We start from the raw sequence: 48,034 nt of genomic DNA on the forward strand, positions 1-48,034 counted from the left end.
TAACTTCCAGTTCTGTCCAAAATTAGCTATCAACAGGATTTGACAAAGAGCCTTATGTTCTTGATCAACAGTGCTAATTCAGTCGAGTTAGTGCTGTTTTTTTATCGGCAAAGATTATCGATCCAAGCAAATAATTCTGGTAGATCATAATCACCACTATGTGATTTTTTCCCTGACGAAACATAATCAACGTCACTAACCTGGCTGCTTTATTTTAGTTCAATAATCAATAATGAATCTTCTTGTGCCGGACTAATTGGTAAATTTCCATTAGATTGTGGAAACAACTCATAAGAAAAACGTTGCGCAAGATCAATTGCTGTAACCTTTATTTCTTTAGTTTTTAAATCAAGTGCTGCCACATTGATTTCAGTATTACTTGGTAAAAAAATTACATACCGTTTCTTAAAAGAATCACATGCTATCCGAATATCAGACGTATGTTTCAATTTAATAGCACATGGCTCAAGTCCATTTGGAAATACATAGCGCATTATGTCACTCAAATAATGAATATCATTAGCACCAGTAAAGTGTAGCGCATCTCGCCAGTCCGCAGACTGATCAAATCCTGAGTCACCGCCAAAACCGAACGTCTCACCGAACCGCTGCCACATCCAAATTCCATGCGCACCATACGTAATTCCTGCATCAGCTCCTGATAATACAGCACTCCAAGCAGCCCGGCGCACATCACGCGCTGAGAAGCGCTCTTGATACATCTGCTCTCCACTGATAGTAATTTGCTCATAGCAAGGTTCAGAATCAATGATTGGACCAGTATAACCTTTTGCACGTAATTTTAAAGGAATTTTATAAGCAGTATCTTGGCTTTTCGGATCATGCCCTGATTGATAAGTAAAAAAATCAATCTGATTTGAGAATTGGCTTGGAATTGAAGCTAACGTACCTTGAATATGGAAGGAATATAATGCATTCGGATCATGTTGACGCGCTGTATCTAAAACTTTTTGATAATATTTAATCGCTACATCAGGAAAATCAGTATCTCCAGAAACATAATAGATGGGATGGTATTGTTTAAATCGCTCGGTAACATAGGAAACGTACGATTCTAGTAATTCATATGGAAATAAATTATTCTTAGAAAATTGTTTTGGCCATGTTCCAGGAACATAATTTGACCACAACAATACTAGCGCCGGTATCATATGATGATCAATAACAGCCTGCAACATTTTTTCTGCACGGTCAAAATATACATCGTTAATATGTTTGAAATCATATTCATACTTAGTTTGGTCACCAGTTAACGGAAATGGCTGAAAATCTAATGGCGATGTACTGGCATCCCATTGGCGGAGAATATTAATTTGAATAACGTTAAAACCTTGTTTTTTTCGATAATCTAAATAATAATTCCATTCTTCTAATGTCGTATTAGTAAATGCACTCCAACATGTATCAGCTTGATAGAAGAAATGTTTACCATTCATTAACAGCTGATGTCCTTGTATCGCTAACATTATTTTCTTCTCCCTAATTATTACACAAATTTGATTTCTTTAAATTCACTTTCTTACAACCACAGTTAGACCATAATGATTTTAGCTATTATCCTAGATTTTTCCATTATCTAATTTCATCTGCTCAAAAGCACTGAGTTTCGGTAACGCTATAGGGAATCTTTCTGTTAGCCATTTCGCGCACAAACTTGTCCATTGAGCGACGTAATCTGAAACGTCAGATAATGCCCCAGCAGAAGCTTGTGTACTCAGGCTTAATCCGTGTCCACCCTCGCCAAAGATATGAACCTCGTAATCAATCTTGTGTTGTGCCAAATCATCAGCCAATCTCAGTGCCTGTCGTGCAGTTCCCAGAGGATCAGTAGCTGTCGCCCAAATAAACATTGGTGGTGTGTTCGTTGAAATATGTTCAGTTGGACTAACTTCATCTAAAAGTTCTTTATTTGGTGTTTCTTCACCTAACAAAGCAACATTAGAAGCCTTCATGAAGGCAATATCCATTGGATTAGTTTTATTTTCTAATTCCTGCTGGACCAAATTATAATCTGTCAGGGGATAACCTACAATACAAGCAGCCGGTCTTAATTGCTCTGGTTCCACATTTAGCGGGCCAGCAATCAAATCATCTTGCCAACGTGTGGCATAAAGTGCTGCATTATGCCCACCTGCAGAAAATCCGCAAACAATAATTTTATCCGGATCTACATACCATTCATCAACGTGTGCTTTCACCAGTAACATTGTTTGACCTAATTCCAATAATTGTCTAGGAAATAAACTGGCTCTATTAACTGGCAATGGTTGGGATAAATCCGGCATTGCTAAGCCAGATTGACTGTAGGTAGTATAACGTAAAACAAACGTTTGGTAACCTAAAGAAGCAAAATACATCGCAACCGGTTCTGCTTCACGATCAGAACAACTAAAGTATCCGCCACCTGGATTAATAATAATTGCGGGACGCCTTTTCCCGCGTAACATTTCTGCTGAATTAGCCAATAGATATGCCGTAACAGTAGCGCTTGATTCTTTATCTTGGTTAAGTTTAAATGACTTAATTTTCAAAAAACACACCTCAATCTGTACAATCAATGACATGAACGATTCAATAAAATTTAGACTTTTTGGGCTTCCAACTTACCAGCACTAACTTGATGTTTGTGCTGTTTTTCGACTCGTGAACCTAACCGAGTAACTAATAATAAAATGGCTACTACGACACTGAGAACAATACCAGCAATAAATGAATTAGTTCCTGCACTAATATGCGCAATCGCTAAAAGCATAGGAGAAATTGCACCCGCCACAGCGCTGGTTAAGGTATTCATTGCAATGACAACAGGAAACTGCCTATGATCAGCTAATACAGATAGCTCAAATGGTATTGTTGCATTAACCATGACAATTCCCATACCAGAGAACATGTTGCCTAAGATATGCAACGGCATATTATTAAAGAAAACTATGCAGATATACGATAAAGCAAATGCAACAAACCCCCAAGCCATTGTATTAGCTTTCGTCATTTTACGAATATACTTTAAACCAAACGCGGTTAAGATCCCACCAATATTACCGATAGCAGTAACAAGACCAGTATATGCAGTACCATAGCCTTTTCCAGCTAATAAAATTGATTGATTAGACATAAATACCATAATTGCTAATGAAGTGACAAAAGTAATCACCAAAACAATATAAACAAGTCCGCTTAGATTTTTAATAGTTGAAATAAAGCTCTGGTCGGTATTCTTATTTTTCTCACTGCTAATCTTGGCATCCTGTGGCACCATAATAAAGAAAGCAATTAAAATCACTACTGCAACACTATAAATCCAGAATAAATTATGCCAATTAGTACCGCCTAAAACACCACCGATACCAGTAAAAGCCATCATACCAATATTGTTGAAGCCCATTGCCCAACCCATGACTGACGCTCTTTCTTCGCCTTCAAAGTGTTCTTGTAACAAGACTGGACCAACATTACTAATTAATCCAATACCAAAACCTAAAGCAATCATACTAGCTAAAATAATATTCAAATTACTATGAATAAAGGCTGGTAACAAACCGCTTACAATTACTACTAAAACGGCCACAATCCCAATATTCTTACGTGTTAATTTGTAAGTTAACCAGGTAAATAGTAAAGTAGCTAAAATTTGCCCAAATTGTGGAATCGTACTCAATAATTGTACTTTTGAAATTGGCTCACTAGGAAATGATTTAGCAATTGCTGCAATTGCTGCACTCACAACTGAAGATGACATTAATAACAAGTTCATACTTAAGATCCCAACAGCTAACGATAGTTTTTTCTTGTTCATATTTATCTACCTCTCCAAAATGACGTTTTTGATTACGCTTTCAATTCATACTTTCAGTATAGATTTTGAATAGTAATGCCACCATATCCAAAATCCACTTGTTCTATGTTCATTTCCTAGATAGAAACTAACTCGAGCTTTATCAAAAATATGACTAATGATGCTTTTAAAAATACCATTTGAACTAACAGGATACTTGTATCGTAACTGGTTCAGCATTTTTTTCAACAATCATCAAAGCCTTACCATTAAATAAATTAATTGTCGATAAGCTAAAATCAGAAATATCTGCCGGATCACCATTACCCAGCCCTAAAATTCTGCCACCTGTAACTGAAAGCGTCACTTTCTGGTTACAAGTTGGCACAAAGTGTGCATTTTTATCCAAAGCTTTTAATGCGTATAATTGTTCATTTTCACCATCAAATAATAAGGTTGTTGTAACAGTTTTTAATTCATCACTGGTTATTTTAATTGTATGTGCGGTCACATCATTATCACCATAGGCAACTATTTTTAATTCCCCAACCTGATAAGGTACCGTCCAATCAACCCGACAATCAACAACTAGCTTACGACCAAAACTTTTACCATTAATAAAACATTCTGCTTCAGCTAAGTTACTAAATGCACGCACAGCAACGTTACCATTGCTATCAATATCCAACCCCGTTTGATTCCAGTGTGGCATCACATGGACAAATGGTTTTTTAGTCCAATGAGCCTTATAATAGTAGAAATAATCCTTCTTAAACCCACAAGTATCAACAATACCGAATTGAGAGCTAATAGCTGGAAAACCAAATGGTGACGGTTCGCCAAAGTAGTCAAAACCAGACCAGAGGAAAACACCTCCCATATAAGAGTGTTCTTTTAAATAAGCCATCACTTCTTCTGGTCGTGCGGTACCACCAACACCCGGATCGTTCGGTTGCCGCTTTCCTGGCAATACCATTGAGTACATAGATCCAAAATTATTACACTGTTGTTTTTTGCCATTGTCTTTATAAACACCGCGGGTAGAAAAGTACGATGCATTTTCTGTACTCAGCAATGATAAATTAGGATAATTCTCTTTGATTAATTTAGCTCCTGGACCCATCACACCAGCTTCTGGATAGTTAACACCTAACACGTCTAAATTACTCAGATAGTCTTCGTCAACAATACCTTCTGGGTTTAATAATTCGGCAGAAATGACTAATCGCTCTTTATCTAAAGCCTTAATTGTAGTGACTAGCTTTTGCGCCACACGACTACCCAATGACGTATTACCAGTTACCTCTTCATTAGCAATTGACCAAAAGGCAATACTTGCATGATTTCTGGATTTTTTGATCATTTTTTCCAATTCAGCTACCCGCCAAGGTGTACTCTCCAACAATCTATTTTCGTCAATAACCAACATTCCAAGTCGATCACATGCAGTTAATAATTCGTTTGAAGCAAAATGATGGGTACTCCGAATCGCATTGATACCCATTTCTTTCAATATTTGCAACTTATAATCAATAATGTCTTGCGTCAAAGCAATACCAACACCGGCGAAATCTTGATGTTCGCAAACACCATGTAATTCATACTGCTGATGGTTTAGGTAAAAGCCTTTAGTATCATAAGCAAATGTTCGAATACCAAACTCTTGGATGAGTATGTCGGTACCAACTAATACCTTCAATTTATAAAGTTTAGGTGTTTCTGGCGTCCACAGCTCAGGTTGTTCAATTTCAAATGTAGCCGTATAATTTTGGGTTTGATTATTTGCAATCACTGACTTGCTTAAGTCCTTTTGTTGCCCAAAAATGACAACCTGTGGCGTAACTGTCGCCGCAACTGCATAATTTTTCACAGTAAAATCAACTTGAATTGTTGCCTTATCCAGCGTTGCGGCCTTAGTGAAAACATGTAAACTATCAGTAACAACTTGCAAATTAGGTATAACTTCAAGCCAAACATCTTTATAAATTCCCGCACCTTCGTACCACCAGCCCTCATGACCAACAGTGGTATCCACTTTGATCAGTAGCGTATTACTACCTTCACTGCCATAATGAGCCATTTCAGTAATATCAAAATCCTTAGCTGTATAGCCACTGATATTCTGTCCTAAATAAGCGCCATTTAGCCAGAAATCAGCCAGCCCCATAATGCCAGCAAAATGTAAAATAACCCGATTATTCTTAAATAAATCTTTCTTAAGATCGAAAGCACGCCGATAATAACTAATGTTATCTGGCTTAGAGCCGCTCATTAAATTTTGTGGTTCATCTTTAAATGGCTGTGCTACTTTCCAATCATGTGGTAATGTAACCTTCTGCCATGATTCATTTAACGAGCTGTCCAAATCGGTATTGGCCAAATTACGTAATCCAATTTGTTCATCACCTTGTGCAATTAATTTCAGAAAATAATCACCGCCTGCACTGGTGATAACTCGCTCGCCATTTTCTTCAGGTAATGGACTTGTAAGCCCACCTAATGCATGAGCCTTCTTGGCAATCTTCAAAGGTTCTTTGATTTCACCATAATGAAATAACCAATCTTTATTTAATAAATATTGTTTTCGCATGCGCTTTCACCTCTCTGCCATTATTCTATCCGCTTACTAATTTTGTTATAATCAACTATGTCGACAATTTATGGTGAAAAACTATAATTATCCAACTTATGGAGATGATAAAATGGACTGCCAACCGTTTAATAATCTGAACAGTCATTATTCAGCTGATTATCCAAGAATAGCGACTAACCTACCTTTATCCTTGTTTTATAAACGTAAAAAAATTAAAAAAGTTCTCTATACAATGGTGACTGATAACAAACTTGATAGCTTTGAGGCAGCAGATTATCAGGTTCTGCATCAAGATAAGGATTTCGAATTATTATATATTCTCAGTGGGCAACTAACCAATGTTTTAGGTGACAAAGAATTCCTTTTTAGCGCTGGTGATGCTTGTTTGTTAAATCCGCAGATGGCCCACTTTGAGCGCCTTGATCCCGCTTGTTCAGTTGTTTTCTTAAATTTATCAGTAACATTCTTAAATGAATTATTAAAAAATATAGACGAAAAAGGGCCACTATTTTCCTTTTTAAAACAAAGCTTACAATCAGAGAATGAGTGGCAACGTCGTTATATTCAATTCACTAAGAACCTACCAACTGAAAATAAAGTCGTAAAAATTCTATTTGACTCCCTACAACAAGAACTAGCCACAAATAAAATTGGTAAAAAGTACTTGCAAAAAGGCCTTGTTCTGCGTTTATTAGCGGCTTTTGAAAATTCTAAGCGTTTCACTATGCAAGAATTTGACTTAGATTCCACAAAAGAAGCTTTTTTAGTTAATCGAGTTATTTATCAAATTGAGCATCATTATGGTAATGTCACCCGCCAAAACATTGAACAAGCGCTACATTATAATGCGGAATATTTGAATCGCTTATTAAAAAAACAAACAGGTAAAACTATTTCAAATTATGCTCAAAAAATTCGCACCAAAAACGCTGAAAACTTATTGATATCTACTGATTTGCCTATTCATTCAATTGCTGAAAAGCTTGGGTTTAGTAATGAAACTTATTTTTTCCAGTTTTTCAAAAAACAGGTTGGGTGCTCGCCTAAAAAATATCGTGATACGTCAAAAAAAGCAGATACTATTGATTGAGTTCCTCACTGAAGTTTGGTCAAACTCCAGTGAGGTTTTAATCATGGCATCTGCTTTTCTGTGCGGTTTTCATCACGATACTCTTTCGGTGATAGTTTTAAGCTCTTGCGAAATATTTTATAGAAATATGAAGGATTCTCATAACCAACTTTAACGGCAATTTGTTCAATAGGTGCATTCGTAAAGGTTAAGTATTCAGCCGCAACGTTTATTCGTTGGAGATGAACTAACTTAATAAAGGTGAGCCCCGTTTGTTTTTTTAGATACGACGACAGATAGTTTGGATTAAAACCAAAGTATTGGGACATTTCATCTAACGTGATCGTTGCGTAGTGTTCTTCAATATATAACAATAACGACAACAAATTAGATGAGGTACTAACTGACTTTTTAACGATTTTTTCATTATTAGAAGCCACTCGAATCAAGCGTGAAAACAAAGTTAGGATCTCAAATCGAATGATCTGATTAGTTTGACTATCTGGATAGTAATACTCTTGGATAATATCGTAAATCGTATCATTGATTTTACGATCATGTTTGGTTTCAAACAAACTATAGTTATTATCACCTAAATCTTCATCAGACAATAATGAGAAAAGCATAGTAGAAATACTTTGAATATTTCCAACTTGACGCATGAAATTAAAATCATTTAAAGAGAAGGCTGTCCCTTTTAAGGCCAAATTAATTACTATACAACTATTATCAATCTTTTCAACTCGGTGTGGCGTTCGATTACCAATCACAATAATATCATTTTGCTTAACTTTTATCCGCTCATGCTTTGTGATAATCATGCATTCACCAAGCAACGGAACAACCATTTCAACATAATCATGTAAATGAAATGGAATATATGAATCGACTGGTTGTACTGAAATTGCAATTGAATGTGGATTAACTTCTAAAGAGTCGTCCAAGGTATAGAAAAACTCATAAATAGGTTCCTTCCCGAAATAACTTGCAATTCGTGGATGCATTTCTGGTGCCAATTTATCCCAATCGCGTGGAAAATTATTTTTACGTAGTAATTCTAAAATTTCAGTATTCAACTTCTCACCCTCATTTGAAAGTTGGAAAATCATAGTTTTCAATAGGACTATATCGCTAAAACTAATTACAGTAATGCCGCTAAATAGCTAGAATGAGGTTAGATATAATTACACATTGTCTAAACAAATAAAAATCTAAATTCCACTAATCATAGTTGCTGTACCCAACCACTATTTTCAATATGCATTGTAACCTATTTAGCTTTCAGTATACATTATTTCACTAAACATATGAGAAATAGACATATATTATATTCGATTTCACAATAGTCTTACCTATTTTGTTGAATTAGAATGAAAGCGTGAACAGAATGCTGTAGACATTTTAGGAGGAAAAAATATGATAGATTTAGCAAAAAAACCCTATAATTTAAATGCTGAACAAATTACGTACATCAAAAATAAACTACAAAACATGAGCGTTGATGAAAAAGTCGGTCAATTATTTTTTGTGATTGGTCAAGACGAAGATAGTGTTGATATCCCAGAATTTATCCATAAGTATCAACCAGGCGGCATGATGTATCGACCAGATACAGCCCCAAAAATCAAACGTGAAATTAATACTGCGCAGCAATCTAGTAAAGTACCAATGTTCTTCGCTGCCAACTTAGAATCTGGTGGTAACGGATTAATTCAAGAAGGCACCTGGTTTGGCATGCCTCTACAAATGGCGGCCACTGATGATCCCAACAGTGCCTATCAATTAGGAAACGTTGCTGGTAGTGAGGCCTTTCAAGTGGGCGGTAATATGTCATTTGCTCCAATCGTAGACATTGATAATAATTTCCGTAATCCAATTATGAACACAAGAACTTTTGGCAGCAACAAAGCACGGGTTATTAAAATGAGTGATGCGGAAGTTAAAGGATTACAAGACAGCCAGATTATTCCTATTATCAAACATTTCCCTGGTGATGGCGTTGATGAACGTGACCAGCATTTATTAAGTTCAATCAATTCACTTTCCGCTGAGGATTGGATGACTTCTTACGGTGAAATCTATCATCATTTAATCAAAGCAGGCGCACCTGGAGTTATGGTGGGTCATATTATGCAACCCGCGTGGGAGCGAAAATTGAACCCCGGAATCGAAGATAAAGATTTATTACCAGCATCAAGTTCAAAACTATTAATTGATGGTTTATTACGGAAAGTACTCAAGTTCAACGGTCTTGTTATAACTGACGCAACACCAATGCTCGGTTATAACGTTACCATGCCACGTCAAAATTTATTACCAGCAACTATCAATGCAGGTATTGATATGATTTTATTCAATAAAAATATCGATGAAGATTATCGTTTTATTCATGAAGCCATTGCAAATGGCACCTTAAAAATGGCGCGTGTTGATGAAGCAGTTACACGAATCTTAGGTACTAAAGTAGCACAAGGCGTCATGGATACCACAGGACAATTAAGACTGACACCACCAACTGAGCTTAACTTGAATAGCCAGCAGCATTTGGCATTAGCTGATGCTGTTGCTAAAAAATCGGTCACGTTAGTTAAAGACCGCGATCAATTACTACCAATTACTCCACAAAAATACCCACGAATTCGATTAGTTGTTTTAGGTGATTCTGATGATGGTGGGTTTAAAGAAGGTGGTCACGTCACCGAAAAGTTTAAACTTGGACTTGAAAAATTAGGTTTTACCGTTCAATTATTCAATCGAAAAAATTTGAATTTCCATGAAGTTTTTGAAGAAGGCGTCGCCGATTTGGAACAAAAATTTGATTTAGCATTCTATGTAGCTAATGTGGAAACAGCTAGTAACCAGACAACAACTCGTTTGGATTGGATTCATTTAATGGCTGCTGATGCGCCGTGGTTCATGAAGAGTATCCCTACCGTCTTTGTCTCCACAGCTAATCCTTATCATTTATTTGACATACCTAATGTTTCTACGTTCATTAACGCTTATACCGGTAATAGTTCCAGCATCGCTGCAATTTTACGTAAAGTGACTGGTCAAGAGGCTTTTACTGGTATTAATCCAGTTGACCCATTTTGTGGTGATCCATTAACACGTTTATAGGAGGATATAATGAATATTACTCAGATTTTAGTTAACCATATGCATGAGCCAATTGGCTTTCAATTAAATGACTTGCGCATTGAATTTAAACTAGCTGCAACTAAATTTGTTAAGATCACTAAACAATTAACCATTTGGACAACTGATCAAACTACCCCTGTTTACCAAACCGATCAACTGCCTTACGACAATAACTATTTTGATGTTAACTTAACTTTGAACCCGCGCACTCGTTATTTTGTTCAAGTCACTATTAATACGCCAAGTGAGACTACCTCAGCAAAAACCTTTTTTGAAACCGGTAAATTAAACGAATCTTTCACAGCTGATTGGATTGGCAATGCGGACAAAAATATTCAAAATACGTTATTTAAGAAAGAAATATCACTAGACAAAGCGATTAAATCAGCACGCTTTTATGTAACTGGTTTAGGCCTTTATGAAGCTTATTTGGATAATCAAAAAATTGGTGATGAATATTTAGCACCCGGTATTACCGCATATGACCATTTGGTACAGATTCAAACTTATGATGTCACAGCTAACCTCACCATCGGTAACCATGAATTAATGATTTCAACCGCTGATGGTTGGTATAAGGGTCGCTACGGATTTGACGGTGGCCAAGATAAAATCTATGGTGACCAACAAATGACTATTGGCGAATTGCATATTACTTATACTGATGGAACAACCGTTATCATCAATACAGATTCTTCATGGCAAACAACTGCTGGTAACATCACCAAGTCCGCAATTTATTATGGCGAGGATTTAGATGACACTTTACAACCAAGTGCTTGGCAATACGTCACTGTTCTGAAACAAAGTAAAACAATTTTACAAGATCGACTCAGTTTGCCATTAACAATCAACGAACAGCTTCCTGTTCAAAAAATTCTAACTACGCCCGCCAACGAACAAGTTTTAGACTTTGGTCAAAATCAAGCTGGCTGGTTAGAATTCTATAATCGTGAACCTAAAGGTACAAAAATCACTTTTCAAATGGGTGAAATTTTACAAAAAGGTAATTTCTATCGTGGCAATTTACGTGATGCTCGTGCTACCTTTGACTATATTTCTGACGGTAAAGAAAAATGGGTTCGTCCGCATTTTACGTATTACGGTTATCGCTATGTTAAAGTGAGCGGTAACACTAATCCGCTAAAGCTGGCTGATTACCACGCATGCGTCATCCATTCTAAAATGTCAAAAACTGGTGATATCACTACTGATAATACTAAAGTTAATCGTTTATTTACCAATATTCTTTGGAGCCAAAAAAGCAACTTCTTCGATGTCCCTACTGATTGTCCCCAACGTGACGAGCGCTTAGGCTGGACTGGCGATGCTGATATTTTTTCTAACACCGCTGCTTTCAACATGGATGTTTTCGAATTTTTCAAGAAATATATGCAAGATGTTGCCATTGAGCAAAACCGCTTTGATGGCATGGTACCAATGTATGCCCCTGCCATGGGCACAACTGATGGTGGCGCTGCAGTTTGGGGTGACGCAGCGACAGTAATCCCTTGGAATATGTATACCACTTATGGTGATACAGCAATTCTTAAACAGAATTACGCTACCATGAATGCCTGGGTCGATTGGATCACTAAAAATTCAAAAACAGCTAATCTTTGGACTGGTACATTCCAATTTGGTGATTGGATTGCGTTAGACGGTGAAAATCCAGCCTTACCAACAGGCAAAACGGATGAGGATTTTATTGCCTCAGTTTATTATTACTATTCAAGTCAAATTGTTGCTGATACCGCTAAGATTTTGGGTCACGTGTCTGATCAAACAAGATACCAACACCAAGCCAATGCTATTTTATCTGCCATTCAACATGAATATATCACCGCTACTGGTCGATTAGCAGTTGATACGCAAACGGCCTATGCCCTAGCATTATATTTTGAGCTGGTTCCTGAAGTTCAAATCAAACGTGTGCTACATGATTTAGTTACACGCTTAAACAAAGACAATGATCATCTAAAAACAGGTTTTGTAGGCACACCATTTATCTGCCAAGTTTTATCAAAATACGGCGAGCATAAGTTGGCCACCAAGATCTTCTTACAAGAAGATTTCCCAAGTTGGTTATATGCGGTAAATATGGGTGCTACTACCGTATGGGAACGTTGGAATTCAGTTGAAACTGATGGTTCAATGAACCCAGATGGTATGAATTCACTTAATCATTATAGTATTGGTGCAATCATGGAATGGGGCTATAAGTATGTGGTCGGTATTAAACAACATGCAGCTGGTTTTAAAACATTCACATTTGCTCCTAACTTTGATTATCGTTTAAAACATATCGCTGCACATTTTGATACAGCTTATGGTGATTTCAAAGTTAATTATCAAATTGAAGCTGATTGCAAACACACTATTCAAATTAAATTGACAATTCCATTCGGTACAACTGTTCAAGTTGAATTACCACGAGCAGATAACGTAACTGTAACTATTAATAATCAGTCTAAGCTCGGTGGTGATTTTCAATTAACAGCAGGCTCTTACAATATTAGTTACATTCCAACTATGAATTACATTGAGCACTACACTGCTGATACACCAGCTGCAGAAATTATGGCTGATTCAGTATTAGTTAATAAAATTTCAGCCATCGATAATGTATTGGACTTCTTCAAAAATGATCCCAATGCAGTTAAAGGCGGGCTCGGAAACATGTCATTAACCAAATTGAATAGTTTATTACCTTTTATTAACATCCCTGCCAATAATTTAGCGACAATTAATCAATTACTAATCAATACACCACTTTTAAGTGAGCGGGAGGGTTGATCAATGTTTAAAGGTGCTTTATTTGATTTAGATGGTGTCATTGCTGATACTGCAATTTTACATTTTAAGGCTTGGCAACAACTAATGCGCACTCACTTTAAAATCGAATTACCGCTAGAATTAGAAACCAAAACTAAAGGTGTTAGTCGTAACGATTCGTTACAGACCATCCTTAATTTCTGTGAAATTAAGGTATCATCAACACAATTCATACAACTCGCAGCAGAAAAAAATACCATTTATCAAAGCTTCTTAACTGAATTAACATCGACAAATATTTTACCTGGCATCACTCGACTGATCAATGACTTGAGAGTCAACCATATTCCTTTGGCATTAGCCTCAGCTAGTCAAAACGGCCCTTTAATTTTAGATAAACTAGGTTTACGGCATAATTTTGCTGCCATTGAAGATCCAAGTCAAGTAAAACACGGAAAGCCTGCACCAGATATTTTTATCGCAGCAGCAAATAGTTTAGGTTTGGACCCTATCGATTGTGTTGGCTTTGAAGATTCAATTGCTGGTATAACAGCAATTAACACGAGTGGAGCTACTGCTATCGCAATTGGTAACGCGACTGAACTAAAAGCAGCTACCATTGTTGTTAATAATACAGATAAACTAAGTTTCAACACTATTACTACAGCGTTTATTGAAGCACATAAGGAGTGAATTTACATGATGACGACTTACACTAATCCTATTTTACGTGGTATGCGTCCTGATCCTAGTATTGTACGGGTTGCTGATACGTATTATTTAGTCAATAGTACCTTTGAATATTATCCTGGCATCAGCTTGTCTAAAAGTACTGATTTATTGAACTGGCAACCTATTTCTAGTGTTGTCACCACGACAGCACAGGCTGATTTAACACAAGCAAAATCAAATGAAGGTATCTTTGCCGTTTGTATACGCTACTTTGCGGGCGCTTTTTATGTCATCACTACTAACTTTGCTGAATTCAAAAGCTTTATTATCCGTGGCGTTTTGAATGATGCTGGCGAAATCTGCTGGGATAAGAATCGTGTTGAACTTGATATTATGGGTATTGATCCCGATTTATACTTTGAAGCTGGTAAAACTTTCGTTCAATTCACCGGCTACATCGATAAGTCTGGTACCAAAGCCATTCAACAAGTTGAAATTAATTTGACTGATGGCACTATTTTACATGGTCCAAAAGTAATCAGCTATGGAACTGGCGGCCGTGATGTTGAGGGACCCCATATCATTAAAAAAAATCAAATTTATTATCTGTTAACCGCTGAAGGTGGAACTGGCGTCGGTCACATGATCACCATTTTTAAAAGTGACTCACTTTGGGGGCCTTTTAAAGATAGCAATAATATCAATCCAATTTTCACCAATCGCGATCGTGCAGATGAGCCGCTGCAAAATATTGGGCATGCCGATTTATTTCAAGATCAACAGGATAACTGGTGGCTAACCTGTTTAGGTACTCGCCCTGCAACTGTAGGCTTTACCCAAATTACAAATCTTGGCCGCGAAACGTTACTCTACCCTGTAACTTGGAATAATACTTGGCCACAAATTTATAATGGCATTCCCAGTCAAACAGTCGATTTAACTAATTTTCCTAAACATGCAGCCGTGCTACCGCATCACCAAAAACTAAAATCATTTGTTGATACCTTTGACCACAAACAACTATCACCAGAATGGATCAGTTTACGTAATAGTCTTGGCACTGATCTAGTTATTAATAATGGCGTATTGACACTGCACGGCCGTGAAACAACACTTAGCCAAGCAACAACACCAGCGTTTATCGGCTTACGCCAAACAGAACAGCATGAACTTTTTAAAATCACACTTGATTCCGCCAATACTGTTATTAATTCTGGGAAGATCGGTATCGCTAGTTTAATTAACACTGATCACTATGCCGCAATCTTGGTTGAAAAAAAACAAAATAATTATAAAATCACACGTTATCAAAAAGTAGCCGATTTAGAGGTTACAACAGTGTTAGGCACCACCACAGAGTTACCAACCGTCTTTGAAGTATCAAACCAGCTAGATACAAAGACTTTTCGTGTTATCACTAAAAGTGAAGAATTTAGTTTCACAACGAGTAGCCTTCATTTTTCAAATGAAGCTATTGCTGCACTTAATACCGGTGATATACAAGGTCTTTATGCTATTGGTGACGCACAATTGGCCATTAAACAGGCTGAACGAAAGACACTCACAGATTAATTGATAGAAAAAAGAACGACAGTAGCGTGTAAAACGCCGTTACTGTCGTTCTTTTCCTAATCCGCTGAATATAAAATACCAGCAGCTTGCAATTTTTCCTTAATCAGAGCAAACTGTGTGGCATCAGCACAACTGATCGTATGCAAATGAATACCTGCCGTCAATTCGGATAATAGATGTGCCTGCTTATTTTGGTAATTGTGTATAAACCGTGTGATCTCCTGATTATTAGTTAGGTTCAATTGGCCGGTTAATTCACCATAAAGCTCATGGGCTACCGTGACGTCAAGTACTTGGCCACCGTTGGCAACAATCAACCTTAGCTCATTTTCTGTCTCGGCTGGCGTATGTTTACACACAATTTTACCGGTAAATATAGCCTGCTCATTGCGATATAAATAACCATTGAAGGCTGCGGTGATACCTTCACCGCTAGCACGGAGTAAGGCAATATCGCCGACAATCGTTTGCCGGCTGACTTTAAATTGGCCGGCAAAATAGTTGGCACTGATTGGTTTCTGTGCTGCTAGTAATTGTTCCTTAATTCTTGTCCGTCGTTCAACACCACTAAGCATGTTGTTCACGCCCCAATCTATGTTGTAAATAGCCTAATAACCGATCCTTAGGCTGAAAGCCACTAACTCGGGCAACTGGTTCGCCGTTTTGAAACAGTAACAAGGTCGGCAAGCCTTGGACTTGTAATTTCTTAGTCAGTTGGGGGTAATCGTCCACATTTAAACGACCAACGCTTAACTGGGGTAAGGCCTGCTCACACGCCAATAAGATTGGGGTCATTTTTTGACAAGGTACACACCAGGCTGCCCAAAAATCGACTAATACTGTTCCTGATTTAACGAATGGCAAAAAGTTGTTTTCATTCAATTCACTTGCGATAATTGTCACCTTCTTAAATTCCGCACACTTTTTTCACCAGTGGATGCGTTAACTACGTTATAATGAGTTTAAACATTCTAATTTAAGGAGTCAACTCAATGGCTATTTTTTGGTGGGTATTAAATGTGCTGGTTTTGGCCAGTGCCGCCGTTTCGATTTTTTGGCAATCACAGATTACCATTCGCGCGAAATATAATTACTGGTCCTTGGGTTATGGCGTTGTTTTTGGCGTTTTACTGACGACCAACGTTATTAATGATTGGTCCTATATCGTCTTTACTGCTGCCTTTATCTTGATCAACATTATTTCTGGTGTCGGCGGCTTAACACCAGAGCGAATCATTACTAATGGTATTTTCTACGCTACGGCTGTGCGGTTCACTGATCTGCAAACGATCACGTTAACGCAACAGCCACTTCCTGGTAACCGGATCCGAATCATCGCTATTTTTAAAACTAAACGCAATCGCCGTATCAGCTTGGTTTTCACGCAAACTATGGAAACTTTACTAACGCAATTACGTAAAGTCATCCCCAATGATGTAGCGGTTGAAGTTCGCTAAACAAATAAAAGCGTCCATTGCTGGACGCTTTTTGCTTACGCTAATTTAACCGTATAATTAGGCCCAATAATCCCGGGAAAAGCACCTTGTTCAATGAATTTGGTGTTAGCGGGATGAGCAATCAGCCATTTTCCCCGCTGAAATAGCGTCGGCACTTGTGACTTGTTGGTTAACGGTGTATTGATACCACGTTGTAAAGCAACCATACATTGAAAACCGTGCGGCGTTGTTTGGCACGGCGCAAAATGCATCGTCGTACCATAGAGCATGATCATCACACCAGCTGGAACAAAAAATGCGGTCACATCAGTAGTTTGATAATGAGCATCAGCTTGAAGTTGGTGTATATCACCAAGAAACAACACCATATCCGTTGTTGCCACATTAACTTCTGGTGACTGGTGCCATTCTAGACAGTTCAATTGACTGCTATGACCGTTACAATAACCGACTTGAATTGGTAGATCACCAAAAACCTGCGCTGGCAACATTGTTTTGGCAACGACTTTTTCTAAAGTTTGATCTGTCGCCACGTACGTATTACCAGTTTCCGGAATAGGCTTAGCCTTCAAGGCCGATAATAAAGCTGCCGCATCGATGTTAGTTATGATCTGTCCGAACTGTTGAAACGCCGCTGCAGTTACTGGTAATAATGTAAAATCAGAATTGGTTTGCTTCAACGTTGCATACATCGTATCACCTATCCTTTAATTAGCTATATCATTAGAATAGACGGGTTAGCTTAAATGGAGGTTAAAATCAGTCTTTCTTATCAAGCACACTTCATACTCAAACCAGCAACTTAATGTCTGCCTAAGCTCTCACTGCAAATACACCGCCAACAACGCTATTCCCGCCTGACAGCTAGACTGCATCACTTCTTCTGGTTCGCCAGCAAAATGATAAGTCGCAGCAAACTTAATTTTCGGTCCAACTAAACCAATACATACCGTCCCCACCGCTGCGCCATCTAATTCAGCTGGGCCAGCTACACCAGTAAAAGCTAATGCATAATCAGTTCCAGCTATTTTACGTGCCCGCGCAGCCATTTCTGTGGCCACCTCCGGACTGACCACACCAAACTTTTCAATTAATGGCGCCGGTACGCCTAAGATTTTAGTTTTAGCGCTGGTCGCATACGTGATGAAGCCGCCGGGGTAAACGTCACTAGCCTGCGGTGTTGCAGCTAATTGGCTTTGAAATGTGCCACTGGTCAAACTTTCTGCACTAGTCAGTGTCAGGTGGCGTTCGGTCAAGCGTTGTGCCAAAGTCGAAAAATCCATCGTGATCTACCTCCATTGCTTTACCTTTAACGTAACAAATATAAGTACAAAGCCAAAACAATACGCATGAAAGTTGCGTCGCCGCTGCATTAGCTTATATAGTGAAGTTGTACCTAAAACTGAAATAAGGAAGTGACCGTTTATGGATGATGATCGGATCAAAGAAACTTTTCAGCAGGACGAACAGCGCAGTGGTGCCGCTGATAGCAATATGAGCTACGACGAGCAAAATGATAATCCAATGGAACCTGGCACAAAAGCGCCGCAGGAAACACCAGATTCAGTACCGAACCCAAATGAAAATAACGATCAGGAAGAAAGTCAGCTTGATCACTTACTTTATGATGAAAACAAGGACGCTGCGCACGAAGATGAAGATAAAGGCTTTGTTACTGAAGAGCTTGAGCACGAATAAGCAAAAAAATCTGTCGCTATTAATTTAGCGACAGATTTTTTACATTTAACCAGACGAGTTAAAACTATTTCAGATATTTTTCCCAATCTTTAACTTCCATAAATTGAGCCCGTTCAAATTGATCTTTCATATCGAACGGTACCGTCCCATCGATAACTAATTTAGAGGACATCCCACGAACCCGAATTGATTTAGGATCATATTGTGGCCGTTCAGATGGATCCAAGGGATGATTACGCATTCCTGGCAGAACCATCAAATCTTGATCAGCTTGGAACCGCGTATTCATCGTCCAAATAACATCATTCATATCAAAAATATCCACATCATCATCAACTAAAATGACCGTCTTTAATTCTTTGAAGGCGGAAAAAGCCAACAAAGCGGCTTGCCGTTGAATCCCTTCATCGGCTTCATTTTCCTTGTGAATCTGCAAAATTGACATCAGTTTACCCCCACCAGCTGGCGGATTATAAACGTTCAAAACCTTACCTGGAATCGCACGGTCAACTAATTGTAGAATACTAGCTTCAGTTGGAATACCAGCCATACTGACGTGTTCTTCACTAGGACCAATAACCGATTGCATGATCGGCTTGTCTTTGCGATGAGTTACTGCGGTGACTTTAATGACTTGCAGTGCTGGATTAGCATCACCGTCGTAGCCAGGGAACTCTGGCATGGCCTTGCCAGTATGCGTGTTGATATCTTCCTGAATCCGTTCATTCGGCATAATATAGCCTTCCAACGTATATTCAGAACGGGCAATCGCTTTTTCATCTACAGTCACACCAGCCACTAAATCGACTGCTTGCTGGCGAATTGCACCAGCAACACCTAGTTCGTTATAACCAAATGGCGTGGTCGGTGGTTCAAAGGTCGCACCGATGGTAATGGCTGGATCCAAACCAATACTAATTGTGATTGGCATTGGTTGATTCGCTTTTTCATATTCTTCGGCAAAAGCCCCAATATGGCGCCCGCCTGGCATAATATAGATACCGATTTTGTCTTTATCTTCCAAGACCATCCGGTGAATGGTTACGTCACTCTTTGATTTATCCATGTTAGAACCAAGTACAACACCAACTGTGATGTATGGACCAGCATCTTGCGGTGTGTTGGTTGGTGCAGCCACTAACTTACGAATATCAAAATCAGCATCGGTTGCCCGATGAATAACCTCATGCGCAGGTGCTTCAGCTTCTGTGACCATTTGTGGCCAAACTGGATTAGATACAGACTCGTTCAAAAATTGGCCTAACGTTTTATAATCGTGGTGGAACATAGCGCCAACACGTTTGCGACTAGCCATCAAGCCAATCAATACGCGTGTTTGGGCGAACCCTTTAACATTATTGAACATCATTGCTGGCCCTTCTTGAGTTGGCCGTTGTACCGTACCGCCTGCACCAATATAACGGTACACACCAGACAGTTCTGCTTCAGGATCAACTTCAACGTCGGTTTCATGGTATTGGCCAGGCAATTGCTTGAGCTCGGCCAAAACACTTCTTAAATCATATTTATCTGCCATCTTATTTTTACCTCCTGAATTAAGCTTACTAGTTCAGTATAAGCGGTGGTGCTTAGCGCTACAAATCGTATTTGGCGTTTTATTATGCTGAAGTGGAATAATAAAAAAACTATCAGCACTTAGCTGGTAGTCATAAAACTATTTACCGGAGTTAGTTTCTAAGTCAGTATCTGGTGCCAAATCCGTGACCCAAGTAGTCAACTTAGGACAGTACGTTTCAATCAGGCCAACAATCCGACCGGAAAGTAGCGCGGAGATAACAGTCCCTTCGCGCACACCAATTAATTGATGACTGAAAACTAAGCTTATCACGACCGCAACAATAACCATGGTTAGATCAGCACGTACTTTCATACGCGGAAATTGCATGTGCTTATAAAATGCAAATGCCGCTGTGATCCCTTCACCGGCCATCATCAATGTACGTGAGTTGATTTCAAAGAAAACGCCGATTGCTAATAAAACGACACTCACCAGCGTCAAAACCACCTGCACCCAATAATGTGTTGGCTTAATAAAACTAAAAACACCGACAAACCAATCGATCATTGCACCGAAGAAAACTGATGGTACAAGTTGAATTACATTTGCCCAAGTAAAATTTTTACGCAATACGAACCACTCTATTGTAATCAGAACGACCATAAAAACAATTGTCCATTGTCCAATGGTAAACGGCGTTAATTCACTGAGTACGTTGGGAATACTTGAAATTGGCGACGTTCCCAGCATAGCAATTTGGGCCAAGGCAACACTCGCCGACATAACGGTAATCCCGAATAACAAACACAAAAAATGTTTCAGTGTCCCAATAATGCCCCAAGTCTTGATCATGACTTTTTCACCGCCAATGCTTGCCGGACAAGCTCTAACTGTTGGCCAAAAACTTGGCTATCAATCGCTGGGTTTTGCGCAAATAATTCTGACCACCACTTATTTGTGATCTCCTTTAAGCGCTGGGCCAACTGCTGTCCCAGTGGTGTCAACGTAATCACCTTGGCCCGGCGATCATTGGCATGCGGGGCACGCTGCACCCAGCCTTTATCGATCAATACACGAATATCGCGCGCTAATAAGCTGGGATCGATCGTCATCCCTTGGGCAATTTGCTGTTGCGTCAACTCAGCATGATTGTAAATAAACATCAATAAATCACTTTGAGTTGCGCGAACATCAAGCTCGGTAATTTCATGCTTAAAGTCTTTTTTTGACTGCCGGTAAATAGCACCAATAAACTTGCTGAATTCAAATAATTCCAAATAGTGACCTCCAATTTTTTAATGGACTTATCCATTAAAATGCTTTTAATAACTTTTGTCAAGGTTTACAGAAATGCGTCCAAATAAAAAAGCCCCTATCCACGTAGGATAAGTGCCTTATGCGCACATTTTCTGCTAGTTGTTGCTAGGTAACTCCAATTGGAAATATTTGCACGGGGTTAACGCCTTTAAATTATGCGCTTCGTTAGCTGGCACAATAATCAACTCACCGGCAGTGGCAATCTCTTCTCGTTCAGTCGTCGCATAACTAACTTGTAATTGCCCTTCGAGTACCATAAAAACCTTTTGTAATTGGCTAACTTCATTACTGATTGTTTCATTAGCCGCAAAAGCATACAAAGTTAGCGGCGCACTGGTGCCAATTTTATCACTTAAAAATCGGCTAGAGATCTGTTCATCATGATAATTGATCAAATTTTTTAAGTCTAAACGCATTATTTCACCTCGGGCTTCACAACGATCAGTAACATTTGAAAAGCTTCTTGGGCATATAGTGCATGTGGTGAGTTAGCTAGGATCACAATACTTTCATCAGCCGTGACAACAAATTTATCCTGATCAATAGTCACTTCAGCAACACCAGATAAGATGTTCAACATCGCATCCCCAGTCGATGCGTGGCCACCAATTGTTTGCCCCTGATCTAAGGAAAGGATCGTCATGCCTAAATCATCACGTTGCACTAACGTTTTGCTCAACATTTGCTCTTCCTCAACAGGTACAAGTTGTTTTAAATCAATTACTTGCCGCTGCGCAATCTTTTCGATATAGCTCATTCTATCAGACTCCTTTGACCGCTTGATTTTTAGAAGCATCAATCTAATCTAGAATTCTTGTATTCGCTTTAATTAAGAACTCTTCTCAATTGTAATGGACTTATCCGTTACCGTCAAACTGACAACTAATCAAGCTTATACACTAAATACTTGCCTAAAAATCAAGACATGAAGCCTAAAATGCTTGGGTTTATGGAATCGCTAATTTATAGGCCAAGGGATGTTTAAAGCGGAAAACACCTTATTATCATAATCACGAATTGCACTTAATTTGATAATTCAAGAGACAAAAAAGCACTTGCCCAATAAGGACAAGTGCTTTGCCAAAACATTGATATAACGAAGATATTAACGTTTTGAGAACTGTGAAGCTTTGCGGGCTTTTTTCAAACCTGGCTTTGAAGCTTATGGTTTCTATAGGTTTTAAAATCAATCAAAATAGGGCTTTGCACCTACAAAAAAATTAAAAGTTTCAAAGTATTTTAACCAGTTTGAAGCCTCCGTACCAAAATTGGTACTGATTTTGGGGAACGTAAGACTACGATTACAGTTCTCTAAGCAAAAAAAAGCATTAGAAATATTAACCATAAAATTGCGCCAAATTGCTCACGAATTGCGTAAAAATTGCACACGAATGATTAAAAGCAGACAAATAAAATTGTTTGCTTTTTTCTTTACACTTTATCAAAGATTAATAATTATTAGGAGGTTAAAGGCATTGAACATAAAAGCCCGAAAATTGTCGGTTTGGTTCGCCCTACTCACAATGATCATTTCAGTTTTTGCAGCACCTACTTCCGCATTTGCCGCAGACATGACAAATATTAAGGCTGGTGATTGGGTTTCAACCTGGCATTTACCAAACTTTAATGGCCTTCATTGGACTGAAGAAGGCATTTATATGAAGAAAGTAGATAATAAAATTGCTTTCTGTGTTGAGCATGGTGTTCCTTTGGATATGAGTGGCTCTGGTTACAATCCCAGTGAATACTCAGATGCCAAAAAAGAAAGACTCGCAAAAATTGCCTACTACGGTTACCAACAAAATCCCACAAATTACAACTACGGGGTTACCCAAACGCTAATTTGGGAAGAACTTGGTAGTGAGTTGTTAACCAATAGTCTACCCGACTATCAAGCACAAAAGAAAGTCATTCTAGCTAAAGTCAATACACACGATCAGAAACCATCATTTGATGGTCAAAATATTACGCTAAATGTTGGTGATTCAATCACACTAAACGATACCAACAATCGTTTAGCACAATTTGCCACTCAGGTTGCTAACTCAGCTAATCTACAAATTGATAAAAATGGTAATTCACTGAAACTAACGGCGACAAAAGATTCTAAAGCTAGTGGTGAATTAATTTATGCCATTGCCAAACAGGCCGACGTTGGTCAATCGTTTGTTTACACTAAGGGAAGCCAACAAAAGATCGTTAATTTTAAATTATCAAACGCTGGTGAATTTAAATTAAATATCAAAGTCAATTTAAATGGTAATCTCCGCGCTAAAAAAGTTGATGCTGATACAGGCAAAGCATTACCAAATGCCAAACTTAAATTTGAATACAATGGTCAAACTAAAGAAGTTACTACCGGCAATGATGGCTATGCAGCTTTAAACGATATTAAGGCTGGAACTAAAGTTAAAGTTTCTGAAGTATTGGCACCAAATGGTTACTACAACCAAGGCGATTTAAAGGAAGCAATTATCGCTCCTAATCAAACGATTGAAGTTGTTTTAGGTAACAAGGAACAACTTGGCAATGTTCAATTATCAAAAATTGGTCGTGAATTTGGCACAACAATGTTCAACAAATACTACAGTCTAAATGGTGCAGTTTACGGCATTTATAGCACTGATGGTAAAAAAGTTGGCACGATTACTACAGACAGTACCGGTAAAGGGACTCTACAGAACCTTAAACTTGGCAACTACTATGCTGTAGAGGAAAAAGCCCCAGCTGGCTATATTCTTAGTACTACTAAGTTACCGTTCGAATTAAAGTATGCCGGTCAAAACGTTCAAGTCACTAGCAGCGATGTTCATGCTACTGATGATGAACAATTAGGAACTGCCACATTGATCAAAGAAGATAAATTAACCGGTAAAACATCACAGGGTGCAGCCTCATTAGATGGTGCGGTCTATGAATTATACCGAACTTCAAATAATGAATTAGTTAAAACTGTCACTATTAAAGATAATCAGGCCAGTGTTGCCAACCTAAAATTGGATGACTACTACTGGGTCGAGAAAACTGCCCCTACTGGTTATCTACGCGATACAGCTAAACACCCATTTAAGCTAGCCTACGCCGGTCAAAATGTGAAAACCGCTACTGAATCTGAAACCGTTAAAGAACAAGTAATCACTGGCGGCTTTGACCTCGTAAAAATTGGTAATTATGACTGGCATACTGCCCTCTCAAACAAACTAACTGGTAAAGAAAATAAAACTAAACCGTTAGCTGATGTTGAATTTACGGTTACCAGTGATACTACTAAAAAAGTAGTTAAAACCGGTAAAACTGACAGCGAAGGTTATTTGAAATTTACTGACTTGCCTTATGACACTTACACTGTTACAGAAAACAAAACACCAGAAGGTTACAAAACCATTGATCCATTCAAAGTAACGATTCATACACAAAATGAAACTCATCATTATGGCGTCGAGAATAAAGTAATTGAAGAGAAATTGCGTGTCGTCAAAGCTGATACAGAAAGTGGTAAGACAATACCATTAGCTGGTGCAGCCTTTAAGATTAAATCATTACAAACTGGTAAATACGTAACCATGCCAAATCATAACCATGATGGTATGACCGATACATTCTTGACTAATGAAGCTGGCTACTTGATTACCAGTGAAACATTGCCTTATGGAAAATATGAATTGGTAGAGACAAAAGCCCCTACTGGCTATGTTTTAGCAAAAGATCCAGCTAGCTTCACAATTGACGGTACACACAAAGATGGCATCGTTGATATTAAGTTTTTAGATAAGTCACAAAAAGGTATCGTTGCACTGAAAAAAACTGGTGCTACTCCAGTTAGTGTTGATAAACAAACGACTAAGTTTGGCGATCAATACAATTTCAAATATGATTACACTTCACTAGCTGGAGCCAAATTTGAATTCACTGCCCGTGAAGACATCAAAACTGCTGACGGGACTGTCCACGCTAAAAAAGGACAAGTAGTCGCAACGGCAACTACTGATGAAAATGGTCAGATTAAAACACCACAACTATATTTAGGCAAGTATGCTGCTAAAGAGGTTGGTGCACCAAACGGCTATGTACTCAATAGTAACCCAATTGATTTTGAGCTGAAATATGCGGGCCAATCGGTTGAAGTCACTTCCACCTCCCTAGCAATGACTAATGACTTCCAAAAATTGAACGTGACAGTTGCTAAACAAGCTGAAGCAATCAAAAATTGGAATGGCAACAAACCTACTTTAGATAAAGTTACTGCCAATGGTCAAGTCTTCGGTATCTTTACTCGTGAGGCTTACAGTAACGGTACTATTAAAGTTCCGGCGAAGGCACTTGTTGCAACAGCCGTTACTAAAGATGGCAAAGCTAGTTTTAATGGTGTACAACTTCCCGAAGGAAAATACTTTGTTAAGGAATTAGACGCTGGTGATCAATTTGACCTAGATACAGCCGAACATGACTTTGAATTTACTGCCAATGATAATCAAGCAACTAAGTCATTCGAAATTACGGGTGAAAAAGAGTCCCCAATTCTAAATAAACTTCACTTAAATGAATTCTCCTTCAAAAAAATCAATGAAGTCGCAAAACTTGATGAAGGTACTGGTTATAAATTTGATTTTGCTGGTAATGCTAAAGATGCAGAATTTGAATTATTGGATAGTACTAAGAAAACTATTCAAAGTATCAAAATTAATGATCAATCAATTGGAACCTTTAAAAACGTTCCGGTTGGCACCTTTTATCTACGTGAAAAAGCAACATCAAATAACCAATTAGTTTTAAATACAGATTTAGTTAAAATCATCTCTACAAAAGACGATATTACTGCCTATGATACACAAAATAAATTAATTAGCGCAACAACTGAAGCTGACGAAAAAGAAACAGATGAGGCAGATAAAAGTAAACAGTCACTCATTTTGTTCGAACTAAAGAACTATCTCATAAAAGGTACTGCTCAATTGACTAAGAAAGATGTCAGTGATGGTAAATTATTACCAAACACTGGCATCAAAATTATTGATGCTGATGGTAAGACAGTTACTGAGGGTCGGACTGATGATCACGGTGTATTTAGCTTTGAAAATTTGCCTGCTGGTAAGTATGAGTTTATTGAATTCGATGCACCCAAGGGCTATAAAATCAATGAGGAACCAGTTCCGTTTGAAATTAAAACCAATGGTGAAATCGTCAAAGCCGAAATGACCGATAAAAAAATTGACCAACCTTTGATACGTTTACCACAAACTGGTGAACAAAAAACAATTTGGCTTTCTATTATCGGATTTGTCATCTTAGCTAATGTATTTATCTTTGTTGGTGTTTACCATCTCAAGAAGCATCACGAAGAATAATGTTTATTTCAGCAATCAACATGTACCCCAGTGACCAGCCCAATGTATTACTTGACGGTGAAATTATCCTTAATCATTGTTTGATCATTAAAGATATTCAATTGATTCAAGGTAATTATCGTCTATTCCTAAACTTCCCCCAAAATGAAACTGGTCGCACCACCTATCCCCTCAATAAATATTTTTACAACGATCTATTAAGCAAAATAATTGAATATTATAAACAACTCAAACCAGATAATTAAGACTATCTGGTTTTAATTTACTCAAAAATGAAAGAAGGAACTAATTCATGGAACTAAAAAATATCATCCCTAACATAAAAGGCACCTTTGGCAACTTAACCTTTGGCAGTGAAAAAAGTGAGAATCGCGAAGGTGGTCGTAATGGCAAGATTATCTCGCACACTTACAATCTATACTCTGATTTACAACGTGCCGATAATATTGAGGTCACTATCCCGGCTGAATCTGGAGATAAAAAATTAACCATTGAAAAAGAAGCACGTATCCAGTTGATCAATCCTCGAGTATCAGCTGTTGGCTATCGAATTGGTGATCAAGCTTTTACCAACTACACTTGCAATGCTGATGACATCATTAAACTCTAATCCACTAACGACAAAAGAAAGAAGGAATTTTATATGCGTTTACCAGAAGGAATTGTCCTAGATACAGAAAAAACATTTGGTGTTTTAAAATTTTCGGCCCAGCGGCGTGAACGATTTGTCCAAGACGAAGATGGCAATCGAACTAATGATGTTGCTGCACGAACCTTTGATTTAAAGAGTTACGAACAAGGACAGATGATTCAAGTTTCTATTCCGGCTGAAGCTGGAACTAAGGAGTTTGCTTACGATCAAGTTGTTATGCTAGTTAATCCAGTTATTGACACCGTTGCTAATGCTGACTTTCGTGGTGCTGATGTGTCTTGGTATTTGAAAGCCGACAATATTGTGGCCGCAAACGAAAAAGCGAAAGGATTAGAAAAACCAGCTAATGACAAAAAATAACTTTAGAGTTTCCCCCTCTCGTTCACCCACATTTCTGTGGGTATTTGTATGAAAATTCAATACGAGGAGACAAGAGTATGCCAGTGCATATTAGTGCTATACCGATTGTTAGGAAAGAAATCTTCATCAGAAATTACAAACAAGCTGTGAAGCCACGTTACCAAACAGATCTTAGAAGCTTATTAAATGAAGTAACTATTGCTTTGATTGAAGGAATATATGCTTACCATCATTTGTATATTGCCAGTGAACAAACAAATGATGGTGTTACTAAAAAATTTGCTTTTAATATTTTTGAAACTACCGATAGAATGCATGTTTTTTATATCGGTATGACCGATGAATGATAATTTGAAAGTGAGGTAAACCAATATGTCGATCAATGATATAGCAGTCGTCCGCCGCGAAGATTTTTATGATGACTATCGTAATGAAGTTAAACCAGAATTTCAGCGGGACCAAGAAGAATTAGTAGAAGAAATGGTCACCATTTTAGTTGATAGTCCTGAAAGCTATCAACATATTCAAATCAATGATGAAATGACTGAAGACGGTCATGCCAAGTTATTTACTTTTACTAGTTATGAAAGTGAATATGGCCTACAGATTCATTATGTTGGCGTCAATGATGGTTAATGAACTGATATGTTCACAATCTCAAATTAAGGAAGTGTAATAAATGCAGCACAGCATCCCTATGATTGATCAAGAAAAGTTCATCACCGATTATAACAACAATATTCTATCTTGTTATCAGGTAGCCCCAGAAGTATTGATCAAAAATATTACTAAGCGTATTCTTGGAAATCCAGACGCTATATTAATATTTGGTATTTTACCAAGAAAATCAGTGAATGGCCGGGGTAATAAATTTATTTTCAGTCTTGTCGAGAGCAAAACCGGTCTTCAAATATATTATGGTTGGTCCCCTGTCAATAAAATAGACAATTTAAATAGAGACTTTTTTGTCCTATGCCACGACTAAATTTTGAATTTGAGTTTGATACTCATCTTCAAGTTGCTTTGGTGATTTGAATCCACAGTGACTGTGAATTCTAACTGTGTTGTAAAACGTTTCAATGTACTGAAAAACTAGTCGTTTAGCTTCGGAGTATGAATGGATTTTAAACCGATTTATCCATTCACGCTTAATCAAGGCATGAAACGACTCAATGCAGGCATTATCCCAAGGATAAGCTTTCTTTGAATAGCTTAATGTCATGTTAGCTGTAACTTGATTGTAAGCTTCAGACGTAAACTGACTACCACGATCACTGTGCATGATTAATGGCTTGCTAATATGGCGACTGTGCTTAGTCTTTTCAATAAGTGGGATGACATTCGATACCTCCAAGGTTTCAGATAAGTCCCAACCAATGATCCGTCGGGAGTACAAGTCCATAATACTGGTTAAATAAACGAATCCGTCATGAACTGGAATATAAGTGGTGTCAATGCACCAAACGGCGTTTGGTCGCAATGGATTGAACTGCTCGTCTAAAATATTTATTAGCTGTTTATCAAACTTAGAATTGCGAGTGGTAGTCGTCCAAGGGGTTAGGTAAACGGCGTGAATGCCAAGTTCACGCATATACTTACCAACAGTTCGTTCAGCGATCTTATATCCTTTTGAGCGAAGTTCTTGGGTGATTTTGCCGGCACCGTAAATACAAAGGCTTTTGAGCCAAATTGCTTTAATTTCACCTTGAATAAACTTCTTCCGAAGCTTTCGCGGTGATTGGTGATTATGACGCTTTTCTCGTTGATAGTAACCACTTCTTGAGATTCCAACATAATCACACATACCATTGATGGAAGGGTGGGATTCCAAAGCGTGCTGAACGTCCATTTCTTGGTATACCTTTTCGGTAGTTACTTGCTCAGAATCCCGATTGATTTTTTTAACACTTCGATCGCTCCTTCAGCGTCACGAAGTTGACGCTTTAGTCGTGCAATCTCCTTGTCCTTATCGCTGGCAAAATTACCAGAGCCACGGCCAAACTCCCCAGTCTCAGTAAACAGCTTAATCCATTTATGTAATGTACTAGCCCCAATACCTAGATTCTTACTTATTTCATTCATGGTCATGTGATCCTTGTTATCTAAGTAATACTGAACGGCCTGTTCCTTAAATTCCTTGTCATAACTGTGCTTCGTCATTATTTGATCCTCCAATTTACTTCCTTAATTATACTAAATCAGAGTCTCTATTTAACTTGTACACTTTTTATTCTAGGCCCAGGTGGTGATATAGATGAATCGAATCTTTAAATATCGTGGCATCAGAATTTATCCGCACCACAAGTACTTGTTATTCCATTATTTACTTTCTGTTTTTCTCAGTTTCTTCCTATTAAATGTAGTTACGTTCTATTGGAATATTTTGAATAAGATTAATTTAAAGAATGTTTCGTGGCCGTTCATTAAATCCTTATCTTGGTCATGGTACGGTCTAATATTGAGTACTATTGTTAGCATTATTATTACTGCCACCCTAGTAATCATCTTACGGGTACGCTTTGACAACTTCTATCAACAACTGCGCCACCGACAAAAGTTGGCGCGCATGATTTTAGAAAATAACTGGTATGAAACTTCCACACAACAAAGTGAAAGTTATTTTAAAGACTTATCTAGCCGAAAATCAAAAGAAAAAATCAGCTACTTTCCACGAGTGTATTATCTATTAAAAGATGGTCTAATCCACATTCAAGTAGAAATAGTTATGTCTTCATATCAGGATCAACTACTACATTTAGAGAAAAAATTGGAAGCCGGCCTCTTTTGCGAAATGGTCGATAAAGTACTCCACAACTCATTTGTTGAATATACTTTACTCTACGATACCATTGCTAATCGTATTCGAATCGAAGATGTAACTTGTGATCATGGCGAAATGCGTTTGATGAAAACTGTAACTTGGAAATATGATTCACTTCCACATATGTTGATTGCTGGCGGTACTGGTGGTGGTAAAACCTACTTTATTTTGACTTTGATTGAATCGCTACTCAAAACAAATGCACAACTAACTATCCTCGATCCCAAGAATGCTGATTTGGCAGATTTAGAAGCGGTGCTGCCTGATGTTCACTTTCAAAAAGAAGATATGATTGCCGCTTTGAATGACTTTTATAACGCTATGATGGCTCGTAATGAAGCAATGAAAAAAATGGACGGTTACAAGACTGGCGAAAACTACGCCTATCTTGGATTACCTGCCCATTTTCTGATTTTTGATGAGTATGTTGCTTTTATGGATATGCTTGGTCGTGAATCCATTACCGCTATGAGTAAACTCAAACAGATTGTTATGTTAGGCCGCCAATCCGGCTTCTTTTTAATCCTGGCCTGTCAACGGCCGGATGCTAAATATCTCGGTGATGGTATTCGTGATCAATTCATGTTCCGTGTAGCACTTGGTAGAATGTCTGACCTTGGCTATACAATGATGTTCGGAGAAACCAATAAAGATTTTTTCCAGAAACCAATTAAAGGTCGTGGCTACATTGATACTGGTGGTAGTGTCATTAGTGAGTTCTATACACCAATGGTACCCAGAAAGTATGACTTTCTAACCAAAATCGAAGCGGCTTATCTATCAATGCATACCGAAAAGCAATCTACCCCAGATAATTAAGGAGGGTTATATGCCATCAGTCAGAATTAATAATGAGCCCAGATTTAAAGAAGATTTTCGGCTTAACATTGCTAATCTTTCCCAGACTAATGCTGAGGATTAGGGTAATAACGTAGCAGAAAGCCTTGAGAGTCCTTTATCTCTACACTGTCCATGATATGCAACCGTGGATAACATCAACGATATTTTTGATTTCTTATCTACTATTATAAAACAGTATTAAATTATGCTGAGAGTATAACGCTACTTGATAATACCCAGGATAGTTACTTATATCGCTTGGCTTAGCTCATCAAGCTTAATAGACCTGAAAGCATCATAAACCTTAAACTTATTGTAATTCATTACCATACTGGTAACTCCTAATTTTCAGAATATTTTAAATATGCTCTAAGATATTAATATAGTAATTTGGTAGTGACTCTTTCAGATTTTCTTTTACTGAAAATTGATTTTCAGGGGTACGTATCCATTCTTTAACTCGTTTTTCTCCAAGGTTATCTTTTCCAATTATGTCTGCAATGCTTTTGACCAGATATCTATCATTTAGTCCCAATCTATACAAATTTTTTTCAGTTTGGTTTGGAAGTCCTAACTTCATTGATTCATGTAAATTAGTCAGGCGTTTCTTTTTTGATTCATCGCTAACCAACTCCAAAATAGATGATACTTGCATAGACAAATCGTATTGTAATATTTGGTCACATATGTGAAAAACTAATTCAACAGAAGGTTTCCTATTACCAATACGTATATCTGGGTATTTGTTCCACATATTAACCATCTCGACATAAGACTCACCCATAATCCACATTTTTGCAAATTGATAATATAAATTCAATACATTGGCATCGGATTGATCAAGTTTCTGTTCTAGTACAGGCCATATATCTTTTAAAACTTGTACAATATCGTCTGACTCAATAGAATCGTTTATATTGACTTCAACGAAATTTTCAATATCTATAGCATCGTTAACACCAATCATCATTTTACTATATTTTTTAATTTTTTCATTTCCAAGATCTAAAATTACTATTTTTTTATATAGATTCATAAACAGTTCCATAATTAATTTTTTGTCATCATCACTACCGATGGCATAAGCATATGTTTTTTCAACAACATGTATCAAATTTTCTTCAGGGTCTCCATCGTTCAGTAAATCCCACGTAGCCATTAAAAAATTTTCTATTTTACTAATGGCATCAGCTTTTATTTGAAAAACACTTTTTAAATTTGGATTTACATTTGATAAATTTGCTTTTATCCACATAACTGGATTTTTTAAGAAATCAGCACGAAACCACATAGATGTAGTTATAACCGCTGATTGATAATTATATTCATCAATAGGTGTATCCCGGAATAAATTTAGAATTGAACTTCCTAAATCCTCAACCCTCTCTCTGTTAATATTGCTAATTATAGCCTTTTGGGTTTCCTTATTCTCATGCACATTTCCATAAGCCATAAAAATTACGTTACCGTCGTTTTCAATTCCTGGGCGTCCGACCCTTCCTATCAAATTTCGTAAACTTCTATTATTCAACTTTAAGTTTCCATAACCCTTAGATGTAATTAACATTGACTTTATAGGTAGATTTACTCCCTGTGCTAGCGTTGATGTACACAGTAACAACTTAATATGTCCCTGTGAAGCCTCATACTCCAAAGCATTGCGAATTCCACTCGGAATTTCCGCATCGTGTATAAAAATTCCTTTATAAAATGATCGAACTAGCACACTCTTATCTCCAAAGTTTTTACTAAATAGAGTAGCCAATGAATTTGTAGATCTGTAATCATAATCATTATTTCTTAATTGATTACTAAATGAATTTCTTACATTCGTTAATTCCAGAAAACACTTTGCTAGATTTCGTATACTGTCTTTTCGTGGCGAATATACTGCAACCATACCGGCAGAAATCAATTTTTCAGCAAATAAAGTTGTAACCCATTGCTTCGTGGTAGATTTTTGTTTCCTAATAAAATTAGGTTCAATTCTTCTTGGTGTAACTTTAATTTTTTGTATAACGTCATCAAACCTAATCCATGGATTAGAAACTTTAATATCATTTGCTAGCAGTAAAGTTCCAGAATCATTCTCCTTGTTCCAACCAGCAATTCCATAAGATCGGGAATATTTTTTCTGTTTAATTCCTGATATCTCCACATTATTTCCAGAATTAAACCAATCAGAAATTGTATCGGGATTTCCAATAACCGCTGATATAAAAATTTTCTGAACATCCTCTGGCACTAATTCACTAATGGTTGTCAACAATAACTCAAAAGTAATTCCACGATCATGATTATCTAACTGATGTGCTTCATCAAAAATAATCAAATCAACATTTGAAAGGATTCCCTGACTTTGTCTAATTAAAAAAAGAAGTTTCTCGGGAGTAACCACAACAATAGAAGACTTAGTACTTGATATTCCAAGATCAAATATTAAATCGTCACTACTTTTGGTAAAAGAAATTGATTCATCGGCAAATTCTCTGCATAGTTTACTAAAAATCTCATCTCGAATTGATTTAAAAGGTGCAACAACAATAATAGTTGTTAGATTGTTTCTATATAAAGTTGATCTAATAATTAATGATATGGATGCTGTTTTACCAGCACCTGTTGGCATCTGAACTACAGCAGAATCTCCTAAAAAGATCCCATTTTCACCTAACTTTCGTTGTGATGGCCAAAGAAGTTCTTTCAATTTACCTTTTTTAACCAATGATTGCCAATATTGATGATTGCTGGACGAATATCTGGGCATCAATTCCATTGTTGCTGTAGACAATTTTAATTTTACCATTTGTTTAAGGCACTCAACGGCAATTATATCCATATCATTTCCAGAACGATAAGTATTATCAACTAATTCTCCTAGATATGAATCCATTAATTCAAGCGGTCCATTACCGAGAAGTGATTCATGCAACAATGTACAAAGTTTACTATTAGAATTAAAACTATTATTAGACACCCTCAGAACATCTAATAACATCTTTTGTATTGAACTAAGCTTCCCAATCTTAATGTTTTTAACAGCTACCATCGCGGCACCCTCAAAATCAGCAAAGTAATATGAAACCGCACTAAACAAAGAAATCTGTGCATCACCATTAAAAATATTTTTATCATTAGTTATTGATTTAAGTAGTTCAAGATATTTAGCAGAAAATTGTAATCTAATTTCAGTTTCAATATTTGTTGTTTCATCTATTCTACAAAGATAGTCCGTTATAGCCCCTAGTGTATAATATAATAACTTGCTGAGTCTTTCATTTGTTTTATTTTCTAAACTATTAAGGCCAAGTTCGGATTCCTTATCTTTAGTCCACACGCTCTTGAGAACATCATTATTTTCTCTCAAGATTGTTCACCACCCAATTCGCCATACAGTGCATTCAATAATTTTCTCAAATCAATCCCATGAAAAGTTATCATTCTTAAATTCTTTTTATGTTTTGAAAATCCCACAGTTACTTCTTTCAGTTTATTAAATTTTAAAATTGTGTCATCCACGACCGCTGCTGCAAGATATTGATTATTGTAAGGTCGCTCGATTGGATTCTCAAATCTAGCTATCTTCTTATAATTAAAGGGTGAGCCATTCTGGTTATGTTTGAGTCCTAATTTTGACGCTCCTAATGATGCACTTACTCTTAAATCAATTTGGCTAAGATCATCTTTATTAGAACCATCAATTGCATTCTGTAGTCTACTTTTAGCAGTTCCAGAGAAACCTGTCTTAACTTCGCATATACAAAGCTCATCATTTGGATTTTCACCTGAATCGTCAGCAAATTTAATTGCAAAAATATCCGATCCCATTGTAGACTTATCCTTATTGGGTTTACCATAATACCTGGTAAATAATGTTGGAACCCAGTATTGTTCCAAAAACATTAAATATTCAGCAACTAATACTTCCCCAAAATCCCCAATCCTTACACTATTTGCAAAATTATCACCTAATGTAGGATAAATTCGACTTAAAAGATAATCAAGTGGTTCATTAATTCCTGTATCTTCTAATTCCTCGATTAAATCGTCATCAGAGATAAATTTTCTGCGAAAATTAACTGCCCACTCTTTAAGTAATTTTTCGTCATCAAACGGAACATTAATATTAACTAGATCAATATTTAATGATTCATTACTTTTCACATGATCAATAGCACAATAGCATTGAACATACAAAGGGTCATCTGCCATTATGTTCTTCACCTATCTTTCTCAATTTAAAAATTATTAATCTTATTATAGCACGTATTCCTTCTCGCCACGCCGCGCGGCAGCGCGAAAAGCGCGAGCGTGAGCGGCGGTCGGCGCTAGCCGGCCGCATCAACCCCCGGTATCTCACAGGGGGGTAGTAATTGACTAACATATAGAAAAGTGCACAGTAGAAACGTTGATATAACAACTAAATTAATAGATTTAAGAAAATGCAACCTATCGTAAAAAGGTTGCATTTTTTATTTACAAAATTTAACAAGGAAGTGATCGATTGTCTGATTGGGCTAACTCCGTTAAATCAAGGCGCAAAGCACTGAAAATAACTCAAGACCAATTAGCTATACGACTTGGTGTCACCCGTCAATATCTACAAAGAGTAGAAGCTGGTAACAGTAATGCTAGTAGCGCTTTACAAATGCAAATTGATCAAGTACTAAATCGTTGGTCAAATGAACCTGAACTCAATTTAATTTTTGATTACGTTCGCGTTCGTTTTCCAAGTCATAACGCCGAGATGCTGATCAAAAACATTTTACAGCTTGACCTTGATTACATGCTCTTTGAGGATTGGGCGTACTACGGTTACTCAGCAAAATATGTTTTCTCAAACATTCAAGTGATGATCTCCCCACCAACGGATAATCTAGGAACGCTAGTTGAGTTAAAAGGACAAGGCTGTCGTGAATTTGAAGGTATCCTACTCACTCATGGCGAAACTTGGTTTGATTTCTTTCGCATCTGTATGAAAGAAAATGCCACTTTTAAACGAATAGATTTAGCAATCAACGATATGGCCGGCCTACTTGATATTCCTGAATTAATAACCAAATGTGATCGCAATGAATGTATTTCAGTGATGCGTAGATTTCAAGGCCTTCAATCTGGACCTATGAATGATCCCGAAAAAAATGATAAAGGTGCCACACTCTATATTGGCTCAATGAAAAGCGATATCTACTTTTGCATCTATGAAAAAGCAGCCGAGCAAAATCAAAAATTTGGCATTGACCCAGATGACTACGCAATTAAAAATCGTTTTGAAATTCGTTTGAAAAATGATCGTGCTGCTTTAGCTATTGAAGATTTGTTGATCTATCGTGATGTTGAAAAAACTGCTTTTGGTATCATCACTCGTTATTTACGTTTTGTTGACTATCGAGCCAATCAAGAACGAACTAAATGGCCACTTAATAAAATGTGGTACCGATTTTGCGGTAAAAATCGCCAATCACTTCGTCTAACATTAGCACCTGAGCCTTTTGATTTAAGAAAAACAAAAGCTTGGATACAGAAACAAGTCGCGCCAATGTTGAAAGTTCTCTTTAAAATAGATGCCTTTAACGGCAATACTGAAACAATGACCATGATTAAAAGTGTAGAACTACAAAAACGTCATCTAAAATTATTAGAACAACAAACTATCATTACTGATAAAATCGGTGGTGATTTTTTTGAATGATAATCAGCCAATAGTGACCTTCCCCACTAGTACTAAAGACTATATATTAAATATTTACAACTATAATAATTCACTTGTTGCAATTGTTGAAGATATAAACTTCTATCAACTATTTGAAATGACCGAATATTTTTCAGTACCAGCCATCTACTTTGACTGGTGCTTTTCTGTTTATTGGCCGGCGCCGCTTTGGAGCGTCTATGGCAAACCAATGAAAAACAAATTGTATTTTGAATTGCTATATGAAACATCAATGCGCACTGGTCTACCGATTTTAACAAAGCAAAAAATGAAACGAGGTTTTTGATAATCATAAAGAAGTCGAAAGATCCTAGTAGTTTCAGTGATTGGACCCATAGCTGAAACTTTTAAATCTTATAAATAAACAATTTGGTCACGGCTAACCATTTCAAAATAGTCGTAATAATTTGGAGATCATGCCACTAAATAAAAATAAAAAGGATGATTATATATGAACTTCGGACAAAATTTATTCAACTGGTTTACAAGTAATGCACAAAGCTTAGTATTGATGGCTATTGCCGTTATTGGTGTTTTTCTAGGCTTCAAACGAGAATTCTCTAAATTGATTGGCTTCCTCATCATTGCCTTAATTGCAGTTGGTTTAGTGTTTAATACCGCTGGTGTTAAAGATGTATTGCTTAACTTATTCAATCGTGTCGTAGGAGCGTGATCATATGCAACCTGATGAAATGCAAGTTTATATTGCTAACCTCGGTAAATATAACGAAGGAGAATTAGTTGGTGCCTGGTTCCATTTTCCACTCGACTTTGATGAAGTTAAGGAACGGATCGGTTTAAACAATGAATACGAGGAATATGCCATACATGACTATGAAATGCCATTCAAAATTGATCAATATACAAGTATCGACCAATTAAACAATCTTTATGAAAGTATTGAAAGCCTGGCCGATAGTCCAGTTTATTCAGCGATGGATGAATTAATCAACAATTGGTTCACTAATATTGATGATTTAATTGAACACGCTGAAGAGATAACTCACTACGATGAAGGCAGCATGGAAGACCTAGCCAGTTATCTCGTTGAGGAGGGTCTTATATTTGGTGAACTACCAGATAAGGTTCAATTGTATATTGACTATGTTGCGTTAGGCCGAGACTTAGAAATTGAAGGTAATTACCTTGTTACCAGTAACGGAATTTATGAATATTCTGAATAGCATTTATCGGAAGCTGGCTTAGCAAATGAGCCAGTTTTCTTTTTGAAAGGAGTGTGCAATGAAGAAAGTTAGAAGCTACACCTCAATTTGGTCAGTAGAAAAAGTACTATACGCGATCAATGATATGAACTTACCCTTCCCCGTTACTTTTACGCAAATGACTTGGTTCATTATTTCTCTATTCGTAGTGATGTTATTAGCTGACGTGCCACCACTTAGTTTCATTGATGGTGCATTTTTAAAGTATTTTGGTATTCCGGCTGGTATTACCTGGTTCATGAGCCAAAAGACGTTTGATAATAAGCGACCACTTGGCTTCCTGCGTTCCATTATTACCTACGCGTTTACTACTAAAGTCACCTTTGCCGGTAAACCAGTCAAAACGCACCAACGGCAATCGCTTGATCAAATCACTTATGTTAGGAGGTCGAAACAATGAAATTTCCCATAAAATATATCGAAAACAACTTAGTCTTTAACAAAGATGGCGAATGTTTCGCCTACTACGAGTTGGTTCCCTATAATTATTCTTTCTTATCACCAGAACAAAAGCAACAAGTACATGAAAACTTTCGTCAACTGATTTCACAAAATCGTGATGGTAAAATCCATCTTTTGCAGTTAGCAACAGAATCTAGTGTGCGTGATACTTTACAACGTTCCAAGGACTTAGTTAAAGGAAGTCTGAAAGAGATTGCGGCAACCCATATAGATGGTCAAGCTGAAGCATTGACGGAAACCATTGGCGATAATCAAGTTGATTATCGCTTTTATATTGGCTTTAAATTGTTGCTCAATGACAAAGAAGTCACAGCTAAAAGCATTTGGAAAGATATCTCGTTAGGCTTTCAGGATTTCTTCAATGAGTTCAACGAAAAATTTACCGGTGACTTCATGCATATGAACAACGCCGAAGTAGAACGCTTTACCAAGGTAGCACAATTCTTAGCTGATAAAGTTGGCCGACGCTTCAAAATTCGGCCACTAAACAAAAATGATTTTGGCTATCTGTTGGAACATATTCATGGGATGTCGGGTCAAGATTATGAGGACTACCATTTCCATCTACCACGGCAAGAAAATGAACATGACACAGTGATCAAAAAGTATGACTTGATCAAACCTACACGGTCGCTGATTGAACAAAAACAACGCTATTTAAAAATCACCCACGGGCTAACTGATTCTTATGTTACCTACCTAGCACTATCAGATATTGTTGGTGAACTTGATTTTCCCGGCAGTGAAATTTTCTACTTTCAGCAACAACAATTTAATTTTCCCGTTGATACTTCATTGAATGTAGAAATCGTCACTAACAAAAAGGCCTTAACTAAAGTCCGTAATAAGAAAAAAGAACTCAAAGATTTGGACAACCACGCGTATGAATCTAATAACGAAACCACTCGCGGTGTGGCCGATGCACTGGATTCCGTTGATGAACTTGAGGCCACACTTGATCAAACTAAAGACGCCATGTACAAAATTTCCTACGTTATTCGCGTTAGTGGCCGCTCATTAGACGAATTAAAAAAACGGTCTGATCAGATTCTCGATTTTTACGATTCAATGAACATCAAGTTAGTACGACCCTTCGGTGATATGTTAGGTCTACACAGTGAGTTTATTCCAGCTTCCAAACGCTATATGAATGACTATATCCAGTATGTGACTAATGATTTTATTGCTTCTTTAGGCTTTGGGGCCACGCAAGCCCTTGGTGAAAAAGAAGGTATCTATGTTGGTTACAACGTTGATACTGGCCGTAACGTCTACATCAAGCCAGATATTGCCGCACAAGGATTAAAGGGAACAGTAACAAATGCACTTTCCGCCGCCTTTCTTGGCTCATTAGGTGGTGGTAAGTCTTTTAGTAACAATTTACTGGTTTACTACGCCGTATTGTATGGCGCGCAAGCACTGATTCTTGATCCAAAGTCTGAACGAACCAACTGGGCAAAGGATTTGGATTTCATGCAAGATGATATCAATATTGTTAACTTGACCAGCGAAGAACTCAATCGTGGACTGTTAGACCCTTACATTATTTTGAGTAACCCCAAAGATTCGGAAAGTTTAGCCGTTGATACACTCACTTTTCTCACTGGTATTTCTAGTCGTGACGCCGAGCGATTTCCAACACTACGCAAAGCCATTCGCAATGTCACTCAGGGACCACAGCCTGGATTATTAAAGGTTATTGATGAGTTAAGGCGAGAAAATACGCCAATCTCTATGAACATAGCTGATCACATTGAATCCTTTACCGACTACGACTTCGCAGCATTATTGTTCTCCGATGGTACCGCACGCAGATCAATTGCCTTAGATCGAAAAATCAATATTATCCAAATTGCTGACTTAGTTCTCCCCGATGCAGATAAAACCCAAGATGAATACATCACGGTAGAAATGTTATCGGTAGCCATGCTAATGATCATCTCCACCTTTGCGATTGACTTCATTCACTCCGATCGTTCCATGTTTAAAATTGTGGATTTAGACGAGGCCTGGGCATTTCTGAATGTTTCCCAAGGTAAAACTTTATCGATGAAACTCATTCGTGAAGGACGTTCAATGAATGCTGGTGTCTATCTGGTAACGCAAAATGCCAATGATTTACTGGATGAAAAAATGAAAAATAATATTGGGATGAAATTTGCTTTTCGCTCAACCGATATTACTGAGATCAAGAATACTCTGCAATTCTTTGGCTTAGACGCCGAAGATGAAGGCAATCAACAACGGCTCCGCTCACTTGATAATGGTGAATGCCTCTTTCAAGATATTTGGGGCCATGTTGGTGTACTCCACTTTGACTACATTTTCGAGCATCTCTACCATGCCTTCGATACTCGTCCACCACAGGCACAAGTGTCCGGAGGTGATTAGATGTCACCACGAACAAAACGAGCATTAAAAATTACTGCTACTATCCTGGCAACCTTAGTAATTTTACTTTTGATTACTGCAACCACCGCTAGTGCGAGTGGTTTGGTTGATGAAACAGTTAACACAAAAAATGAGTTTTCTAAATACCCGGTCAATAACTATCAACTCGATTATTTTGTCGATTCCAGTTGGGATTGGCTGCCATGGAACTGGGGTGATGGTATTGGCAAATCAGTTATGTACGCAGTTTACGCTATTACCAACTTTCTCTGGATTGTCTCTGTTTATCTTTCATATGCAACTGGATATCTAATTCAACAAGCCTATTCATTGGATTTCATCAAAGACACAACGGCGGCCATCGGTAAAAACATGCAATTACTGGCCGGAGTTTCTAAAAACGGATTTTCCAGTGATGGCTTCTATCCAGGCATGTTATTGCTTTTGATCGCAATTGTTGGTGTTTATGTTGCTTACACTGGCCTGATCAAACGCGAAACGTCTAAGGCCATTTCAGCAGTCGTAAATTTCGTGATGATTTTCCTCTTATCAGCTAGTTTTATCGCCTACTCACCAGACTACATTGGGAAAATCAATGAATTTTCATCCGATATCAGTACCTCCGCACTCAATACCGGCTCCAAAATGATTATGTCCAATAAAAAGGCCTCCTCTAAGGATGGCGTTGATGCAATTCGTGACACCTTGTTTGTCGTTCAAGTTAAGCAGCCATGGACGCTACTCCAATTTGGTGATTCAGATCCTAAAAAAGTTGGTGAGAAACGGATTGAGGACTTAGTTAAAACAGATCCTTTTAAAGAGAAAGGAAAAACACGTACCGATCTAGTAAAAAGTGAAATTGAAGATAAAGATAACGATAATCTATCCGCAGTCAAAACAGTTAATCGGCTAGGTGTAACCACTTTTGTAGTGTTATTCAATATTGCCATTACGATATTTGTTTTCATGTTGACCGCGATTATGATTTTCAGCCAAATCTTATTTATTATCTATGCCATATTCATGCCCATTAGTTGTTTACTAGCGATGATTCCGAGCTTCAATGGACTAATGAAAACAACCGTCATGCGGTTATTTAATACGGTCATGATGCGCGCCGGTATTACATTAGTTCTCACTATGGCATTTTGTCTATCCACCATGATTTATTCTCTATCCGCAACAACACCATTTTTCTTAGTTGCATTTCTACAGATCGTTATTTTTGGTGGTATTTGGATGAAGCTTAGTGATCTTATGGGCATGATGCAACTGCACAGCTCTGATTCACAAAATGGTGCTAGCCGTATAACTCGCCGCGGTAATCGAGTAATGCGGCAACTAATTGGTAATGCCGCACTCGGTGGTGCCCTTTCACGCGGTCTTAAAAGGTCAAGTAGTCCAAATGCTGGTTCTAATGAACAACAAACACAAAAGAGAAAGCCTAATCAAGGACAAAAACCGCCAGATAAACGTGAAAGTAAGAAGAAGCCGATGGAAAACGCCGGTCGTAAGGTTGGTAATTTACTTGATACCAAGCGTAAATTGGCCAATACAGCCCAAAAATCTAAAGACAATCTAACGAATTTACCGACAAACACTAAGTATGGTTTACATCAAGGTAAAGAAAACACTAAAAAAATTGCTAAGAATGGAATTGATGGATTTAAACAAGGTGTAAAAAATCAACGCCAAGACAATCAACAGAATCGTGAATTAGCTAATCAACGGCGAAGAGAACAAATGAAAAATCGTAAATTAGCACTTACACCACCTAACACTGATCATCAAACAGCACCGTTACCATCTGATCTAAAGACATCTAAACAACTTAATCACCAGCAATCAAAACAAATGCCACAATCTGACCCATTACAAAGACCAAAACAAACTGATCAACCACTGCCAACAACTCTTAAAAATGATACATTCAAAATTCCAGTTACCCAGCAAGCAACAACTTCATTCAAACCTGTATCACCTCAATCTGAACCGATAACAACTAATCCTCGGTCGACCAATTCATCACAGAATAAGCCGTTGAACTTAAAGGTCCATAAACCAATATCTCGACCTACAAAAGAGCTTAAACCACCACGAGGTAAAGGCCAATGAAAATCAAAAAGTGGATCGTGTTGGCAGCAATGCCCTTACTTTTAATCAGCCTACTTTTTTTCAGCGTGGCGATTGTTGGTGACGATGATGAGGACCAGACAATGACTGAGCTAGCTATGGATGGCATGAACCTATCGCCTGAAGTGCTGAAGTATAAAGCAGTAGTCGAAAAATACTGCAAAGAATTCGGCATATCCGATCAAGTCATGGTTATCTTATCAATCATGCAAGTTGAATCCGGCGGTAAAGGCAGTGACGTGATGCAATCTAGTGAATCATTAGGTCAATCGCCTGGTAGCTTATCTCCAGATGCCTCGATTAAACAAGGTGTTAAGTATTTCGCTAGTTTAATTAAAAGCATTAAGTCCGTTAGCGCTGACACCAATACCGCTATTCAAAGCTATAACTATGGTGGCGGCTTCGTAGACTATGTTGCCAAGCATGGTAAAAAATACTCGTTTGAAAATGCTAGTAACTTTGCAAAGGACAAAGCTAGTGGTCGTAAAGTTACCTATACTAACCCTGTTTCTGATGGTTGGCGTTATGCCTATGGAAATATGTATTACGTTAAATTAGTTTCTCAATATTTAACCAGTAGCGGTAGTGCTAATTTTTCAGATAAAACCGTTAAAGCCATTATGACTGAAGCCTTAAAATACCAAGGGACCGCTTATGTCTTTGGTGGCGGTAGCCCCAGTACTGGCTTTGATTGCTCTGGAATAACTCAGTGGAGCTTCGGCAAGGCCGGAATCAAGTTACCCCGAACAGCCCAGGCTCAATATGACTTTACCAATCATGTTCCTATTAAAAGTGCCAAACCTGGCGATTTAGTTTTCTTTCACTCAACTTATGCCTGCGCTGATTATGTGACCCACGTTGGTATCTATGTCGGTAATATGCGCATGTACAACGCTGGTGATCCGCTTGGGTATGCCGATTTAAAAAGCACCTATTGGCAAGCTCATTTGATTGGTGCCGGTCGGATCAAGAAATGAGGTGAATTTATTGGATGATCAAGATGGCTACACTTACGACAAATGGATGTGGTTACTAACGGCCGCAATTGATCATGTACTACGTGATGAACACGTTGATCTGGACTACCAAGATAATCGTGGTTTGCGGAACAAGGAATTAGATTACTTGTCTTCTGAATGGGAACGCATTAAATTTTTTGATCAACATTTACCTAATGTCGTTGATCTAACAAATACTGCTAATCACTTCATTCAAAATATTCCCCTTTTCAAACGCGGTCAACGTCGGGAGTTCCGTCTAGCAGTCAATCATCAAGAGACTGTTAGTGCTTGGCTGTCCAGCTCTAATAAAAAGTTTAACAAAGAGGATTTAGATTATATTTTAGGACGTGAATTATACCTGGCCGAACAGTATTTTGAAAATGATGATAAATTTGATCTTTATTCAGACATGGACTACCTCACTTATAAAAAATTCAGGTTAAAAGAAATCTTCAGTCGCTTTCTAAAAGATTACCCTGATTTCTACCAAACCTATGAAATCAAGAAAGGACAATTTACATGAGAGATAAATCCAGAATTAAATCTCGTAAAGATATTAAGGCTCAGAACAATAAGAAAAACAACAAACCGATAAAGGCAAAAAAACAAGGCAAAACAAAAAACACTACCGAGAACCCCAAAGTTAGAACTTTAGGTGTGCGCCGTAAGACGGCACTTTTTTGTTGGTTGATTTTAATTTTAAGCGTTGTATTCGGTGTCTATAAGAACTTTACTGCAATTGACAAGCACACAATCCACGAACGTCAAATCGTTAAAGCCAAGATTATCGACACTAACGCCATTAGTACCTTTGTCACTGACTTTGCTAAGATTTATTACACTTGGGAACCAAACCATGAAGTTCTTGATAACAGACAGAAACAACTTAACCAGTATATGATGGAAAGCTTAGTCACTTTGAACTCAGATTCAGTTCGATCTGATATTCCAACTAAATCTACAGTCAATAGTATTAAAATCTGGCAAGTTAAACATTTGACTACTAATCAATTTAGAGTTCTGTTTTCCCTGCAACAATCAATTGAAACCGGAACCGACAAAGATAAAAAGTCTAAAGACATTACTGCCACTTATTCAACCGTAGTTATGCAAAATACTAGCGGTGACATGGTAATCGTTAAGAATCCAACCATCGCTGCAGCACCAACTAAGGCAAGGGTTAAAGAATCAATCCAACAGTCTGATAGTACGCTTGATACTGAAACGATTGATCAAATCAATAAATTTCTAACAACTTTCTTCACTCTCTACCCAAAAGGCACCGCTAATGAACTGAAATACTATGTCAAAGATGGTACTAAACCGATCAATAAAAATTATCGCTTTGCTGAATTGATTAACCCCACATTCCATAAACAAGGCGATAATATTAAGGTCGATGTCACCGTTAAGTACATTGATATCGATACTGATATGACACAGTTATCGCAATATACATTACTACTCAAGAAAGCAGATAATAATTGGGTAGTATTATCTGGAATTTAATAAGCTGGAATCCGACTTTGGACTTCAAACACATCTTGTCACCATAAAATCATTGTAGTAAAATAACTCTAATCTCATTTCAATAATGGGGTTGGTTGTCCAATTTCCTAGTAGCTTTTAGACTTTTCATCTATAGGATCTGCTCCGATTCTATTAGTATTGTGTAGTGATCTCATTCCTTAATAGGTTTGAGATCATTTTTTTATACCTATAAGTATAAATTCAAGATGATAAAAAAGATTACCCAATTATACTTATTGAATGAATTTCACAATAAATAATAAAAATAATTGCCTTTAAAGTGGTACTGTGCCCTGTCAAGTTTACACATTAAATAATAAAAATTAGTTGGCTTTGCCAAAACGGTATTCCGCTGCGGTAAGGTCATTTCTCTTCGCTGAGATAAATTTTTCAGTGAAATAGGTAATTCCTTCTCTAACTTGTCCTTCTAGTTCTAATAATGTTTGTGCTTTAGGCAGGTGTGCGATCCAAATAGCCTTAAAATCTGCCCACCAATGTTCTATTACGGCATTGTCAGCCGGTGTCCCTGGTGCTGAATAACTGTGTTGGGCATCATTAACTACTAAATACTGATTAAATGCTTTGGAAGTATACGCCGCACCACGATCAGTATGAATTAACGGAGCTAGTGCTCCTTCCTTCATCCGTGCTTGCTCGAACACTTGAACTACTCCTTCAGCGGTTTCTGTAGGTGTAATTAACCAGCTTACTGGATATTGACCATATAAATCTAATACTACATGTAGACGAACTTTATTAAGCCGGATTCCGTAATTTAGTTCCGTCGTATCCGTAACCCAAACTTGGTTAGCTGCGGTTTGGTCAAATTGTCGGTTAAGAATATTTTCAGCTTCATAAGTTTGCTGGGCTTGAATACGTTTATGGGTTGGCTGACGATAGTCAGCTTTGATACTATGGTCTTTCATAATGCGAATGACTCGTTTCTTATTGACGGTATAAGGAATCTGATGACTTAACTTGATTAACCTAGTCATTTTGTCATAGCCAACGCTTTGCTTGTGTTCATTTTCTAACTGTTTAATCAATTGGAGAATCTCCGATTCTTCAATCTCATATTTAGTCGGTTCATGTTTCAGCCATTTGTAGTAAGCTTGTCTAGTAATTCCAGCGACCTTGGTCAATTCACTAATAGAATAACCTTCATTGTTCATTTCTTGAATCGCTTGATATCGTCCGGTCGTTTCACCTCCCGATTGCGTATTTCGACTAATTTTTTTGCAAAAGCGATTTGCAGCTCCCGTTCACGGTCACGAGCTTCTAGCTCACGAACTCGTTTCCTTAGTCTTTCTAGTTCATTAGTGGGCTCTTTTCCTTTATTACGCCCACGGTTATCTTTTAGTACTTCCCAGTCGCTATTTACTCGGTACTTCCGTACCCAAGAATAAACTCGTTGGTAACTAATATCATACTTCTCTGCAGCCGCTTTATAGTTATTGTTATGTTCAATTGTCCATCGGACAATCTGCCTCTTTTCATCAAAGGTTACTTTTCGTCCCATTTTTCTGACTCGCTTTCTCGTTGTCTGATTAACTCGGAGTTTGTCATTATTGTAACTGATAACCCATTGATGTAGTTGAGAAATATTTCTAATTTGATACTGCTGGAGAATTGCTTGATTAGTATACTTGCCAGAAAGATAAGCTTTTACAGCAGTTAACTTAGTCTCTAATGAGTACTTCTGATTATGCTTAGGTCTAATTAATCCCGCCAATCCAGCGAGTAGGAATTGCTTAATCCACTTACTCATGTTTGCTGGTCGGACACCATGGTAATCGGAGTACACCGTTAAACCATAATCCGATTTCTGATAATCATGAAGTAATTTAAGCTTTTCAATAGTTGAATAACTTACAATGCAAAACACCCCCTAGGATTCACACTGTAAGCGGTAAATAATCACCCGTTTTAAAAAGACAACCAAACTTCTCGATTTTGA

Annotated in this window: 45 protein-coding genes; 25 read left to right on the forward strand and 20 right to left on the reverse strand. The window is 37.6% G+C overall.

Annotated features, from left to right (window positions below):
* Positions 1 to 209 precede the first annotated feature (209 nt).
* The 4 genes from EKM80_RS06370 to EKM80_RS06385 all read right to left on the reverse strand — a co-directional run bounded on the left by EKM80_RS06370 (position 210) and on the right by EKM80_RS06385 (position 6,386).
* Positions 210 to 1,487 carry an apiosidase-like domain-containing protein gene (locus EKM80_RS06370; protein WP_125552285.1) on the reverse strand — a complete coding sequence of 426 codons (1,278 nt, stop codon included), beginning with the start codon at positions 1,485 to 1,487 and terminating at the stop codon, positions 210 to 212.
* A 93-nt stretch (positions 1,488 to 1,580) separates the two neighbouring features.
* Positions 1,581 to 2,552: an alpha/beta hydrolase gene (locus EKM80_RS06375; protein WP_225418825.1), complete on the reverse strand. Its 972-nt coding sequence runs from the start codon at positions 2,550 to 2,552 to the stop codon at positions 1,581 to 1,583.
* Between the two features lie 50 nt (positions 2,553 to 2,602).
* Positions 2,603 to 3,817, reverse strand: a complete 1,215-nt coding sequence (locus tag EKM80_RS06380; protein ID WP_125552287.1) for an MFS transporter — start codon at positions 3,815 to 3,817, stop codon at positions 2,603 to 2,605.
* 184 nt (positions 3,818 to 4,001) lie between these two features.
* The gene (locus EKM80_RS06385) at positions 4,002 to 6,386 is read right to left on the reverse strand and encodes a glycoside hydrolase family 2 TIM barrel-domain containing protein (RefSeq protein ID WP_125552288.1); all 2,385 of its coding nucleotides are present in this window, start codon (positions 6,384 to 6,386) and stop codon (positions 4,002 to 4,004) included.
* Positions 6,387 to 6,456: 70 nt separating this feature from the next.
* On the opposite strand from EKM80_RS06385, the gene EKM80_RS06390 reads away from it, so the two are divergent.
* Entirely contained in the window at positions 6,457 to 7,479 is a 1,023-nt protein-coding gene (locus EKM80_RS06390; protein WP_225418826.1) for an AraC family transcriptional regulator, read from the forward strand.
* Between the two features lie 41 nt (positions 7,480 to 7,520).
* Here EKM80_RS06390 and EKM80_RS06395 read toward each other — a convergent pair whose 3' ends face one another.
* Positions 7,521 to 8,534, reverse strand: coding sequence for an AraC family transcriptional regulator (locus EKM80_RS06395; protein ID WP_125552289.1), 1,014 nt, complete (start codon positions 8,532 to 8,534; stop codon positions 7,521 to 7,523).
* 340 nt (positions 8,535 to 8,874) lie between these two features.
* On the opposite strand from EKM80_RS06395, the gene EKM80_RS06400 reads away from it, so the two are divergent.
* From EKM80_RS06400 to EKM80_RS06415, 4 genes are read left to right on the forward strand one after another with little or no spacing between them, the layout of a single operon-like run.
* Positions 8,875 to 10,578: a glycoside hydrolase family 3 protein gene (locus tag EKM80_RS06400; RefSeq protein ID WP_125552290.1), complete on the forward strand. Its 1,704-nt coding sequence runs from the start codon at positions 8,875 to 8,877 to the stop codon at positions 10,576 to 10,578.
* A 9-nt stretch (positions 10,579 to 10,587) separates the two neighbouring features.
* Positions 10,588 to 13,395: an alpha-L-rhamnosidase gene (locus EKM80_RS06405; RefSeq protein WP_125552291.1), complete on the forward strand. Its 2,808-nt coding sequence runs from the start codon at positions 10,588 to 10,590 to the stop codon at positions 13,393 to 13,395.
* Positions 13,396 to 13,398: 3 nt separating this feature from the next.
* On the forward strand, positions 13,399 to 14,067 hold the full coding sequence (pgmB, locus tag EKM80_RS06410; protein ID WP_125552292.1) for a beta-phosphoglucomutase: 669 nt from the start codon (positions 13,399 to 13,401) through the stop codon (positions 14,065 to 14,067).
* A 6-nt stretch (positions 14,068 to 14,073) separates the two neighbouring features.
* On the forward strand, positions 14,074 to 15,618 hold the full coding sequence (locus tag EKM80_RS06415; protein WP_125552293.1) for a glycoside hydrolase family 43 protein: 1,545 nt from the start codon (positions 14,074 to 14,076) through the stop codon (positions 15,616 to 15,618).
* Positions 15,619 to 15,674: 56 nt separating this feature from the next.
* Here EKM80_RS06415 and EKM80_RS06420 read toward each other — a convergent pair whose 3' ends face one another.
* Complete coding sequence (locus EKM80_RS06420; RefSeq protein WP_125552294.1) at positions 15,675 to 16,193, reverse strand: transcription repressor NadR; 519 nt, start codon at positions 16,191 to 16,193, stop codon at positions 15,675 to 15,677.
* Positions 16,186 to 16,521, reverse strand: a complete 336-nt coding sequence (locus tag EKM80_RS06425; protein ID WP_125552295.1) for a thioredoxin family protein — start codon at positions 16,519 to 16,521, stop codon at positions 16,186 to 16,188. The genes EKM80_RS06420 and EKM80_RS06425 overlap by 8 nt, the downstream gene beginning before the upstream one ends.
* 89 nt (positions 16,522 to 16,610) lie before the next feature.
* Between EKM80_RS06425 and EKM80_RS06430 the strand changes: the two genes are divergently transcribed.
* On the forward strand, positions 16,611 to 17,075 hold the full coding sequence (locus EKM80_RS06430) for a hypothetical protein (RefSeq protein WP_125552296.1): 465 nt from the start codon (positions 16,611 to 16,613) through the stop codon (positions 17,073 to 17,075).
* 35 nt (positions 17,076 to 17,110) lie between these two features.
* On the opposite strand, the gene EKM80_RS06435 is transcribed toward EKM80_RS06430, so the two are convergent.
* Together EKM80_RS06435 and EKM80_RS06440 are read right to left on the reverse strand one after the other, a co-directional pair.
* Positions 17,111 to 17,767, reverse strand: coding sequence for a DUF4867 family protein (locus EKM80_RS06435; protein ID WP_125552297.1), 657 nt, complete (start codon positions 17,765 to 17,767; stop codon positions 17,111 to 17,113).
* A 129-nt stretch (positions 17,768 to 17,896) separates the two neighbouring features.
* The gene (locus EKM80_RS06440) at positions 17,897 to 18,358 is read right to left on the reverse strand and encodes a CinA family protein (protein ID WP_125552298.1); all 462 of its coding nucleotides are present in this window, start codon (positions 18,356 to 18,358) and stop codon (positions 17,897 to 17,899) included.
* Positions 18,359 to 18,500: 142 nt separating this feature from the next.
* Here EKM80_RS06440 and EKM80_RS06445 point away from each other — a divergent pair, with 142 nt between their 5' ends.
* Complete coding sequence (locus EKM80_RS06445; RefSeq protein WP_125552299.1) at positions 18,501 to 18,773, forward strand: hypothetical protein; 273 nt, start codon at positions 18,501 to 18,503, stop codon at positions 18,771 to 18,773.
* Between the two features lie 64 nt (positions 18,774 to 18,837).
* Here the strand turns inward: EKM80_RS06445 and EKM80_RS06450 are convergent, their stop codons facing one another.
* The 5 genes from EKM80_RS06450 to EKM80_RS06470 form a co-directional block, all read right to left on the reverse strand.
* A complete protein-coding gene (locus tag EKM80_RS06450) occupies positions 18,838 to 20,310 on the reverse strand; it encodes a UbiD family decarboxylase (protein WP_125552300.1) in 1,473 nt (490 codons plus the stop codon).
* Positions 20,311 to 20,448: 138 nt separating this feature from the next.
* A complete protein-coding gene (locus EKM80_RS06455) occupies positions 20,449 to 21,144 on the reverse strand; it encodes a YczE/YyaS/YitT family protein (RefSeq protein ID WP_191985936.1) in 696 nt (231 codons plus the stop codon).
* The gene (locus tag EKM80_RS06460; RefSeq protein WP_125552301.1) at positions 21,141 to 21,569 is read right to left on the reverse strand and encodes a MarR family winged helix-turn-helix transcriptional regulator; all 429 of its coding nucleotides are present in this window, start codon (positions 21,567 to 21,569) and stop codon (positions 21,141 to 21,143) included. The genes EKM80_RS06455 and EKM80_RS06460 overlap by 4 nt, the downstream gene beginning before the upstream one ends.
* 135 nt (positions 21,570 to 21,704) lie before the next feature.
* Entirely contained in the window at positions 21,705 to 22,025 is a 321-nt protein-coding gene (locus tag EKM80_RS06465; RefSeq protein WP_125552302.1) for a cupin domain-containing protein, read from the reverse strand.
* The gene (locus tag EKM80_RS06470; protein ID WP_125552303.1) at positions 22,025 to 22,366 is read right to left on the reverse strand and encodes a cupin domain-containing protein; all 342 of its coding nucleotides are present in this window, start codon (positions 22,364 to 22,366) and stop codon (positions 22,025 to 22,027) included. Before EKM80_RS06470 ends, EKM80_RS06465 begins: the two co-directional genes overlap by 1 nt.
* Positions 22,367 to 23,084: 718 nt before the next feature.
* On the opposite strand from EKM80_RS06470, the gene EKM80_RS06475 reads away from it, so the two are divergent.
* From EKM80_RS06475 to EKM80_RS06505, 7 genes are all read left to right on the forward strand, one after another.
* Positions 23,085 to 26,954 carry a SpaA isopeptide-forming pilin-related protein gene (locus tag EKM80_RS06475; protein WP_164506549.1) on the forward strand — a complete coding sequence of 1,290 codons (3,870 nt, stop codon included), beginning with the start codon at positions 23,085 to 23,087 and terminating at the stop codon, positions 26,952 to 26,954.
* Positions 26,954 to 27,199 carry a SpoVG family protein gene (locus EKM80_RS06480; protein WP_225417301.1) on the forward strand — a complete coding sequence of 82 codons (246 nt, stop codon included), beginning with the start codon at positions 26,954 to 26,956 and terminating at the stop codon, positions 27,197 to 27,199. The genes EKM80_RS06475 and EKM80_RS06480 overlap by 1 nt, the downstream gene beginning before the upstream one ends.
* Positions 27,200 to 27,246: 47 nt before the next feature.
* Complete coding sequence (locus EKM80_RS06485; RefSeq protein ID WP_125552306.1) at positions 27,247 to 27,564, forward strand: DUF961 family protein; 318 nt, start codon at positions 27,247 to 27,249, stop codon at positions 27,562 to 27,564.
* 33 nt (positions 27,565 to 27,597) lie between these two features.
* Positions 27,598 to 27,966: a YdcP family protein gene (locus EKM80_RS06490; protein ID WP_125552307.1), complete on the forward strand. Its 369-nt coding sequence runs from the start codon at positions 27,598 to 27,600 to the stop codon at positions 27,964 to 27,966.
* Between the two features lie 77 nt (positions 27,967 to 28,043).
* Entirely contained in the window at positions 28,044 to 28,313 is a 270-nt protein-coding gene (locus tag EKM80_RS06495; protein ID WP_125552308.1) for a hypothetical protein, read from the forward strand.
* A 25-nt stretch (positions 28,314 to 28,338) separates the two neighbouring features.
* Positions 28,339 to 28,602: a hypothetical protein gene (locus tag EKM80_RS06500; protein WP_125552309.1), complete on the forward strand. Its 264-nt coding sequence runs from the start codon at positions 28,339 to 28,341 to the stop codon at positions 28,600 to 28,602.
* Between the two features lie 43 nt (positions 28,603 to 28,645).
* Positions 28,646 to 28,951 (forward strand): hypothetical protein, encoded by a 306-nt coding sequence (locus EKM80_RS06505; RefSeq protein ID WP_125552310.1) that lies wholly within the window; start codon positions 28,646 to 28,648, stop codon positions 28,949 to 28,951.
* Here EKM80_RS06505 and EKM80_RS06510 read toward each other — a convergent pair.
* Together EKM80_RS06510 and EKM80_RS06515 are read right to left on the reverse strand one after the other, a co-directional pair.
* Positions 28,937 to 29,815, reverse strand: coding sequence for an IS3 family transposase (locus EKM80_RS06510; protein WP_010011610.1), 879 nt, complete (start codon positions 29,813 to 29,815; stop codon positions 28,937 to 28,939). The genes EKM80_RS06505 and EKM80_RS06510 overlap by 15 nt on opposite strands.
* Before the next feature lie 23 nt (positions 29,816 to 29,838).
* Positions 29,839 to 30,126, reverse strand: coding sequence for a transposase (locus tag EKM80_RS06515; RefSeq protein ID WP_003688751.1), 288 nt, complete (start codon positions 30,124 to 30,126; stop codon positions 29,839 to 29,841).
* 94 nt (positions 30,127 to 30,220) lie between these two features.
* Here EKM80_RS06515 and EKM80_RS06520 point away from each other — a divergent pair, with 94 nt between their 5' ends.
* A complete protein-coding gene (locus tag EKM80_RS06520; RefSeq protein ID WP_125552311.1) occupies positions 30,221 to 31,606 on the forward strand; it encodes an FtsK/SpoIIIE domain-containing protein in 1,386 nt (461 codons plus the stop codon).
* A 379-nt stretch (positions 31,607 to 31,985) separates the two neighbouring features.
* Here the strand turns inward: EKM80_RS06520 and EKM80_RS06525 are convergent, their stop codons facing one another.
* Positions 31,986 to 34,991, reverse strand: a complete 3,006-nt coding sequence (locus tag EKM80_RS06525) for a DEAD/DEAH box helicase (protein WP_125552312.1) — start codon at positions 34,989 to 34,991, stop codon at positions 31,986 to 31,988.
* Positions 34,988 to 35,836, reverse strand: a complete 849-nt coding sequence (locus EKM80_RS06530) for a hypothetical protein (RefSeq protein ID WP_125552313.1) — start codon at positions 35,834 to 35,836, stop codon at positions 34,988 to 34,990. Before EKM80_RS06530 ends, EKM80_RS06525 begins: the two co-directional genes overlap by 4 nt.
* Before the next feature lie 292 nt (positions 35,837 to 36,128).
* Here EKM80_RS06530 and EKM80_RS06535 point away from each other — a divergent pair, with 292 nt between their 5' ends.
* The 10 genes from EKM80_RS06535 (at position 36,129) to EKM80_RS06580 (ending at position 46,056) form a co-directional block, all read left to right on the forward strand.
* A complete protein-coding gene (locus EKM80_RS06535; RefSeq protein WP_125552314.1) occupies positions 36,129 to 37,316 on the forward strand; it encodes an XRE family transcriptional regulator in 1,188 nt (395 codons plus the stop codon).
* Positions 37,309 to 37,623, forward strand: coding sequence for a hypothetical protein (locus tag EKM80_RS06540; protein ID WP_125552315.1), 315 nt, complete (start codon positions 37,309 to 37,311; stop codon positions 37,621 to 37,623). The genes EKM80_RS06535 and EKM80_RS06540 overlap by 8 nt, the downstream gene beginning before the upstream one ends.
* Before the next feature lie 165 nt (positions 37,624 to 37,788).
* On the forward strand, positions 37,789 to 38,010 hold the full coding sequence (locus tag EKM80_RS06545) for a hypothetical protein (RefSeq protein ID WP_003678268.1): 222 nt from the start codon (positions 37,789 to 37,791) through the stop codon (positions 38,008 to 38,010).
* 4 nt (positions 38,011 to 38,014) lie between these two features.
* Complete coding sequence (locus EKM80_RS06550) at positions 38,015 to 38,521, forward strand: antirestriction protein ArdA (protein WP_125552316.1); 507 nt, start codon at positions 38,015 to 38,017, stop codon at positions 38,519 to 38,521.
* A gap of 58 nt (positions 38,522 to 38,579) precedes the next feature.
* Entirely contained in the window at positions 38,580 to 38,960 is a 381-nt protein-coding gene (locus EKM80_RS06555; RefSeq protein ID WP_125552317.1) for a conjugal transfer protein, read from the forward strand.
* Entirely contained in the window at positions 38,957 to 41,413 is a 2,457-nt protein-coding gene (gene tcpF, locus EKM80_RS06560) for a conjugal transfer ATPase TcpF (protein ID WP_125552318.1), read from the forward strand. The genes EKM80_RS06555 and tcpF overlap by 4 nt, the downstream gene beginning before the upstream one ends.
* Positions 41,414 to 43,528 carry a CD3337/EF1877 family mobilome membrane protein gene (locus tag EKM80_RS06565; protein WP_125552319.1) on the forward strand — a complete coding sequence of 705 codons (2,115 nt, stop codon included), beginning with the start codon at positions 41,414 to 41,416 and terminating at the stop codon, positions 43,526 to 43,528.
* Entirely contained in the window at positions 43,525 to 44,523 is a 999-nt protein-coding gene (locus EKM80_RS06570; protein WP_125552320.1) for a bifunctional lytic transglycosylase/C40 family peptidase, read from the forward strand. The genes EKM80_RS06565 and EKM80_RS06570 overlap by 4 nt, the downstream gene beginning before the upstream one ends.
* 10 nt (positions 44,524 to 44,533) lie before the next feature.
* Entirely contained in the window at positions 44,534 to 45,070 is a 537-nt protein-coding gene (locus EKM80_RS06575) for a hypothetical protein (RefSeq protein ID WP_225417302.1), read from the forward strand.
* Positions 45,067 to 46,056 carry a conjugal transfer protein gene (locus tag EKM80_RS06580; protein WP_125552321.1) on the forward strand — a complete coding sequence of 330 codons (990 nt, stop codon included), beginning with the start codon at positions 45,067 to 45,069 and terminating at the stop codon, positions 46,054 to 46,056. The genes EKM80_RS06575 and EKM80_RS06580 overlap by 4 nt, the downstream gene beginning before the upstream one ends.
* 344 nt (positions 46,057 to 46,400) lie before the next feature.
* Here EKM80_RS06580 and EKM80_RS06585 read toward each other — a convergent pair whose 3' ends face one another.
* Both EKM80_RS06585 and EKM80_RS06590 read right to left on the reverse strand, forming a co-directional pair.
* Complete coding sequence (locus tag EKM80_RS06585) at positions 46,401 to 47,309, reverse strand: IS3 family transposase (protein WP_125552322.1); 909 nt, start codon at positions 47,307 to 47,309, stop codon at positions 46,401 to 46,403.
* Complete coding sequence (locus EKM80_RS06590) at positions 47,246 to 47,845, reverse strand: helix-turn-helix domain-containing protein (protein WP_010011392.1); 600 nt, start codon at positions 47,843 to 47,845, stop codon at positions 47,246 to 47,248. Before EKM80_RS06590 ends, EKM80_RS06585 begins: the two co-directional genes overlap by 64 nt.
* Positions 47,846 to 48,034: the final 189 nt, after the last annotated feature.

Origin of the sequence: Loigolactobacillus jiayinensis (assembly GCF_003946445.1) — a bacterium.
Classification (GTDB): Bacteria; Bacillota; Bacilli; order Lactobacillales; family Lactobacillaceae; genus Loigolactobacillus; species Loigolactobacillus jiayinensis.

What these genes read in the sequence shown, in the direction of transcription:
- EKM80_RS06530 (WP_125552313.1), bottom strand. Translation starts at nt 35,836, where the DNA reads ATGGCAGATGACCCTTTGTATGTTCAATGCTATTGTGCTATTGATCAT.
- EKM80_RS06550 (WP_125552316.1), top strand. Translation starts at nt 38,015, where the DNA reads ATGCAACCTGATGAAATGCAAGTTTATATTGCTAACCTCGGTAAATAT.
- EKM80_RS06590 (WP_010011392.1), bottom strand. Translation starts at nt 47,845, where the DNA reads ATGAGTAAGTGGATTAAGCAATTCCTACTCGCTGGATTGGCGGGATTA.
- EKM80_RS06385 (WP_125552288.1), bottom strand. Translation starts at nt 6,386, where the DNA reads ATGCGAAAACAATATTTATTAAATAAAGATTGGTTATTTCATTATGGT.
- EKM80_RS06490 (WP_125552307.1), top strand. Translation starts at nt 27,598, where the DNA reads ATGCGTTTACCAGAAGGAATTGTCCTAGATACAGAAAAAACATTTGGT.
- EKM80_RS06445 (WP_125552299.1), top strand. Translation starts at nt 18,501, where the DNA reads ATGGATGATGATCGGATCAAAGAAACTTTTCAGCAGGACGAACAGCGC.
- EKM80_RS06465 (WP_125552302.1), bottom strand. Translation starts at nt 22,025, where the DNA reads ATGCGTTTAGACTTAAAAAATTTGATCAATTATCATGATGAACAGATC.
- EKM80_RS06500 (WP_125552309.1), top strand. Translation starts at nt 28,339, where the DNA reads ATGTCGATCAATGATATAGCAGTCGTCCGCCGCGAAGATTTTTATGAT.
- EKM80_RS06455 (WP_191985936.1), bottom strand. Translation starts at nt 21,144, where the DNA reads ATGATCAAGACTTGGGGCATTATTGGGACACTGAAACATTTTTTGTGT.
- EKM80_RS06545 (WP_003678268.1), top strand. Translation starts at nt 37,789, where the DNA reads ATGAACTTCGGACAAAATTTATTCAACTGGTTTACAAGTAATGCACAA.
- EKM80_RS06555 (WP_125552317.1), top strand. Translation starts at nt 38,580, where the DNA reads ATGAAGAAAGTTAGAAGCTACACCTCAATTTGGTCAGTAGAAAAAGTA.
- EKM80_RS06420 (WP_125552294.1), bottom strand. Translation starts at nt 16,193, where the DNA reads ATGCTTAGTGGTGTTGAACGACGGACAAGAATTAAGGAACAATTACTA.
- EKM80_RS06565 (WP_125552319.1), top strand. Translation starts at nt 41,414, where the DNA reads ATGTCACCACGAACAAAACGAGCATTAAAAATTACTGCTACTATCCTG.
- EKM80_RS06520 (WP_125552311.1), top strand. Translation starts at nt 30,221, where the DNA reads ATGAATCGAATCTTTAAATATCGTGGCATCAGAATTTATCCGCACCAC.
- EKM80_RS06440 (WP_125552298.1), bottom strand. Translation starts at nt 18,358, where the DNA reads ATGGATTTTTCGACTTTGGCACAACGCTTGACCGAACGCCACCTGACA.
- EKM80_RS06495 (WP_125552308.1), top strand. Translation starts at nt 28,044, where the DNA reads ATGCCAGTGCATATTAGTGCTATACCGATTGTTAGGAAAGAAATCTTC.
- EKM80_RS06515 (WP_003688751.1), bottom strand. Translation starts at nt 30,126, where the DNA reads ATGACGAAGCACAGTTATGACAAGGAATTTAAGGAACAGGCCGTTCAG.
- EKM80_RS06450 (WP_125552300.1), bottom strand. Translation starts at nt 20,310, where the DNA reads ATGGCAGATAAATATGATTTAAGAAGTGTTTTGGCCGAGCTCAAGCAA.
- EKM80_RS06480 (WP_225417301.1), top strand. Translation starts at nt 26,954, where the DNA reads ATGTTTATTTCAGCAATCAACATGTACCCCAGTGACCAGCCCAATGTA.
- EKM80_RS06435 (WP_125552297.1), bottom strand. Translation starts at nt 17,767, where the DNA reads ATGTATGCAACGTTGAAGCAAACCAATTCTGATTTTACATTATTACCA.
- EKM80_RS06505 (WP_125552310.1), top strand. Translation starts at nt 28,646, where the DNA reads ATGCAGCACAGCATCCCTATGATTGATCAAGAAAAGTTCATCACCGAT.
- EKM80_RS06380 (WP_125552287.1), bottom strand. Translation starts at nt 3,817, where the DNA reads ATGAACAAGAAAAAACTATCGTTAGCTGTTGGGATCTTAAGTATGAAC.
- EKM80_RS06470 (WP_125552303.1), bottom strand. Translation starts at nt 22,366, where the DNA reads ATGAGCTATATCGAAAAGATTGCGCAGCGGCAAGTAATTGATTTAAAA.
- EKM80_RS06390 (WP_225418826.1), top strand. Translation starts at nt 6,457, where the DNA reads ATGGTGAAAAACTATAATTATCCAACTTATGGAGATGATAAAATGGAC.
- EKM80_RS06400 (WP_125552290.1), top strand. Translation starts at nt 8,875, where the DNA reads ATGATAGATTTAGCAAAAAAACCCTATAATTTAAATGCTGAACAAATT.
- tcpF (WP_125552318.1), top strand. Translation starts at nt 38,957, where the DNA reads ATGAAATTTCCCATAAAATATATCGAAAACAACTTAGTCTTTAACAAA.
- EKM80_RS06370 (WP_125552285.1), bottom strand. Translation starts at nt 1,487, where the DNA reads ATGTTAGCGATACAAGGACATCAGCTGTTAATGAATGGTAAACATTTC.
- EKM80_RS06510 (WP_010011610.1), bottom strand. Translation starts at nt 29,815, where the DNA reads ATGGACGTTCAGCACGCTTTGGAATCCCACCCTTCCATCAATGGTATG.
- EKM80_RS06485 (WP_125552306.1), top strand. Translation starts at nt 27,247, where the DNA reads ATGGAACTAAAAAATATCATCCCTAACATAAAAGGCACCTTTGGCAAC.
- pgmB (WP_125552292.1), top strand. Translation starts at nt 13,399, where the DNA reads ATGTTTAAAGGTGCTTTATTTGATTTAGATGGTGTCATTGCTGATACT.
- EKM80_RS06405 (WP_125552291.1), top strand. Translation starts at nt 10,588, where the DNA reads ATGAATATTACTCAGATTTTAGTTAACCATATGCATGAGCCAATTGGC.
- EKM80_RS06430 (WP_125552296.1), top strand. Translation starts at nt 16,611, where the DNA reads ATGGCTATTTTTTGGTGGGTATTAAATGTGCTGGTTTTGGCCAGTGCC.
- EKM80_RS06415 (WP_125552293.1), top strand. Translation starts at nt 14,074, where the DNA reads ATGATGACGACTTACACTAATCCTATTTTACGTGGTATGCGTCCTGAT.
- EKM80_RS06580 (WP_125552321.1), top strand. Translation starts at nt 45,067, where the DNA reads ATGAGAGATAAATCCAGAATTAAATCTCGTAAAGATATTAAGGCTCAG.
- EKM80_RS06570 (WP_125552320.1), top strand. Translation starts at nt 43,525, where the DNA reads ATGAAAATCAAAAAGTGGATCGTGTTGGCAGCAATGCCCTTACTTTTA.